Annotated in this window: 51 protein-coding genes and 1 pseudogene (1 of these 52 running past the window's edge); 27 read left to right on the top strand and 25 right to left on the bottom strand. The window is 66.5% G+C overall.

Annotation, left to right across the window (positions count from 1 at the left end; genetic code table 11):
- On the top strand, positions 1-300 hold the end of the coding sequence (locus tag ACVOME_RS02265; RefSeq protein ID WP_065182385.1) for a DUF2867 domain-containing protein. It extends 1,095 nt beyond the left edge of the window; only the last 300 of its 1,395 coding nucleotides appear in the window; its start codon lies off the left edge, out of view; the stop codon is at positions 298-300.
- Positions 301-369: 69 nt separating this feature from the next.
- Here the strand turns inward: ACVOME_RS02265 and ACVOME_RS02260 are convergent, their stop codons facing one another.
- From ACVOME_RS02260 to ACVOME_RS02240, 5 genes are all read right to left on the bottom strand, one after another.
- Complete coding sequence (locus ACVOME_RS02260) at positions 370-870, bottom strand: GNAT family N-acetyltransferase (protein WP_111186028.1); 501 nt, start codon at positions 868-870, stop codon at positions 370-372.
- A 14-nt stretch (positions 871-884) separates the two neighbouring features.
- Entirely contained in the window at positions 885-1,007 is a 123-nt protein-coding gene (locus tag ACVOME_RS02255; protein ID WP_258391157.1) for a hypothetical protein, read from the bottom strand.
- Between the two features lie 127 nt (positions 1,008-1,134).
- Positions 1,135-2,865, bottom strand: coding sequence for a GGDEF domain-containing protein (locus ACVOME_RS02250; protein ID WP_111186027.1), 1,731 nt, complete (start codon positions 2,863-2,865; stop codon positions 1,135-1,137).
- 101 nt (positions 2,866-2,966) lie between these two features.
- Positions 2,967-3,992 carry an AI-2E family transporter gene (locus ACVOME_RS02245; protein ID WP_053516238.1) on the bottom strand — a complete coding sequence of 342 codons (1,026 nt, stop codon included), beginning with the start codon at positions 3,990-3,992 and terminating at the stop codon, positions 2,967-2,969.
- 142 nt (positions 3,993-4,134) lie between these two features.
- Complete coding sequence (locus ACVOME_RS02240; protein WP_111186026.1) at positions 4,135-5,142, bottom strand: LacI family DNA-binding transcriptional regulator; 1,008 nt, start codon at positions 5,140-5,142, stop codon at positions 4,135-4,137.
- Between the two features lie 95 nt (positions 5,143-5,237).
- Here ACVOME_RS02240 and ACVOME_RS02235 point away from each other — a divergent pair, with 95 nt between their 5' ends.
- The 5 genes from ACVOME_RS02235 to ACVOME_RS02215 are packed head-to-tail and all read left to right on the top strand — an operon-like array spanning position 5,238 to position 9,873.
- Positions 5,238-6,290, top strand: a complete 1,053-nt coding sequence (locus tag ACVOME_RS02235) for a sugar phosphate isomerase/epimerase family protein (protein WP_065174573.1) — start codon at positions 5,238-5,240, stop codon at positions 6,288-6,290.
- Between the two features lie 27 nt (positions 6,291-6,317).
- Positions 6,318-7,535 carry a nucleoside permease gene (locus ACVOME_RS02230; RefSeq protein ID WP_180875415.1) on the top strand — a complete coding sequence of 406 codons (1,218 nt, stop codon included), beginning with the start codon at positions 6,318-6,320 and terminating at the stop codon, positions 7,533-7,535.
- 12 nt (positions 7,536-7,547) lie between these two features.
- Positions 7,548-8,672, top strand: coding sequence for a Gfo/Idh/MocA family protein (locus tag ACVOME_RS02225; protein ID WP_197571099.1), 1,125 nt, complete (start codon positions 7,548-7,550; stop codon positions 8,670-8,672).
- Between the two features lie 19 nt (positions 8,673-8,691).
- Positions 8,692-9,558 carry a sugar phosphate isomerase/epimerase family protein gene (locus ACVOME_RS02220; protein ID WP_065182392.1) on the top strand — a complete coding sequence of 289 codons (867 nt, stop codon included), beginning with the start codon at positions 8,692-8,694 and terminating at the stop codon, positions 9,556-9,558.
- A gap of 18 nt (positions 9,559-9,576) precedes the next feature.
- Positions 9,577-9,873, top strand: a complete 297-nt coding sequence (locus tag ACVOME_RS02215) for a c-type cytochrome (RefSeq protein WP_053516691.1) — start codon at positions 9,577-9,579, stop codon at positions 9,871-9,873.
- A 13-nt stretch (positions 9,874-9,886) separates the two neighbouring features.
- On the opposite strand, the gene ACVOME_RS02210 is transcribed toward ACVOME_RS02215, so the two are convergent.
- The 5 genes from ACVOME_RS02210 to ACVOME_RS02190 all read right to left on the bottom strand — a co-directional run bounded on the left by ACVOME_RS02210 (position 9,887) and on the right by ACVOME_RS02190 (position 14,624).
- Positions 9,887-10,630 carry a 3-keto-alpha-glucoside-1,2-lyase-like domain-containing protein gene (locus tag ACVOME_RS02210; RefSeq protein ID WP_197600818.1) on the bottom strand — a complete coding sequence of 248 codons (744 nt, stop codon included), beginning with the start codon at positions 10,628-10,630 and terminating at the stop codon, positions 9,887-9,889.
- Between the two features lie 43 nt (positions 10,631-10,673).
- Positions 10,674-11,249 carry a gluconate 2-dehydrogenase subunit 3 family protein gene (locus ACVOME_RS02205; protein ID WP_481504676.1) on the bottom strand — a complete coding sequence of 192 codons (576 nt, stop codon included), beginning with the start codon at positions 11,247-11,249 and terminating at the stop codon, positions 10,674-10,676.
- On the bottom strand, positions 11,249-12,934 hold the full coding sequence (locus tag ACVOME_RS02200) for a GMC oxidoreductase (protein ID WP_164151768.1): 1,686 nt from the start codon (positions 12,932-12,934) through the stop codon (positions 11,249-11,251). The genes ACVOME_RS02205 and ACVOME_RS02200 overlap by 1 nt, the downstream gene beginning before the upstream one ends.
- A gap of 29 nt (positions 12,935-12,963) precedes the next feature.
- On the bottom strand, positions 12,964-13,854 hold the full coding sequence (locus tag ACVOME_RS02195) for a hydroxypyruvate isomerase family protein (RefSeq protein ID WP_181452097.1): 891 nt from the start codon (positions 13,852-13,854) through the stop codon (positions 12,964-12,966).
- A 200-nt stretch (positions 13,855-14,054) separates the two neighbouring features.
- Complete coding sequence (locus tag ACVOME_RS02190) at positions 14,055-14,624, bottom strand: single-stranded DNA-binding protein (RefSeq protein ID WP_481504675.1); 570 nt, start codon at positions 14,622-14,624, stop codon at positions 14,055-14,057.
- Positions 14,625-14,939: 315 nt separating this feature from the next.
- Between ACVOME_RS02190 and ACVOME_RS02185 the strand changes: the two genes are divergently transcribed.
- Positions 14,940-15,971, top strand: a complete 1,032-nt coding sequence (locus ACVOME_RS02185) for a LacI family DNA-binding transcriptional regulator (protein WP_481504674.1) — start codon at positions 14,940-14,942, stop codon at positions 15,969-15,971.
- Between the two features lie 101 nt (positions 15,972-16,072).
- Here the strand turns inward: ACVOME_RS02185 and ACVOME_RS02180 are convergent, their stop codons facing one another.
- The 4 genes from ACVOME_RS02180 to ACVOME_RS02165 form a co-directional block, all read right to left on the bottom strand.
- Positions 16,073-16,459: an SseB family protein gene (locus ACVOME_RS02180; RefSeq protein WP_481504673.1), complete on the bottom strand. Its 387-nt coding sequence runs from the start codon at positions 16,457-16,459 to the stop codon at positions 16,073-16,075.
- A 151-nt stretch (positions 16,460-16,610) separates the two neighbouring features.
- The gene (locus tag ACVOME_RS02175) at positions 16,611-18,332 is read right to left on the bottom strand and encodes an alpha-amylase family glycosyl hydrolase (protein WP_481504672.1); all 1,722 of its coding nucleotides are present in this window, start codon (positions 18,330-18,332) and stop codon (positions 16,611-16,613) included.
- Positions 18,332-19,819, bottom strand: a complete 1,488-nt coding sequence (locus ACVOME_RS02170; RefSeq protein ID WP_481504671.1) for an MFS transporter — start codon at positions 19,817-19,819, stop codon at positions 18,332-18,334. Before ACVOME_RS02170 ends, ACVOME_RS02175 begins: the two co-directional genes overlap by 1 nt.
- Positions 19,816-22,008, bottom strand: coding sequence for a glucosidase family protein (locus ACVOME_RS02165; RefSeq protein WP_481504670.1), 2,193 nt, complete (start codon positions 22,006-22,008; stop codon positions 19,816-19,818). The genes ACVOME_RS02170 and ACVOME_RS02165 overlap by 4 nt, the downstream gene beginning before the upstream one ends.
- 237 nt (positions 22,009-22,245) lie before the next feature.
- Between ACVOME_RS02165 and ACVOME_RS02160 the strand changes: the two genes are divergently transcribed.
- Both ACVOME_RS02160 and ACVOME_RS02155 read left to right on the top strand, forming a co-directional pair.
- A complete protein-coding gene (locus ACVOME_RS02160; protein ID WP_481504669.1) occupies positions 22,246-24,300 on the top strand; it encodes a glycoside hydrolase family 97 protein in 2,055 nt (684 codons plus the stop codon).
- A 225-nt stretch (positions 24,301-24,525) separates the two neighbouring features.
- Positions 24,526-27,282: a TonB-dependent receptor gene (locus ACVOME_RS02155; protein WP_065174735.1), complete on the top strand. Its 2,757-nt coding sequence runs from the start codon at positions 24,526-24,528 to the stop codon at positions 27,280-27,282.
- A gap of 248 nt (positions 27,283-27,530) precedes the next feature.
- Here the strand turns inward: ACVOME_RS02155 and ACVOME_RS02150 are convergent, their stop codons facing one another.
- Positions 27,531-29,144 (bottom strand): alpha-glucosidase family protein, encoded by a 1,614-nt coding sequence (locus tag ACVOME_RS02150; protein WP_065174564.1) that lies wholly within the window; start codon positions 29,142-29,144, stop codon positions 27,531-27,533.
- A gap of 215 nt (positions 29,145-29,359) precedes the next feature.
- Here ACVOME_RS02150 and ACVOME_RS02145 point away from each other — a divergent pair, with 215 nt between their 5' ends.
- Positions 29,360-30,358, top strand: a complete 999-nt coding sequence (locus ACVOME_RS02145; protein WP_065182404.1) for a polyprenyl synthetase family protein — start codon at positions 29,360-29,362, stop codon at positions 30,356-30,358.
- A gap of 234 nt (positions 30,359-30,592) precedes the next feature.
- On the opposite strand, the gene ACVOME_RS02140 is transcribed toward ACVOME_RS02145, so the two are convergent.
- Positions 30,593-31,384, bottom strand: a complete 792-nt coding sequence (locus ACVOME_RS02140) for a dienelactone hydrolase family protein (RefSeq protein WP_461290031.1) — start codon at positions 31,382-31,384, stop codon at positions 30,593-30,595.
- 127 nt (positions 31,385-31,511) lie between these two features.
- Between ACVOME_RS02140 and ACVOME_RS02135 the strand changes: the two genes are divergently transcribed.
- Positions 31,512-32,102 (top strand): SMI1/KNR4 family protein, encoded by a 591-nt coding sequence (locus ACVOME_RS02135; RefSeq protein WP_461290030.1) that lies wholly within the window; start codon positions 31,512-31,514, stop codon positions 32,100-32,102.
- A gap of 94 nt (positions 32,103-32,196) precedes the next feature.
- On the opposite strand, the gene murD is transcribed toward ACVOME_RS02135, so the two are convergent.
- The 3 genes from murD to ACVOME_RS02120 form a co-directional block, all read right to left on the bottom strand.
- On the bottom strand, positions 32,197-33,606 hold the full coding sequence (gene murD / locus ACVOME_RS02130) for a UDP-N-acetylmuramoyl-L-alanine--D-glutamate ligase (RefSeq protein ID WP_111186012.1): 1,410 nt from the start codon (positions 33,604-33,606) through the stop codon (positions 32,197-32,199).
- The gene (gene murL / locus ACVOME_RS02125; protein ID WP_481504668.1) at positions 33,587-34,939 is read right to left on the bottom strand and encodes a UDP-N-acetyl-alpha-D-muramoyl-L-alanyl-L-glutamate epimerase; all 1,353 of its coding nucleotides are present in this window, start codon (positions 34,937-34,939) and stop codon (positions 33,587-33,589) included. The genes murD and murL overlap by 20 nt, the downstream gene beginning before the upstream one ends.
- Positions 34,940-35,015: 76 nt before the next feature.
- Entirely contained in the window at positions 35,016-37,610 is a 2,595-nt protein-coding gene (locus ACVOME_RS02120; RefSeq protein WP_053516666.1) for a bifunctional aspartate kinase/diaminopimelate decarboxylase, read from the bottom strand.
- 74 nt (positions 37,611-37,684) lie between these two features.
- On the opposite strand from ACVOME_RS02120, the gene ACVOME_RS02115 reads away from it, so the two are divergent.
- Complete coding sequence (locus ACVOME_RS02115; protein WP_322522857.1) at positions 37,685-38,557, top strand: PhzF family phenazine biosynthesis protein; 873 nt, start codon at positions 37,685-37,687, stop codon at positions 38,555-38,557.
- Positions 38,558-38,681: 124 nt separating this feature from the next.
- Complete coding sequence (locus tag ACVOME_RS02110; RefSeq protein ID WP_481504667.1) at positions 38,682-39,560, top strand: PhzF family phenazine biosynthesis protein; 879 nt, start codon at positions 38,682-38,684, stop codon at positions 39,558-39,560.
- Between the two features lie 46 nt (positions 39,561-39,606).
- Here ACVOME_RS02110 and ACVOME_RS02105 read toward each other — a convergent pair whose 3' ends face one another.
- A complete protein-coding gene (locus ACVOME_RS02105) occupies positions 39,607-40,038 on the bottom strand; it encodes an OsmC family protein (protein WP_053516662.1) in 432 nt (143 codons plus the stop codon).
- 371 nt (positions 40,039-40,409) lie between these two features.
- Here ACVOME_RS02105 and ACVOME_RS02100 point away from each other — a divergent pair, with 371 nt between their 5' ends.
- The 4 genes from ACVOME_RS02100 to ACVOME_RS02085 all read left to right on the top strand — a co-directional run bounded on the left by ACVOME_RS02100 (position 40,410) and on the right by ACVOME_RS02085 (position 42,684).
- Entirely contained in the window at positions 40,410-40,808 is a 399-nt protein-coding gene (locus ACVOME_RS02100) for an HU family DNA-binding protein (protein WP_053516661.1), read from the top strand.
- Positions 40,809-41,106: 298 nt separating this feature from the next.
- Positions 41,107-41,415: a DUF3861 family protein gene (locus ACVOME_RS02095; RefSeq protein ID WP_053516660.1), complete on the top strand. Its 309-nt coding sequence runs from the start codon at positions 41,107-41,109 to the stop codon at positions 41,413-41,415.
- Positions 41,416-41,470: 55 nt separating this feature from the next.
- Positions 41,471-42,010 (top strand): hypothetical protein, encoded by a 540-nt coding sequence (locus ACVOME_RS02090; protein WP_481504666.1) that lies wholly within the window; start codon positions 41,471-41,473, stop codon positions 42,008-42,010.
- Positions 42,011-42,087: 77 nt separating this feature from the next.
- Positions 42,088-42,684 (top strand): YceB family lipoprotein, encoded by a 597-nt coding sequence (locus ACVOME_RS02085; protein WP_065174554.1) that lies wholly within the window; start codon positions 42,088-42,090, stop codon positions 42,682-42,684.
- A 65-nt stretch (positions 42,685-42,749) separates the two neighbouring features.
- Here ACVOME_RS02085 and ACVOME_RS02080 read toward each other — a convergent pair whose 3' ends face one another.
- Both ACVOME_RS02080 and ACVOME_RS02075 read right to left on the bottom strand, forming a co-directional pair.
- The gene (locus ACVOME_RS02080) at positions 42,750-43,292 is read right to left on the bottom strand and encodes a type 1 glutamine amidotransferase domain-containing protein (protein ID WP_481504665.1); all 543 of its coding nucleotides are present in this window, start codon (positions 43,290-43,292) and stop codon (positions 42,750-42,752) included.
- 132 nt (positions 43,293-43,424) lie between these two features.
- Positions 43,425-43,892: an SET domain-containing protein gene (locus tag ACVOME_RS02075; RefSeq protein ID WP_053516698.1), complete on the bottom strand. Its 468-nt coding sequence runs from the start codon at positions 43,890-43,892 to the stop codon at positions 43,425-43,427.
- A 214-nt stretch (positions 43,893-44,106) separates the two neighbouring features.
- Between ACVOME_RS02075 and ACVOME_RS02070 the strand changes: the two genes are divergently transcribed.
- From ACVOME_RS02070 to ACVOME_RS02050, 5 genes are all read left to right on the top strand, one after another.
- Positions 44,107-44,562, top strand: a complete 456-nt coding sequence (locus ACVOME_RS02070) for an SUF system Fe-S cluster assembly regulator (RefSeq protein ID WP_053516656.1) — start codon at positions 44,107-44,109, stop codon at positions 44,560-44,562.
- Positions 44,563-44,580: 18 nt separating this feature from the next.
- Complete coding sequence (gene sufB, locus ACVOME_RS02065) at positions 44,581-46,056, top strand: Fe-S cluster assembly protein SufB (protein ID WP_065182413.1); 1,476 nt, start codon at positions 44,581-44,583, stop codon at positions 46,054-46,056.
- Positions 46,057-46,121: 65 nt separating this feature from the next.
- Positions 46,122-46,886 (top strand): Fe-S cluster assembly ATPase SufC, encoded by a 765-nt coding sequence (gene sufC / locus ACVOME_RS02060; RefSeq protein ID WP_053516654.1) that lies wholly within the window; start codon positions 46,122-46,124, stop codon positions 46,884-46,886.
- Positions 46,886-48,148 (top strand): Fe-S cluster assembly protein SufD, encoded by a 1,263-nt coding sequence (gene sufD / locus ACVOME_RS02055; protein WP_481504664.1) that lies wholly within the window; start codon positions 46,886-46,888, stop codon positions 48,146-48,148. The genes sufC and sufD overlap by 1 nt, the downstream gene beginning before the upstream one ends.
- Positions 48,145-49,401 (top strand): cysteine desulfurase, encoded by a 1,257-nt coding sequence (locus tag ACVOME_RS02050; protein WP_481504663.1) that lies wholly within the window; start codon positions 48,145-48,147, stop codon positions 49,399-49,401. Before sufD ends, ACVOME_RS02050 begins: the two co-directional genes overlap by 4 nt.
- 176 nt (positions 49,402-49,577) lie before the next feature.
- Here the strand turns inward: ACVOME_RS02050 and ACVOME_RS02045 are convergent, their stop codons facing one another.
- A complete protein-coding gene (locus ACVOME_RS02045) occupies positions 49,578-49,880 on the bottom strand; it encodes a hypothetical protein (RefSeq protein WP_481504662.1) in 303 nt (100 codons plus the stop codon).
- A 58-nt stretch (positions 49,881-49,938) separates the two neighbouring features.
- Positions 49,939-50,223 (bottom strand): hypothetical protein, encoded by a 285-nt coding sequence (locus ACVOME_RS02040; RefSeq protein ID WP_481504661.1) that lies wholly within the window; start codon positions 50,221-50,223, stop codon positions 49,939-49,941.
- Positions 50,224-50,510: 287 nt separating this feature from the next.
- Here ACVOME_RS02040 and ACVOME_RS02035 point away from each other — a divergent pair.
- Positions 50,511-50,811: pseudogene (locus tag ACVOME_RS02035) on the top strand (aminotransferase class V-fold PLP-dependent enzyme); the annotation flags it as partial.
- 261 nt (positions 50,812-51,072) lie between these two features.
- Here the strand turns inward: ACVOME_RS02035 and ACVOME_RS02030 are convergent.
- A complete protein-coding gene (locus ACVOME_RS02030; RefSeq protein ID WP_180875384.1) occupies positions 51,073-51,546 on the bottom strand; it encodes a hypothetical protein in 474 nt (157 codons plus the stop codon).
- Positions 51,547-52,537: 991 nt separating this feature from the next.
- On the opposite strand from ACVOME_RS02030, the gene ACVOME_RS02025 reads away from it, so the two are divergent.
- The 4 genes from ACVOME_RS02025 (at position 52,538) to ACVOME_RS02010 (ending at position 56,414) form a co-directional block, all read left to right on the top strand.
- Positions 52,538-53,077: a GNAT family N-acetyltransferase gene (locus tag ACVOME_RS02025; protein WP_481504660.1), complete on the top strand. Its 540-nt coding sequence runs from the start codon at positions 52,538-52,540 to the stop codon at positions 53,075-53,077.
- The gene (locus ACVOME_RS02020) at positions 53,074-53,406 is read left to right on the top strand and encodes a non-heme iron oxygenase ferredoxin subunit (protein ID WP_053516647.1); all 333 of its coding nucleotides are present in this window, start codon (positions 53,074-53,076) and stop codon (positions 53,404-53,406) included. Before ACVOME_RS02025 ends, ACVOME_RS02020 begins: the two co-directional genes overlap by 4 nt.
- 148 nt (positions 53,407-53,554) lie before the next feature.
- The gene (locus ACVOME_RS02015; RefSeq protein ID WP_053516646.1) at positions 53,555-53,947 is read left to right on the top strand and encodes a hypothetical protein; all 393 of its coding nucleotides are present in this window, start codon (positions 53,555-53,557) and stop codon (positions 53,945-53,947) included.
- Positions 53,948-54,089: 142 nt separating this feature from the next.
- Positions 54,090-56,414, top strand: a complete 2,325-nt coding sequence (locus tag ACVOME_RS02010; RefSeq protein WP_262100187.1) for a catecholate siderophore receptor Fiu — start codon at positions 54,090-54,092, stop codon at positions 56,412-56,414.
- Positions 56,415-56,534: the final 120 nt, after the last annotated feature.

The following is a 56,534-nucleotide window of genomic DNA, read 5'->3' as shown; positions in this document are numbered from 1 at the left end:
TTGGATTCACAGGTCGATGCACATGGCCGCTATGCCGAAGTACTGCTGGGGGCCGACGATCGCCACCTGCGCTTCCGCAGCAGTGTCCGCGTGCAGCGGCATACCGACGGCCGCATCGATATCAGCCTTGGCACGCGTGTGCAGACCCGCAACATCTTCGGGCGTGTCTACATGGCGTTGATCGATGGCGTGCACCGGCATTACATCGCCCCTGCACTGCTGCGGCGCGCAGTCGAACATGCGCTCGCGCCCGAACTGGCGGTTCCCGGTGCCTGGACCGGTGAAGCCTCGCTTCGCTGAGTCCATAGAAGGCGGGATGAGACGCCGTTGCCGTGTTCCGCAAACTGCCGAGGGGTTTACTGTCCGAACTCAACGCGCGTAGCGGAACACCAGATCGTCCGGATCGTTGCGCAGCGCGTCCGCATCCAGCACCCCGCCCAGCCGCCGGGCCACGGCCTGCGACGCGAGGTTGTCCGGCGCCATGTAGCTCACCAGCGTCGGCAACTGCAGCGATGTGAACGCCCAGTCGCGCAGGGCGGCCGCGGCCTCGCTGGCGAAGCCCTGCCCTTCGTGGCCGTCGTACAACAGCCAGCCCAGTTCCTTTTCCGGAAACAACGGGCCGTGATTGATGCCGACCTGTCCAATGCAGGCGCCGCTGTCGCGCCGTTCGATCATCAGCGCGCCGTGGCCGAACAAGGGCCAGCTGGCCAGGTCGTGACAGAACTGTCCCCAGGCCGCGACCTCACCAAATGGACCGCCCATGCCGCGCGCACGGGGCGATGCAAGAAAGCTCGCATAGGTGTTGAAATCCTCCAGCCGTTGCGGGCGCAGGCGCAACCGTGCGGTATGCAGCGTGGGAATCTCCAGCATCGCCACGGCCGATCTCACTGCACAGCCACACGACCATCACCGCGGCGCCGCAGCGACGGAGGGCGTGGCGCATCGGCGTCGGTGCGCGCCAGCACGGACGCCGGCTGCGCGCTGGCCAAGGCGGGATCGACGGACATGGCGGGCTCCTGCAGTGTCAGGCTGCAAGTCTAGGCCGCGCCCTGTGCGATGCAGATGAAGTGCGGCGCAAGGGGGCATGCTGCCCCTGATGTACCGCCATGACCGGCGTCGCCAGCGCCGTGGCACTCAGCGTGCACCGGCAATCCCTACCCGATCGCGTCCCTGCGCCTTGGCCCGATACATGGCGGCATCGGCAGCACGCAGCAGGGAACGCCAGCCCAGTGCATCGGTACTGCCCTCGGCCACACCGAAACTGGCAGTTACACGCAGCACGTTGCCATTGCCCAGCACGATATCCGACTGCTGCAGTGCGACGCGCAGCGATTCGGCCAACCGGCCACCCGCGCCGAGATCCCCATCCGCCAGCAGCACAAGGAACTCCTCGCCACCGTAGCGGGCGATGCTGTCGGTGTGCCGCAGGTACCTGCGCAGCAGCTGCGCAACCTGCACCAGTACCTCGTCGCCTGCGGCGTGGCCTTGGCCGTCGTTGATTGCCTTGAAATGATCGACGTCGAGCAGGATCACCACCGCCATGCCGTTGCCTGCGGCGTGCCGCTGCTGCACGTGTTCGTCCAGCGCGCGCCGATTGAGCAACCCGGTCAGCGCATCGGTGCCGGCCAGCTGGCGCAGTTCGCTGGTCAGTGCGGAACGTTCACGTGAGGTCTCGCGCAGCACTTCAATCGCGTCGAACAGCCGCTGCATCTCTGCCAATGGATGAGTGACGTGCTGCGCGGGGCCCGGCGCGTCGGACGCAATCTGCACCACCTGTTCCTGTGCCTGCAGCAGCGGCCTGAGGATCTGCCGGTGGGCGATGCGCAGGGCCACGCCCAGCACCGCCAGCGTGCCCAGCGCGGTGGCCCACAACACGGCCAGCCGTGTCGCCTCACGATTCCGTGCCTGTTCGAAGCGACCGATGGACATGCTCAGGTAGCCGTCGCGCAGCGCCTCCAGCGACTGCAGCGTCGGAACGTAGCGCGCCGTGAACTCCGCGGTGTTCCACGGCGGAGGCCGTCCACGGCGACCGTCCTCGATCAGCTGTTCGATCATCGGCAGCGACTCGGCGAAGAACTGCCGGCGTGCCATGTCCCAGTGCCACGACAGCTCGGGATCACTGCGAAACACCGACTCGTGGCTGGCTGCCAGCCGCCACAGCTCGAGCAGGCGGCCCTCGGTCTGCTGCGCCGCGCGTACCTGCCGGACGTGCCAGGCCCCGGGAACCGCCACCGGGGCCATCACATTCGACGCCAGTCGGCCGCCATGCTCGCGCAGGTCCATCAGGATCTGGCCCTGGATCGCCGGAATCGCCGCTTCGCGGCCGGTGGCCACCAGCACGTTGATCTGCGCCGAACCCAGGCGATGCAGGCGATCGGTCACCGTGAACATGCTGTTGATCGCATGCTCCACGTCGTCGACCGTCCGCGCGTCTGCCGGCTTGGCTACGACCCGGTCCACCGCCGCGCGCGCCTGGCGGAGCTGATGCTGGGCCTCGAACAGGGTGCGGCGCTCGTCAGGCAGGGAGGGCCCGGACAGGATCACGGCATCCATCTGCGTCATCGCCATGTCGACCCGCCTTCGCGCCTGTGCCAGCCATCCCGCCAGCCGCGCGCGTTCGTCAGCATCGGCGCAATCGCTGCCGAGCAGGCTGTTGGCTGGCCCGCGCTCGGCCGAGGCCAGATTGGCCAGATCAAAGGTCTGCCGCAACCGGCGCAGACTGCGGAGGTTGTCCTCCGCATCGGTGTAGCGCAGCGTGCCCTGGACCAGGGCGATGGCCATCAAGGGCAGCGTGCACACCACGAACAGCCCGGCCAGGATCCAGACCCAGGTCCGCAACCCGATCGGCGACACCTTGCGGGCCATTCACCATTCCCCTGAAGTGCGGACCACTGTAGCTGCCGGCTGGCGGCACCCACAAGCGTCCACCGTGGCGCTGCAGTGGCGCCCGCTGGCACCGGCAACTGTCAGATCCAGCGCTGGTCCACCAGTTCCCGTTTCACATAGGCATAGAACACCGGCGCAGCGACCAGCCCCGGCAGGCCGAAGGCGGCTTCCATCACCAGCATCGACAGCAGCAGTTCCCACGCACGGGCCTGGATCTCGCCACCGACGATGCGGGCATTGAGGAAGTACTCGAGTTTGTGGATCACCACCAGGTACAGCAGCGCCACCACCGCCACGTAGAACGATACCGACAGGGCAACGATGGTGATGACGGTATTGGAGATGATGTTGCCCACCACGGGCAGCAGGCCGGCGATGAACGTGATCAGTACCAGCGTCTTCGACAGGGGCAGGTGCACGCCGAACAGCGGCAGCACCCCCAGCAGGAAAATCGCGGTGAACACGGTATTGAGCAGGGAGATCTTCACCTGCGCGAACACCACCTGGCGGAATGCGGTCGCCAGGCGGCCAGTACGGCCGATCAGTTCCTGCGCCAGCGGCCCCATCGTCGGCAGCGGAAGCTCGTCGTACAGCGCGATCATCGCCCCGAGCACCATACCGATCAGCACGCGCACGCCGATCTGCACCGCCGACGTGCCGGCGACGCCCAGTTGCCGTTGGTGCTCTGCCGCCCACTCGTTCAATGCCGCACGCAGTGCCGGCATGTCCTCGGGAATATAGGGCTGCAGCAGCGCCGGCACCTGGTGACGCGAGGTGTTGAGGATGTCCATCAGGCGCGCCAGCAGCGCATCCGGCCCGCCGGTTTCGGTGCGGAAGAAGGACGCCACGCCGATGCCGGCCAGCACGAGCACGCCGATGATGACGGCCGAAAGCACGATCACCGCGATCGCACGCGCGCGCCCGGGCGGCAGGCGCCCCTCCACTGTCGACGCCAGCAGGTGGGTCAACTGGAACACCAGCAGGCCCGACAGCAGCGTCACCACCAGGCCCAGCTTCAGTACCAGCCACATCCCCAGCAGCATCAATGACCAGGCCGCGATCCTTGCAACGGGAGGCCGGGGCTGGGCAACGAGGGCGTCTTGCATGGCATGAGTCCGGGCGGGGTGGCCCATGGTAGTGGAACGCTCCGGACACCGAAATGAATGGAGTTGGGGCCAGCGCTTGCGATCACAGGCAATGAAACGTCCCCGGCAGGCGCAGGCCTGCCGGGGTTCCTGCCTGCTGCCTTCACCTGTGCCCGGGCGACGCTGTCGAGCCACGCAGCATCAGACTGAAGTCCAGCGTCTGCTGAAGCGGGACATCGACACCTTCGATGATGGCGAGCAGCAGTTTGACTGCGCGGTCGCCGATCTCCCGCATGGGCTGCCGGATGGTCGTCAACGGCGGCGTGAGGTAACGCGACGACGCCAGGTCGTCGAAACCGACGATGGACAGCTCCTCGGGCACGCGGACGCCCAGTTCCCGGCAGGCCGCCAGGGTTCCCAGTGCCATCTGGTCACTGAAGCAGAAGATCGCGGTCGGCGCCGATGCGGCGGCCAGCAGTGCCGTCGCCGCCGCATGGCCGGATTCGACGGAGAAGTCACCCGGCACAACACTCAACTGGCGCAGTCGGCCGCGCGCCCTGCCCGCCGCCCGTGCTCCTTCCAGCCGCTGCTGGTGCAGGGGGTTGTCGGGGGGCCCGCCCACCACGGCGATCCGCTCATGTCCCAGTCCGTACAGGTGCTCCATCACCGCACGCGCGGCGGCAGCGTTGTCGATGTGGACACTGGGGAGGCCCAGCGCGGGGTCGAATTCACAGCCGTTGACCACCGGCGCGGCGGCGCCCTGCTGCTCGACGATCGCGCGCGCGGTAGGCGGCAGGCGATGGCCCAGTACGATCAGGCCATCGGCCTCGTTGCGACGGAGCATCTGCGCATAGCGCTCCTCGCGGTCGGGTCGATGCTGGGTGTCGCCCAGCAGGACCGCGTAGCCGACGGCCTGGGCCGCGTCTTCGGCACCCTGCAGGATCTGTGCGAAGAACGGGTTGGCAATGTCCGGCACGGTCACCAGGATCTTGCCGCTGCGCTGCGTCTTCAGCGTGCGGGCGACCGTATTGGGCACATAGCCCAGCGCGGCGGCGGCCTGTTCGATGCGCGTGCGCGTCGCCGGCAGCACCTTGTCCGGCCGGGACAGCGCCCGCGACACCGTACCGGCGGAGACGCCGACGTGCTTGGCGATGTCGTAGATGGTGGCCATGGCGTCAGTTCTTGTTTCCGCTGTGCAGTGCACAACAGGGTTTGCGGGAGACCCTGCTAGGGTAATGCAATCGATTGCATCGCGGGCGAACCACGTTGAAGACGCTCAAGGGTCCGGCGCTGTTCCTGGCGCAGTTCATCAGCGAAACACCTCCTTTTGATCGGCTGGACACGCTGGCCGGCTGGGCTGCGGGCCTGGGCTATTGTGGCGTACAAGTGCCGACGAACGCGCCGCATCTGTTCGATCTGGCCGAGGCCGCGCGCAGCCAGGCGTACTGCGACGACATCAGCGGCATGCTGGCCGACCATGGCCTGCAGATCACCGAGCTGTCTACCCATCTGCAGGGACAGCTGGTCGCCGTCCACCCCGCCTACGACAGCCTGTTCGACGGCTTCGCGCCGGTGGACAAGCGCGGCAACCCCGCCGCGCGCCAAGCCTGGGCGGTGGAACAGTTGAAGCTGGCCGCCCGCGCCAGCCAACGCCTGGGATTGACCGCGCATGCCACGTTCTCCGGCGCGCTGGCCTGGCCCTACTTCTATCCCTGGCCGCAACGCCCACCGGGACTGGTGGAAGAAGCCTTCGCCGAACTCGGCCGGCGCTGGCGCCCCATCCTGGAGGCGTTCGACGCCAGCGGCGTGGACCTGTGCTTCGAGATCCACCCGGGTGAGGATCTGCACGACGGTGCCACCTTCGAGCGCTTCCTCGATGTGGTGGACCACCACCCACGCGCGAAGATGCTGTACGACCCCAGCCACCTGCTGCTGCAGCAGATCGACTACCTGGGCTTCATCGACCGGTATCACGATCGCATCGGCATCTTCCACGTCAAGGACGCGGAATTCCGGCCCAGCGCGCGCAGCGGCGTCTATGGCGGTTACCAGGACTGGATCGACCGGCCGGGGCGCTTCCGCTCGCTCGGCGACGGCCAGATCGACTTCAAGGCGATCTTCTCCCGGTTCGCGCAGTACGATTTCCCGGGCTGGGCGGTCGTGGAGTGGGAGTGCTGCCTGAAGCACCCGGAGGACGGCGCACGCGAGGGAGCCGCCTTCGTCCGTGACCACATCATCCGCGTGACCGAACATGCCTTCGACGACTTCGCCGGCAGCGGCACGCCGCCGGAATCACTGCGCCGCATGCTGGGACTCTGAGCCACTACCGCCCCGGGAGGGCAAGCCATGACGCACGCCATGTCGCGCTTGGGCGCGATGATGTTCCTGCAGTTCTTCATCTGGGGCGCGTGGTTCGTGACCCTGGGGACGTATCTGGTGCAGGGCCCGCTGCAGGCCAGCGCCAGCCAGGTGGCCACCGCCTTCCTCAGCCAGTCCATCGGTGCCATCGTCGCCCCGTTCCTGGTCGGCCTGATAGCCGATCGCTACTTTGCGGCGCAGCGCATTCTCGGAGTGCTGCACCTGGCCGGTGCGGTGCTGATGTGGTTCGCATCCACGGCGACGGACTTCAACACGTTCTTCGCTTGTGTCATGGGTTACATGCTGCTTTTCATGCCGACGCTGGCCCTGGCCAACAGCGTGGCGATGCGCCATATGCAGTCGCCTGAGAAGCAGTTCCCGCTGGTGCGCGTGGCCGGCAGTGTCGGCTGGATCGTGGCCGGCGTGCTGATCGGCTGGCTGGGCTGGGAGCAGGCGCATCGGCTCGAACTGACCTTCCGCATGGCGGCGATGGCGTCGCTGGCCCTGGGTCTGTATGCCTTCACCCTGCCGCACACACCGCCGCTGGCCAGGCAGCGCGATGCGGGACTGGGGCAGATCCTGGGCCTGGACTCGCTGCGGCTGCTGAAGTCGCGCTCCTACCTGGTGTTCTTCCTCGCCTCCATCGCCATCTGCATTCCGTTGGCGTTCTACTACAACTTCACCAATCCGTATCTCAACGACCTCGGCGTGCGCGGCGCAGCTGGGCTGCAGTCGCTGGGCCAGGTCTCGGAAGTGCTGCTGATGCTGGCCATGCCGTTCCTGTTCGTCCGCCTAGGGGTCAAGACGATGCTGGCGGTGGGCATGGCCGCGTGGGTGGTGCGCTATGTCATGTTCGCCTTCGGCGATGCGGGCGGTGCGTTCTCCCTGCTGGTGATCGGCATCGTGCTGCACGGCATCTGCTACGACTTCTTCTTCGTCACCGGCCAGATCTATACCGACGCACACGCCGGCCCCGACGCGCGCAGCAGCGCGCAGGGCTTCATCACCCTGGCGACGTACGGCGTAGGCATGCTGATCGGCACGTTCCTGTCCGGTGCGGTGGTGGAGCACTTCACCACGGCGGCGGGTCCGGACTGGCAGCAGATCTGGCTGTTCCCGGCCGGCGTCGCACTGGTGGTGCTGATCGCCTTCCTGCTGCTGTTCCGCGACCGCCCCGCTGTCGCGCCCGCTCCCACCGCACCCTGAGGAACCCATCGGATGTCCAAGCTTGGAATCGCCATCGTCGGCACGGGCATGATCGGTGCGGTGCATCGCCGCGCGGCACTGCTGGCCGGGGCCGAGGTCCGCGGCGTGGCGGCCTCTTCCCCGCAGCGCGCGCAGGAGGTGGCGCAGGCGTGGAACGTCGCGCATGCCTACCGCGATATCGAGGAGGTGGTCAGCGATCCGCAGGTGCAGGTCGTGCATGTGTGCACGCCCAACCATCTGCACCGCGCCATGGCGCAGGCCGCGCTGGAAGCCGGCAAGCACGTGATCTGCGAGAAGCCACTGGCCACCACCCTGGACGACGCCCAGGCATTGGCCGCGTTGGCCGCCAGGACCGGTCTGGTCGCTACGGTCCCCTTCGTCTACCGCTATCACCCGGTGGTCCGCGAGGCACGCGCACGCATCGCGCAGGGCGAGCTGGGGCCACTGCACCTGATCCACGGCAGCTACCTGCAGGACTGGCTGCTGGATCCGGCCAGCAACAACTGGCGTGTCGACCCCTCGCTGGGCGGCACCTCGCGCGTGTTCGCCGATATCGGCTCGCACTGGTGCGACCTTGTGGAATGGGTCAGCGGCGAACGCTTCGCCGAGGTCAGTGCCGCGTTCGCCACCGTCATCGCCGAGCGCGGCGCGGTCACCGGGCAGAGCTTCACCACGCCGGCCGCCGGCGGCACGACGCACGCTGTTTCCAGCGAGGATGTGGCCACGGCGATGTTGCGCACGAGTGCGGGTACGCTCGCCTCGTTGACGGTCAGCCAGGTTTCGGCCGGACGCCACAACCGGCTGTGGTTCGAGATTGACGGCGCCAGGGCCAGCGTGGCCTTCAATCAGGAAGATGCCGAGCGGCTGTGGATCGGCCGGCCCGACCAGCGCGAGGATAGCTTCGTGCGCGGGCCCGGTGCCGGCAGCGCCGAACAACGCAGATTGTCGATCTTGCCGGCCGGACACGCGCAGGGCTATGGCAACTGCTTCGAAGCGTTTGTCGCCGACACCTACCGTGCCATTGCAGGCGAGCAGCCGGAGGGCCTGCCCACCTTCGATGACGGCCTGCGCTCGGCGCGGATCGTCACACGTGTCATCGCATCCGCCAGGTCACGTGCCTGGACGGCCATCGATTGAATTCCCGGAGGACTGCCTGATGAACATCCGTATCCGCAGGACCGCAAGCCTTGCACTGCTGCTGCTCGTTGCCCTGCCCGCCTTCGCGCGCGATGCCACCGACCTGCACACGCCCATCGCGGTGCAGATGTACACGTTGCGCAATGCCGGCTCGCTCGACCAGCAGCTGAAGATCGTCCACGACGCCGGCGTGCGCGCCGTGGAAACAGTCGGTACGCAGAATGTCAGCGCTGCCGAACTCAAGCAGCTGCTCGACAAGTATTCGATCAAGGCGATTTCCTCGCACACGCAGCTGGCCGATCTGCGCAGTGACCTGGATGGCGTGGTCGCCTTCAACCGGGCCATCGGCAACACCACGCTGGTGGTGCCCTATCTGGCCGAGAAAGACCGCCCCACCGACGCTGCCGGCTGGACGGCGCTGGGCAAGGAACTGGGCCAGCTCTCGAAGCAGGCCCGTGCCAAGGGCATGCGCCTGGCCTATCACAACCACGACTTCGAGCTGGTCGACTTCAATGGCACGACCGGACTGGAACTGCTGTTCGCCGCGGCCGGCCCCGATCTGCAGACCGAGCTGGACCTGGCCTGGGTCGCACGGGCCGGCCATGACCCGGTGGTGATGCTGGGCAGATTCAAAGGCCGCCTGTTCGCGGTGCACGCCAAGGACAATGCCCCGAAGGGCCAGGCTGAGGATGAAGGCGGCTTCGCCGCCGTGGGCCAGGGCGTCCTGGACTGGAAAGCGATCCTGCCCGCCGCCGCCACGGCCGGCGTGCAGTGGTACATCCTCGAGCATGACCAACCCCGCGATCCAGCCACCGTCATCCGCACCGGTGCGGACTATCTGCGTGAACACCTGACTGCCCGCGTGCCTGCCGGTGCACAGCGCTAGCCCGCGAAGGAGCCCAGCTTGAAAACGATTCTGAAAGTGACTGTCGCGCTGTGCGGCACCCTGCTGGCCGCTGCGGCGTGGTGCAAGGAAGACCCTGCTGCCGGAGCGCAGCTCTACGCAACGCACTGCGTGGCCTGCCACGGTGCGGAGCGCGCCGGCGTGCCACCGACGTTCCCTGCGCTCACCGACGTCAGCAAACGGCTTCAGCCTGCGCAGATCAAGGACAAGATCAAGCAGGGCGGCGGCTTGATGCCCCCCTTCCCGCAGCTGTCGCAGCAGGAGATCGACAACATCGCCAGCTACCTGGCGAAGTAGGCATGAGGGTGCGCTACAGCTCGCGCACCCAGATGTTGCGGTAGCTCACCCTGGAGTCGTGCTCCTGCAGGTACAGCGGCGCACAGGCATGCGGCGCGTAGGAAGGCGCGCCGATGTACTCGGTCTTGCCCGCCAGCACCGTGTCGTCCTGCACCAGCACACCGTTGTGCAGCACGGTGATGCGGGCCGGCGAGGTGAGCCCGCCGCCTGCCGAGAAGCGCGGGGCCTTCCAGATGATGTCGTAGGCCTGCCACTCGCCGGGCGCACGCGAGGCATTCACCAACGGAATGGCCTGCTTGTACATCGATCCGGCCTGGCCGTTGGCATAGGTGGGATTGTTGTAGCTGTCGAGCACCTGCAGTTCGTACACCTCCTGCAGGAAGATGCCACTGTTGCCGCGGTGCTGGCCGTCGAATCCGGCGGTCGCGGTGGGCGTGCGCCACTCGACATGCAGCTGGACATCGCAGAAGCGCTGCCTGGTGCGGATGCCCTTGCTGCCGGGCACCACGGTCAGCGCGCCATCGGCAACGGTCCAGGGCACGGGTCCGCCCTGCTCCGACTCCCAGCGCGACAGATCCTTGCCATCGAACAGCACGATCGCATCGGAGGGCGCGCGGCCCGGCGGCGTCGCCACGACCGCGGGAACGGGCGTCCACACCTCGGTCTTCGCCGGATCGCGCGCAGGGTCGCCGCCGTCCTGCGCGAACACGGGTGCGGTGCCCAGCAGGCAGGCCACTGTCAGGAGAGGTCGGTTCATCGTGCTTCCGGATCTAGGTGGAGGGTCGAGGCGTGGAGGTCCATCAGCTGGTCCCCCACGCCGGCGTGCCGGGCGTATAGGCAAGATCGCCGTCATAGCGACCCGGCACCGCAACGTACTTCAGCACTTCGGTCGCACCGACCTTCGAGGTGAAGAAGCCGAAGATGACCAGCTGCTTGATCATCGTGAAGTAGTGCGGCGCTGCCTCCCCCTCTTCCGCGGCACCGGTCTCGGTGACCTCGACGACGTGCGCCCGGGCTTCCGCATCCAGGGTGCGCAACAGTTCGCTGCGGGCCTGCGAGGGGAGCGACACGAAGCGGCCACCGGCACGCTTGTCGATATCGACCAGGCCGGCGCGGAATATCGCCTGCTGCCGGGGGGTGTAGCAATCGGTGACGAACAGCGCCATGAACGGGCCCGCGCCGGCATCCTTCGCGCCCGGCGTTGTGGTTCGCGGCAGGATGGTTTCAGCGATCTCGTCCAGCATACTGATGTCAGCGGCAGAGAACGCGGCCTTCGATCCTGTCGTCGCGCTCTGCACTGCGGCCAGTGCGGGCAGGCCCACCATGGCCGCGCCGGTGGCGGCGACGATCATCTTCAACAGTTCGCGACGGTCCATCACAGGTTCCCCGCTTTCAGTTCGCGTACGGCATGGTCGGCGGCCCGTGCCGTCAGCGCCATGTACGTCAGCGATGGATTCACGCACGCGCTGGAGGTCATGCAGGCGCCATCAGTCACATAGACATTCGGCGCATCCCAGACCTGATTGTGCTGGTTGAGCACGGAGCTTCTGCGATCGCGGCCCATGCGGGCCGTGCCCATTTCATGGATGCCCTTGCCCGGGGCGTAGTCGTTGTCGTGCATCTCCACGTCCTTGACGCCGGCTGCCTCCAGCATCTCGGCAGCATCGGCCGCCATGTCCTTGCGCATCGCCAGTTCATTCGAGCGCATCGAAACGTCCATCGCCAGCACCGGCAGCCCCCACTTGTCCTTGCGCTGCGGATCCAGGCGGATCGTGTTGTCGTGGTGCGGCAGCATCTCGCCGAATCCGGTCATGCCGATGCGCCAGTCGCCCGGCAAGGTCAGGGCCTCCTTCAGGTCGGCACCGATGTTCAGCTCGGCGATCTCGCGCGACCACCCGGTGCGGCTGGCACCGCCCTGGTAGCCGAATCCGCGCAGGTAGCTGCGCTTGTCCGCAGCGACGTTGCGGAAGCGCGGAATGTAGAAGCCGCAGGGGCGGCGACCGAAGTAGTACTTGTCGTCGTAACCCTCGACCCGGCCTGAGGCACCGGCACCAAAATGATGGTCCATCACGTTGTGCCCCAGCTCGCCGGATGACGACCCCAGCCCGCCCTCCCAGACATCGGTGGCCGAGTTCATCAGCATCCAGGTCGAGTTGAAGGAGGATGCGTTGAGGAAAATGACCTTGGCCGTGTACTGATAGGTCAACCCGGTCTCGGCATCGATGACCTCCACACCGCGCGCGCGCTTGCGGTCCTTGTCGTACAGCACTTCCTTGACGATCGAGAAGGGCCGCAATGTCAGATTGCCCGTTTTCATCGCCGCCGGCAGCGTCGCCGCCTGGGTCGAGAAGTAAGCACCGAAGGGACAGCCCAGGATGCACTTGTTGCGGTACTGGCAGTTGACGCGCCCCTGCTCGGGCATGGGCTGGGTGATGTTGGCGGTACGCGAGTGGATCATGTGCCGCGTTCCGCCAAACGCCTTCCTGATCCGCGCGGCCACATCCTTCTCGACGATGTTCAGCGGGATCGGCGGCAGAAATTCACCGTCCGGCAGCACGTCCAGTCCCTCGCGCGTACCGGCGATACCGGCGAACTTCTCCACATGGTCGTACCAGGGTGCGATGTCGGCGTAGCGGATCGGCCAGTCAGTAGCGATGCCGTCCTTGAGGTTGGCTTCGAAATCCAGATCGGAGAAGCGGTAGCTCTGCCGCCCCCACATCAGCGAACGGCCGCCTACGTGGTAGCCACGGAACCAGTCGAAGCGCTTGGTCTCGGTGTACGGTGACTCCTGCTCATTGGCCCACATCCCTTCCAGGTTCTCGGCCAGGCCGTAGTCGCGCATCAATACGGGGAAGGCGGCCTTCATCGCCTGTGTCGGCCGGTTGCGGTGCGGGAAATCCCACGCCTCCTTCATCGCATTGACGTAGTCCTTGACGTGCTCGATGTTGCGCCCGCGTTCCAGCATCAGGACCTTCAGGCCCTTCTCAGTCAGTTCCTTCGCCGCCCAACCGCCACTGATTCCCGAGCCAACAACGATGGCGTCGTAATGATTGTCTGCCATGGGTCTACTTCACCTGGGTGGATATCGTTTCAGACGTCGCAGAGGCGGATCGCCTCGCGCAGCGAGCCGACGGGATCGGGTGCCGCAGGCATGAACTCCTGCGCCAGATACCCCTCGAAGCCGGTGTCGCGGATCGCGCGACAGATGGCCGGATAATGCAGTTCCTGCTGGTCACCGATCTCGTGCCGGCCTGGCACACCTGCGGTGTGGTAGTGCTTGAAGAAGCGGTGATGCCTGCCGATGGTGGCGATGATGTCGCCCTCCATGATCTGCATGTGATAGATGTCGTACAGCAGGCCGAAATTGTCCGATCCGAGCCGCTGGCACAGCTCGACGCCCCATGCGGAGTGATCGCACAGGTAATCGGGATGATCGACCCTGGAGTTCAGCAGCTCCATCACCAGCACGACACCACGCTTCTCGGCATGGCCGAGGATGCGCTTCAGCCCGGCTTCGGCATTCTCCAGGCCTTCCCGCGGATCCATGCCGTCACGATTGCCGGAGAAGCAGATGAGGTTGCGGTAGCCGGCATCGGCCACCAGATCGATGTGCCGCGCGTAGCGCTCCACCAGTGCATCGTGATACTGGCGGCCGGCAAAGCCTTGGGTCAGGCTGATCTCGGCGCCGTTGCACATGGAGCTGTAGACGCCATGCGCCTTCAGTGTGGGCCAGTCCGCCGGCCCCACCAGATCGATGGCGGCGAAGCCGATATCCTTCACCGTCTGGCAGAGCTGGGCGACCGACTGCTGCGGGAACGTCCAGCGGGCGACGGAATGCTTCAGGTTGCCCTTGAGTGGGGCCTGGGCGGCGAACGAGGGCAGCGCGGCTGTCGCAGCCAGGCCAAGGCCGCCAGCGAACGCCATGCGCAACGCATCGCGCCGCGTAAGCCTCGATGCCGGTCCCATCGAATGGATGGACATCCATCTGCCGGCCTCCCAACCGGTATCAAACGCAACGATTCACAGCAATGCAATCGATTGCACCATAAGGGAGGAATTCTTTTTTTTGCAAGACGCGGTGCACGAAAAACCATGCTGCGCGGCACAACGCCGGCCTGCCGTGGAAAAAAGAAAAGCCCCGCATCGGCGGGGCTTTCTGTTTCCTGCGGACGCGCGTCCGATCAGAACGGAATGTCGTCGTCAGCAAAATCGTCCATCGGCGGCGCCGACTGCTGCGGCTGCGGGCGCGGGTTGCCGCCCTGGTTGCCGTAACCGCCACCCTGGTTGCCGCCCTGGTTGCCATAGCCACCGCCCTGTCCACCACGCTGGCCACCACCGCCGTACTCCTGGCGCGGTGCCTGCTGGCGCTGCGGACGATCACCGCCGTAGTTGCCGCTACCACCGCCACCGCCTTCACCGCGGCCGCCCAGCATCTGCATCTCATCGGCGACGATATCGGTGGAGTACTTCTCCACGCCGTCCTGGCCGGTGTACTTGTCGTAACGCAGGCTGCCTTCGACGTAGACCGAGCTGCCCTTGCGCAGGTACTCGCCGGCGATCTCACCGAGCTTGCCGAAGAACACCACGCGGTGCCATTCGGTGCGTTCCTGCTGGTTGCCATCCTTGTCCTTGCGGACGCTGGTGGTGGCCAGGCTGATGCGGGTGATCGCCATGCCGCTCTGGGTGTACTTCACGTCCGGGTCGTTGCCGAGATTGCCGACCAGGATGACTTTATTGATGCCGCGCGCCATAGGTACCTTCGTCCGTTGTCCAGGGGCAGTCGACCAGTGATAGCACAGCCCCGGCCGGGGGTGCAGGACACTGGGCCGCCCCCGATGAATTTGGGGGAATGCAAGAACACCGCATCTTAGCACTGCCGCCGCTCCGTGCCCGGCCAGAAGCGACGAAAGACACCGAAAGATCCTACTGAAATCCTTGTAAGGCAATGACTTAGCCATCCGGGCCGGAGCTCCCGGCGCGGCCGGCCGCAGTGACGGCCGGCGCTGCGATGGCGCCCCCATGGCATCATGCCGGGGCATCTACTCATTCGTTCGCGCACTTCCCCCATGACCATCAAAGGCAAAGCCACCTCCCTGGACATCGCCCATCTGGCCGGCGTCTCCCAGCCGACGGTGTCGCGGGCCCTGCGCGGCAGCCCGATGGTCAATGCGGAGACCCGAGAACGCATCCTGCGCATCGCCCGCGAGCTGAACTACAAGGTGGACAAGAACGCCTCCAGCCTGCGCCTGCGCAATGCCGGCACGCTGGCCCTGCTGTTCTTCGAGGACCCGACCAACGACGATTCGCTGATCAACCCGTTCTTCCACTCGATGCTGGGTTCGATCACCCGCGCCTGCGCGTTGCACGGACAGGATCTGCTGGTGTCGTTCCAGCAGCTGTCGACCGACTGGCAGGCCGACTACGAGGACAGCAACAAGGCCGACGGCATCATCCTGCTGGGCTATGGCGACTACCACGAATCGCGCGACCGCCTGCAGCGGCTGGTCGAACAGGGCACCCACTTCGTGCGCTGGGGTGCGGCCCTGCCCGGCCAGCCCGGGGTGTCGATCGGCAGCGACAACTTCCAGGGCGGCCACGACATCACCACCCATCTTCTGCAGCAGGGCTGCCGGCGCATTGCCTTCCTCGGCCACGCCTCCAGCCATTACCCGGAATTCGAGGAGCGCTACCGCGGTCACGTAGCAGCTCTTCGCGATCACGGGCTGGATGCCGAACCGGCCCTGCAGCACGATGCCATCACCACCGAAGCGTCCGGCCAGGAAGCCTGCCAGGCGCTGCTGGCGCGAGGCGAACCGATCGATGCGATCTGCGCCGCCAGCGACCTGATCGCCATCGGTGCGATCCGTGCACTGCGCGAGGCCGGGCTGCGGGTGCCGCAGGACGTGGCGGTCACCGGGTTCGATGACATCCCGCTGGCCGCATCTGTATCGCCGGCATTGACCACCGTGCAGCAGGACACCAAGCAGGCCGGGCAGCTGCTGGTGGAACGGCTGCTGGCCTCGATCAGCCGGCAGCCGGTGGAGAGCCAGAGCATCCCGGTGAAGCTGGTGGTGCGGGAATCATCGCTGCGCGGCTGAAACAGCGGACGTGATCGGACGGGACTACGCAGTGAACCCGGCCTGCGGGCACCGGACCGGGTGCCGCAAGGCCCGCAGGTGGACGGCCCCGTCGGGTGGCCTCAGCCCTGGGCGAAATCCCTCAGGATCTCGCCAATGCCGCTGGGCGAAATCTCGAAGCCCAGCGAGGTACCCGGGTTGATCACCACGCCGTAGCCCCCCGGCACGCGGCGCAGCACGTCCAGCATCAGCCAGCGGATCTGGTGTTCGGCCTGCTGGCTGTAGATGCCCACCCGCGATGGATCGGTGAACACGGCCACGTGCAGCGTGCCCTGCTTGTCGAACAGCAGTGGGTCGAAGCCGCTGCCGTCGGGGGTGACCAGGCTGCCGGTCAGCAGCAGCACCTCGGAGGCGACGAAGGCCTCCATGAAGGCGCGGATCGGCACCGCCCCGTCCATCGCCGCCTTCAGCAGGGTTTCGATCGGGGTCTGCGGGGCGAGGTCGGACATGGCGGTACGGCGCGGCGTGAGGGGTGCCTATTGTAGGGTCGAGCCTGCTCGAAGAGCGTGCCAACCAAGGTTGGCACCTACCAGAGCGGGAGTGCCAACCGAGGTTGGCACCCACCAGAGCGGTAGCGCCGGGCCATGCCCGGCGGCGCCCTCACCGTCCCAGACGCTGGTCCCGAGCCTTCTGGTCGGCCATCGCCCTGTCCAGCTCGGCCTGCAGCGCTGGCTGCTGCACGGAGGCATCCAGCACGTACACCTTCACGCCATGCGCGGGCACTTCGGCCTTCAGGGAGGCATCCACCTGCAACGAACCGCCGTCCAGCGCGTCGCGCCAGCGGCCCGCCTGCAGGTAGCGCTCCACCTGGAAAACCGTCGCCTTGTCGCCCTTGTTCAACAGTACCAGTGCGGTCTGTGCCACATCCCCCTGCTGCAGCACACGGAAGAACACCGCCTCATTGCCACGCAGGCGCTCGTTCACCTGCAGGCCGCGCTGCAGCGCCGGGGTGGCCTGGCGCAGCTGGGCGATGCGCCGCAGTGGCGCGAAGATCGGGCTCTGCGGTGCGGCATCCACCCGCGCCTGGCCGAAGTAGGCACGGTTGCCGGCATGCTCGGCACGGCCCCGCATGAAGCCGGTTTCCGAGCCGTAGTAGACCACCGGGATACCACGGGCGGTGAACAGCCAGTTGTGCGCGTCGATGAAACCGTTGTCGCTGGCCTGCAGGCGTGGCATGTCGTGGTTGTCGTAGAAGCTCATCAGCTCGTACGGATTGGCATAGGGGCCGCCGGTCAGGTGCAGCGGCTCGTCCAGCGTCTCGAAGCCCTTGCCGGCGGTACCGAAGGTCTGTTCCAGCGCGCCACGCAGCGGGAAGTCGAGCACGCTCACGTTGGCGTTGCCCGGCCAGGTGTGCTCGGCAATCCTGCTGGCGTCGTAATCGAAGGCCTCGCCGAACATGAACATGTTCGGATGCTCGGCACGGATGCGGTTCACGAACTCGTGCCACCACGGGTGCGGCAGCCAGCCGATGGTATCGATGCGCAGTGCGTCCACGCCCTGCGCGGTCCACTGCAGGTACGCGCCGACGAGGTAGTCCATCACCGCCGGGTTGTTCTGGTTGAAGTCGGACAGCTCGGCCAGGTTGCCATCGAAGATCGAGCCTTCCTTGCTGTCGACCGGGCCGATGGTGTTGTAGAACGCGTGCAGCGGGTTGTGCTTTGGATCCAGCTTCTGCGGGGGCAGGTTCTGGTGGTCGGCGATCAGCTTTCCATCCTTGTCGAAGATCTGGCCGAACTGCGGCTGCCGCGTCGGCATGGTCCAGGCCGGCGAACCGTGGTTGCCGACGATGTCCAGCACCACCTTCAGGCCGGCACCATGCAGGCCCTTGGTCAGGCCTGCAAAGTCCAGGTCCTTGCTGGGCAGGTGCTCGTCGAGTTTGTAGAAGTTGATGCCCCAGTAACCGTGGTAGCCGGTCTTGCCGCGGTCGGTCAGCGTGCTGGTGCAGCTGATCGGCTTGCTGCCGGTGAACGCCTCATCCGGATTGTCGACGATCGGCGTGATCCACACCGCACCGAAGCCGAGCTGACGGATGTAGTCGGCGTTGTCGAGCACGCCCCTGAAGTCGCCGCCGAGGTAGCCGATGTTGCCGTCCACCTTGTCCGGGCAGGGCACTGGAATGTCGAACGTGCGGTGGCTGCCCCCCTGATCGCGATGATCGTTGGACGGATCACCGTTGACGAAACGATCGGTCACCACGAAGTACACGGCATCGCTGGCGAACGGTTCGAGCGTGCCCACGTAGTCCGGGCGCGATGCGGCCTGTACCGCCGTGGCGAGCAGGGCCAGCGACAGCCCCAGCGACATTCTGGAATACACATGCATCACGCACTCTCCTGATGGGCCGGCACGCGAAGCACGCACAGCCCGGCAATGAACAGACTCACTCCACCCAGCACCAGCACGTGCAGGGGATTTCCGCCCAGCCACTCGCGCAGTGCGAAGCCCAGCGCGCTGGCGGCGACCAGCTGCGGAATGACGATGAAGAAATTGAACAGGCCCATGTAGATGCCCATCTTCGCCGCCGGCACGCTGTCGGACAGCAGGGCGTACGGCAGCGACAGGATCGAGGCCCAGGCGAAGCCGACGCCGGCCATGGACAGCAGCAGCCAGGTGGGGTCCTTGATGAACATCAGCGAGATCAGGCCCAGCCCTCCGAGCCACAGGTTCACCAGGTGGCTCCAGCGCAGGCCGATGGCGCGCACCATCGGCGGGATCAGCAAGGCGGCCAGTGCGGCGAAGCCGTTGTAGGCGCCGAACAGCACACCGACCCAGTTGGCACCCTCGTTGTACGCCGCCGACTGCGGGTCGGTGGAGCCGAAATGCGTGCCGGCCACCGCTGCGGTGGTGTAGATCCACATCGCAAACAACGCAAACCACGAGAAGAACTGCACCCAGGCCAACCGGCGCATGGTCACCGGCATCGCCCGCAGATCACCCACGATCGCCGCCAGCATGTGCGCCTGCGGCAGCGTACGGGCCAGCGCAAGAAGCACACCATAGCCCGCGCAGAGACCCGCCAGCACGTAGAGCATCCTGTCGCCCTGGCGCGCGGCGATCACAGCGGCCAGCAGCACGCCTGCACCCAGCCACAGCGCCACCTGCGCCCACGGCGCGGGGCCGCTCACAGCGGCGGCGGCATGGTGCGCCGGTGGCTCGGCGTCATCGAACGCCGCCAGTTCTGCCGGTGAGTACTCGCGGGTACTGACCACGGTCCAGGTGATCGCCGCCAGCAGCACTGCCGCACCGAAATAGAACGCGTAGCGCACTGTATCCGGCACCTCGCCGGCAGCGGCGGTGTTGGCCACGCCGAAGTGGGCCAGGATGAACGGCAGGAAGCTGGCGACGATGGCACCGACACCGATGAAGAAGCTCTGCATCGCGTAACCGGCCGGTCGCTGCCGCGGTGCCAGCTGGTCGCCCACGAAGGCCCGGAACGGCTCCATTGATACGTTGATCGAAGCATCCAGCACCCACAACGTGCCCGCCGCGATCCACAAGGCAGGTGAGTTGGGCATCACCAGCAGGGCCAGCGTGGTCAGCACCGCGCCGATCATGAAGAACGGGCGACGCCGGCCCCAGCGCGTCCACGTGCGGTCGGAGAGATAACCGATCACCGGTTGCACCAGCAGGCCGGTCAACGGTGCGGCGATCCACAGCCCGGGCACCGACTCCATGTCCGCGCCAAGCGTCTCGAAGATGCGGCTGGCATTGGCGTTCTGCAGGGCAAAACCGAACTGGATGCCGAGGAAGCCGAAACACATGTTCCAGATCTGCCAGAACGACAGCTGCGGTTTGGCAGGGCGGTTCATCGTGCGTCCTCCGCCGTGGCGACCGGCGCCAGCGTCAGCGCCTTCACCTGCGCCTGGTTGAGCACGCCTTCGCGCCCGCCCTTTCCGCCGGTGTAGTGCGCGAAATGCTGCAGTGCGCTCATGTTGAAGCCTTCTTCAAGCGCGACCGTGCACGGCCCCTTGGGCACAGCGAACGTTGCCGAGGTCGAGTCCTGCACGGCCACGCTGTGCGGCATCGCAACCGTATGCCGCTGCAATGGCTGGCCCGGGCACTGCAGCACCAGTTGCTTGACCGCAGCCGTGACGCCGGTGTTGATCGGCCCGTTCGGGTTGCGGTACTGCAGGCGCAGGCGCACCTGCCCGGCCTTGGCCGAGGTGAACTGCCAGCGTTGCTCGCCCTTCAGCACCTGCTGCGGACCGACGCAGAGCATCGGGCTGTGCAGCGATTCCAACGTGCCTTCGCGCCGGGTCAGGCTGAGGCAATGCTGTAGGCCATCGTCGCTGATGCGCGCCACGCCCTTGCTGTCGGTGACCGCCTTGCCGTCCTTCCACAGCACCTGATCGGCTGCCACCGGAACGTTCCAGCCCGCGCCCTTGCGCAGGGCCTGCGGCGCAACCGGCGTGGCCGGCGCACGCATGTTGGCATCCGCAGTCGTGGCAGCGAAACCGGTTGCTGCCGGGGCGGCGACCAGCTGCACCGTCGTGGTGCTGCCACGCGTGGTGGTTCTGCCGGCCACCAGCAGGCCATCGCCCACGTTCTGCGGGCGCTCCAGCACATAGCGCTTGCCGTTGGCTTCCAACGTGATACGGGGATGTGTGCCGAACAGTTCCGGCACCAGCGCGGCTGGCAGCTTGGGCTGCACGCGGCCATCGTCCTGCACGCCGAACACGCCTTCGGTGACCATGGCCAGATAGCCGGCCACCGACCACAGCTGGCGCTCTGAATTGACCACCGGCCCGCTCAGCGCGCCTTCGTCCACATGCACGGCCTGGCTGACCAGCTCGTAGTTTTCCATGTTGGAACCAGCCAGTGCCGCCCCCTGCATCAGCGAGCGGATCTCGGCGGCGATGCGCGGCGCGTCGTCCAGCTGTCGCGCAGCACGCAGCGAATACGCACTGACGAACGGCCAGATCGCACGGTTGTGGTAGATCGGCTGCTGGGCTTCCTGTGGCCACACCACCGGGCTGCCGGCCGGCCCCATCGGGTAGTTCGCCAGCGCGCGGCGCGCCCGCGCCTCGGGCAGCACGTCGGCCAGGATGCCCAGCGACAGGCCCAGCAGGTCGACCTTGGCGTAGGGCACCGGATGCGCCGCCTCACCGATGTAGCTCATGTACTGGCCCATGTCGTCGCGCCAGAAGCGCGCATCGATCCGTACCGCCAGTTCATCGGCCCACGCCTTGTACTGCGCACGGCGATCATCGCCCCGCTGCGCGGCCATCTGCTCTGCCAGCCGCAGTGCCTGGTAGTGCAGGACGTTGGTGGACAGCGCGTAGGAATCACCGATGAAGCGCACGTTCTCCCGGGTCCAGTCCGGATACGTCTGTTCACGCCAGTCGAGGAACGAGGTTTCGCCGCGATAGAGGCCCATCTGTGGGTCGAACACCATCGCCCGGTCCTGCGCCAGCGTGCCCTGCAGCGCCTGCCAGACCTGTTCGGCAAAAGCAGGATCATCCAGCAGGTGGCGTGCGGCCAGGAACCACACCACACGGTCGCTGCTGATCGGCCAGCTGCCGCCGGAGCCGGTATCCTGCGCGACGAACAGGCCGGGCGTGCGCCCATCGCGGGCAGCCGACAACTTGAACTGCAACGACTGACGCGTGCGCTGCGGATCCAGCCGCGCCAACGCCAGGTCGGCGGCGAAGCTGACATCGCGGGTCCACACGTAGGGCCAGCGGGCGCCGGTCTGGAAGCAGTCGCATGGCACCGGCCGCCCTTCGTCAAAGGCGGGGTCGCGGATCGCATCGACCCGGTCCTGCGCCATCTCCTGCTGGGCCAGCGCGAACAGCGCGTCGAACATCACGCTTCCGGTCTGGCTGCGCATCGGCGCGGCGGCAATCGGCACAGCGCCGTTCGGCGTGTGCAGCACGAAGCTGCCCTTGGCAGCCGCTTCGGCACGCGCATGGCGGCCGTCGAATTCCAGGTCGGCCGCATGCGCGGTCGTCCCCAGCGCTGCCCCCAGGGCAGCGGTCAGGCAAATGATCTTCAGCATCGAAGCGGCAGACCGGCTTGCGCCCGTCGACCTCCCTCCCTCTCTGCACCGTTTATAGGTCCGCGCAGCCGTGACCGGCGCGCGGGCGCGGCGCCTCCCTCAAGGTGCCTTGGGCCCATGGTAGACGCGGGGCTGCCGCCTGCGTCCAGCTGCATACGTATTCATGCACCGACGCGGCAGTACGCCCGCCGGGCTGGCTTATGGTCCGGGTCTGCCAACGGCGCCTTGGGAGGGGAAATGCCGATGTCATCCAGTGTTGTACGTGCGGTGTTCGCGCGAATCATGGGCGTTGCGCTGCTGGGCCTGGCCGCGCTGGCGCAGGCCGCCCCGCAGATCACCAGCGTCCAATCGCCCGGCGGCGTGCTCAAGGTCAGCCTGGTGCTGGACGGCGGCACCGCCCGCTACCGGGTGGAGCGCTTCGGTGAAGCCGTAGTGGAGGATTCCAGGCTTGGCTTCGAACTGCGCGATGGCCGCCTGGACCGGGATTTCATCCTGCTCGGGCAGCAACGACGCAGCGTCGATGAGACGTGGGAACAGCCGTGGGGGGAACGCCGCCTCACCCGCAACCACTTCAACGAGCTGACCGTGCAGCTGGCCGAAACCACCGGCAGCAAGCGCCGGCTGGATGTGGTGTTCCGCGTCTACGACGACGGCCTGGGCTTCCGCTATGTGTTCCCTGAGCAACCGAACCTGCGCGAAGCGATCATCGATGACGAGCTGACCGAATTCGCCATCGCGGCAGACTCCACAGCATGGTGGATCCCCGCCGGCGAACCGATCCACTACGAGTATCTCTACCAGCGCACGCCGCTGCGCGAGATCCCGCTGGTGCACACGCCGATGACGCTGCGCAGCCGCGATGGCCTGCACGTTGCGATCCATGAGGCTGCGCTGGTGGACTACGCCGGCATGTGGCTGCGCCGTACCGACGGCCAGCGCCTGCGCGCGCAGCTCTCGCCCTCGGCCGAAGGGTGGAAGGTACGCCGTGCCCTGCCCTTCGTCACGCCCTGGCGCACGCTGCAGATCGCCGACCGCGCCGGCGGCCTGGTCGAGTCCGACCTGATTCTCAATCTCAACGAGCCCAATGCACTGGGCGATGTGAGCTGGGTGAAGCCGGCCAAGTACCTGGGCGTGTGGTGGTCGATGCACCTGGACAACGAAAGCTGGGCGACCGGACCGAAGCATGCGGCGACCACCGCCAAGACCAGGAGGGTGATCGATTTCGCCGCCGCGCACGGCTTCCGTGGCGTCCTGGTGGAGGGCTGGAATCCCGGCTGGGACGGCATGTGGGTGGGCAATGGCTACGACTTCGACTTCACTCGCGCCACGCCCGATTTCGACATTGAAGCGCTTTCGGCATATGGACGGAAGAAGGGCGTGCACCTGATCGGCCACCATGAAACCGGCTGTGCCATCGAACACTATGAGGCGCAGCTCGACGCCGCGCTGGACCTGTATGCGCGGCTGGGCGTGGACCAGTTCAAGACCGGCTACGTCTGCGACGACGGCCAGGTCGACCGTCGCAACCCGTCGGGTGGCCCGCTGTGGCGAGAGTGGCACGACGGCCAGTTCATGGCGCGCCACCACCTGCATGTCGTGCAGGAAGCCGCGCGCCGGCACCTGTCGGTGAATCCGCACGAGCCGATCAAGGACACCGGCCTGCGCCGCACCTATCCCAACTGGATCTCCCGCGAAGGCGCGCGCGGCATGGAGTACAACGCCTGGGGCCAGCCGCCGAACCCGCCCGAACACGAAGTCAATCTGGTGTTCACCCGGATGCTGGCCGGACCGATGGATTACACCCCCGGCATCCTCAGCCTGAAGGGCCGCCACGGCCAGGCCATCCCCAGTACCATGGCACGTCAGCTGGCGCTGTACGTGGTGCTGTACAGCCCGATCCAGATGGCCGCCGATCTGCCCGAACACTACCTGCAGCATCGGGAGGCGTTCCGCTTCATCGAAGACGTGGCGGTGGACTGGGAGCAGAGCCGCGTGCTCGATGGTGAAGTGGGCGACTACGTGACGATCGTGCGCCGCGACCGCAACAGCCGTGACTGGTTCCTGGGCAGCATCACCGACGAGCATGGCCGCGTGCTGCCGGTGTCGCTGGGCTTCCTGGAGCCGGGCGTGCGCTACCGCGCGGAAATCTATCGCGATGGCGACGGTGCGGACTACCGCAGCAATCCGTTCGCGTTCACGCGGCAGACGCGTGAAGTGACCAGCGCCGATGCACTGACCCTGATGCTGGCGCCGGGCGGCGGGCAGGCCATTCGGTTCACGCCATTGGAGTGATGAATGCCCCCGCGTGACGTTCGCCGGGCATGGCCCGGCGCTACCGTGGCGGGGATCTGAAAGCGATTACAACCCTGCAAACGTCATTGAATACGTATGCAGGGTGATTCCCGCGGAGAACCCGCTGCCTACCATAGCGGCGACGACAGCGGCCACCGCGTCGCACGTTCACGGCGTTGCCGGAACGACCTCGAAATGAACAACAACATTGCCTGGGAGGGGAAAATGTTGAACCACAAGCGCAGCGCGCTGAGCATCGCGCTGGCCGTTGTCCTGGCGCCGTCACTGGCGGCGGCACAGACCACGCAGAGCACCACCACGCCGGCCGGCACCGCCGCCACCAATCTGGATACGGTGCAGGTCACCGGTATCCGCCGCGGCATCGAGAACGCGATCGCGATCAAGCAGGACGCCACCTCGGTGGTGGAAGCGATCTCCGCCGAGGACATCGGCAAGCTGCCCGACGTCAGCATTGCCGAATCCATCTCGCGCCTGCCCGGCCTGGCCGCGCAGCGCGTCGCCGGGCGTGCACAGGTGATCAGCGTGCGCGGCCTGTCCCCGGACTTCGCCACCACCCTGCTCAACGGCCGTGAGGTCGTCAGCACCGGCGACAACCGTGGCGTCGAGTTCGACCAGTATCCATCCGAGCTGGTCAACGGCGTGACGGTGTACAAGACGCCCGATGCGGCACTGGTCGGCCAGGGCCTGTCGGGCACCATCGACATGCAGACCGCCCGTCCGCTCAGCTTCCCCGACCGGGTGATCGCCGTCAGCGGGCGCCTGCAGAAGAGCTCGCTCGGCGATGCGGCCAACGTCGATGAGTTCGGCAACCGCTTCAGCGCCAGCTACATCGACCAGTTCTTCGACAAGACCCTGGGCATCGCCATCGGTTACGCGCACAGCGACAACCCGATCCAGGAAAACCAGGTCGGCCTGTACGAGCCGTGGACCACCCAGTACACCACGGACGGAAAACGCCCCGGCGTTGCTGCAGGCACCTATTTCTCCGACGGCATCAAGGCGCTGCGCCGTACCGGCAACAACAAGCGCGATGGCGTGATGGCCACGATCCAGTTCCGGCCCAACAACAGCTGGAGCAGCACCTTCGATGCGTTCCACACCGAAGCCGAGCAGATCGACACCGCCAACCAGTTCGAACTGAACCTCAGCAACTACAACGGCAATTACCTGCCGGGCCTGCTGATCAGCAATCCGCAGATCAACGCCGATGGCACCTTCACCGGCGGTACCGCCAGCGGCGTGTACCCGCTGGTGCGCGGCATGTACAACAAGCGCAAGGACAAGATCGACGCGTTCGGCTGGAACAACGAATTCAACTTCGGCAGCGTCAAGCTGGTCGCCGACCTGAACTACTCCAAGGCCACGCGTGACGAGCTGAACCTGGAGAACAATCTGCAGCTCACGCCCATGCCGCAGCTGGATACGGTCGGCGTGCAGATCCGCCAGAACGGCTTCTCGCAGATCAGCCCGGGGCTGAACTACTCCAATCCCGATGCCCTGTTCCTGACCAACACCATCTATGGGTCCGGCTACGGCAAGGTGCCGAAGGTGGAAGATCGCCTGAAGGGCGGCAAGCTGGCGGCGACCATCGCCCTGCCCGAAGCGATGGCGTCGTGGGCACCGGACCTGGACATCGGCGTGAACTATGCCGATCGCCGCAAGGTCAAGACCCAGTCCGAGGGCAACATCCTGCTCGGTGCCCAGGGCGATGCCAACATCGCGGCGGACCTGCAGTACGACCCGGTGAACCTGGGCTTTGCCGGCCTCGGTACCATCCCGGCCTGGAACGTGCCGGCGGCGGTCGCCCGCTACATGACCTTCGATCCGGTCGACAACCTGGACTACCTGATTCCCAAGTCGTGGACGGTGCAGGAGAAGATCACCACCGCCTGGGCGCGCCTGAACATCAACACCGACATCGGCGTGGTCGGCGTGCGCGGCAACATCGGCGTGCAGATGCAGCGCACCGATCAGAGTTCGGACTCCCGCTACTGGGACGCGTCGCAGCCCGCCGGCAGCAACGTGCAGCCCTACTCCGACGGCCGCAAGTACAACGACTGGCTGCCGAGCCTGAATCTGGCCTTCATGTTCCCGCACGAACAGACCCTGCGCTTCGCGGCAGCCAAGCAGGTCGCGCGCCCACGCGTGGACCAGATGCGCGCCGGCCTGGAGTTCGGCGTGGATACCTCCACCGGCCGCCCCGGCGGCAGCGGCGGCAATCCGCGGCTGGACCCGTGGCGCGCCACCGCGCTGGATCTGTCCTATGAGAAGTACTTCGGCGAGAAGGCCTACGTCGCTGCGGCGATCTTCTACAAGGACCTGAAGAGCTACGTCTACACGCAGTCGGTGGACAACTACGACTTCAGCGGGCTGCTCGGCAACTACGTGCCGCCGCCGGGCATGGTGGTGCCCGTGCTGCCGACCGGCACCTTCTCCACGCCGGTGAACGGTGAGGGCGGTACCCTGCGCGGCCTCGAGCTGACCGGTTCGTTCCCGCTGGAGATGCTCACCGACAGCCTGCGCGGCTTCGGCGTGCAGGCCAGTGCCACGTTCAACGACAGCGACATCAAGATCCTCGACCCGGAAAGCGCCTCCAGCGTGGGTACCGATCCCATCAGCCTGCCGGGCCTGTCCAAGCGTGTGTACAACTTCACCGCGTACTTCGAGCGCAATGGTTTCGAGGCCCGCGTGAGCCAGCGCCGTCGTTCGGACTTCATCGGTGAGATCGGCAACTTCAACGGCAACCGCACCCTGCGTTATGTGGTGGGCGAGAACGTGACCGATGCGCAGATCAGCTACACCTTCAGCGACAGCAGCGCCCTGCGCGGGCTGACCCTGCTGCTGCAGGGAAGCAACCTGACCAACGAGCCGTACCGCACCTACGCCGGCACCAAGGATCGCCCGCTGGAATACATCGAGTGGGGCCGCACCTACGTGCTGGGTGTGAACTACAAGTTCTGACCCTCACCGGGCAATGCCGGCCCCAGGCCGGCAACCGCCCATCGAATGCCGGACGCTGCCCGGCAACCGCTCCATCGGTAGCGCCGGGCCATGCCCGGCGGCGAGGACCGCAGGCATGACCGGAAACCCGCTGCGCATCTGCAGCGGGTTTTCTTTTGGGCGCGACCCGCCAGCCACGGCACCGCCCATAAAAAAGGGACGGGGCGCTTCGGCCCCGTCCCCGCAAGTACCGCCACCGGAGAAATCGATCAGCTGCGTCGTGCGCAGAACACCGCACGCGGCGGCAGCTGGAGTTCGCCACCCTGCACCGTACCCGCATCCGGGCCCGGCACATCCATCTGCTGCCAACGGCCGGCCGGCAGCGGATGGGTCACCGCCTCGCCCGACAGGTTGAAGGCCAGCAGGAGGGTTTCATCTGCAAGCATACGCTCGAACAGCAGCACTGGCTCACTGCTGTCAAGGAACCGGATGCTGCCATGCTGCAGGACGGGCTGATGGCGACGCCAGCCCAGGAATGCCCGGAAGGCCGCCAGCACCGACTGCGGGTCAGCGTCCTGCACCGCGACGGCCGCTGCCCGGTGCCCGGCCGGAATCGGCAACCACGGCTGGCCGGTAGTGAAACCGGCCAGTGGCGCATCCGTCCACGGCATCGGAGTGCGGCAGCCATCGCGGCCCTTGAAGTTCGGCCAGAAGGTGATGCCGTAGGGATCCTGCAGCGCCTCGAACGGCACCTCGGCCTCGGCCAGGCCCAGTTCCTCGCCCTGATACAGGCAGACCGAGCCGCGCAGGCAACTCAGCAGCGCCACCAGCATGCGCGCCAGGCGCGGATCGGCCGGATGGCCGCCCCAGCGGGTGACCGCGCGCTCCACATCGTGATTGGACACCGCCCAGCACGGCCAGCCTTCAGTCATCGCGGCTTCCAGGCGCGAGACAGTCTCGCGGATGTAGGCCGCGCTGTAGTCGTCCACCAGCAGTTCAAAGCTGTAACCCATGTGCAGGCGGCCATCGCGGGTGTACTCGGCGGTGGTGGCCAGCGAATCCTCCGAGGAGATCTCGCCCAGGCTGACCGCACCGGGGTACTGGTCGAGCAGCGCGCGCAGCCGCTCCAGGAACGGCAGGTTCTCCGGCTGCGTGTTGTTGAAGTAGTGGTACTGGTATGCGTACGGGTTGTCCGGGCTGAAGCCGCGGCCAACGCGCTTGTCAGCGGGCTTGGCCGGGTTGTCGCGCAGCTGCGCGTCATGGAAGCAGAAGTTGATCGCATCCAGGCGGAAGCCATCCACGCCACGGTCCAGCCAGAATCGCACGTTGTCCAGCGTGGCCTGCTGCACCTGCGGGTTGTGGAAGTTCAGGTCCGGCTGGTCGACCAGGAAATTGTGCAGATAGTACTGTTCGCGGCGCGGTTCCCACTGCCAGGCGCAGCCGCCGAACAGCGACAGCCAGTTGTTGGGCGGCGTGCCGTCCTCGCGCGGGTCGGCCCAGACGTACCAGTCGGCCTTCGGATTGCTGCGATCCTGGCGGCTCTCGCGGAACCACGCGTGCTCGATCGAGGTATGGCTGAGGACCTGGTCGATCATCACCTTCAGTCCCAGGCCGTGGGCCTTGGCCAGCAGGCGGTCGAAGTCCTCCAGGCTGCCGAACAGCGGGTCGACGTCGCGGTAATCGGCGATGTCATAGCCGAAGTCGGCCATCGGCGACTTGAAGAACGGCGAGATCCAGATGGCATCCACACCCAGCGTGGCGATGTGGTCCAGGCGCTGGATGATCCCTGGCAGGTCACCGACCCCGTCGCCGTTGGCGTCAAGGAAACTGCGCGGATAGATCTGGTAGATGACGGCTCCGCGCCACCATGGATAGTGCGACATCGACAGCCCCCCTCCGGGCATGCGGGACCCGCCGGAAGCGGGCCGAAAACCAAGTCCCGCAAGCTTAGCGGTGCCTCCCCGGGGATGGCGCCACCTGCATACGTATTCACGCCAGGCAGTCACGGACGGCCGGGGCGATCAGGCCCGCAGGCCGGTTTGCGCCCGAATTCACGGGCAGCGCCTATAATCATCGACGAGCCTGAAAGCCTGATCGCATGACCATCACCGAAGACACCCGCCCCGCCCTGGGCCTGCCCCAGATCCAGTCGCTTGCTGCGGCCGACATGGCCGCCGTCGACGCCCTGATCCGGCGCCGGCTGTCCTCGGACGTCGTGCTGATCAACCAGATCGCGGACCACATCATTTCCGCCGGCGGCAAGCGCCTGCGGCCGATGCTGGTGATGCTGGCCGGTCATGCGGTCGGCCATGCCGGCCCCGAGCACCACCAGCTGGCGGCGATCATCGAGTTCATCCACACCTCCACCCTGCTGCACGATGACGTAGTGGACGAATCCAGCCTGCGGCGCGGCCGCAGCACCGCCAATGCCCTGTGGGGCAACGCACCGAGCGTGCTGGTGGGCGACTTCCTGTACTCGCGCAGTTTCCAGCTGATGGTCGAGCTGGACCGCATGCCGGTGATGCGGATCCTGGCCGACACCACCAATCGCATCGCCGAAGGCGAAGTGCTGCAGCTGCTGCACGTGCATAACCCGGATACCGACGAAGCGGCGTACCTGCGCGTGATCGAGCGCAAGACCGCCGTGCTGTTCGCTGCCGGCACCCGCCTGGGCGCGCTGGCCAGCGGCGTGGACGAAGCCACCCAGCAGGCGCTGTACGACTACGGCATGCATCTGGGCTACGCCTTCCAGATCGCCGATGACGTGCTGGATTACTCGGCCAACGCCGAGGAGCTGGGCAAGAATCTGGGCGACGACCTCGCCGAAGGCAAGGCAACGCTGCCGCTGATCCATGCCATGGCCCACTCCGACGACGCCACCCGCGAGCGCCTGCGCACCATCGTGCAGGAAGGCGATGCGTCGGCAATGCCGGAAGTGCTGACCGCGATCCACGCCACCGGCGGCCTGGACTACAGTCGTCGCCGGGCCGAGGAATACGCAGAGCGCGCCGAGCGTGCGCTCGACGGGCTGGGCGACAATGATGCCGTCGCCGCTCTGCGTGGACTGGCCCGCTACGCGGTGCAGCGCACGCATTGACCGCGCTCGCCGGGCATGGCCCGGCGCTACCTGATGCCGCTGCGCTCCCCCGGCATTGCCCCGCGCGACCGGATGCCCCCCCCCCCCCCCGGCCAGGCCCCGCCCAAACCGGGGGCCCAGGCCGCCCCCGGCCAAGCCCCGCCCCCCCCCCCCCCCCCCCCCCCCCCCCCCCCCCCCCCCCCCCCCCCCCCCCCCCCCGCCCCGGGGGGCCCCCGCCCCCCCCAACCCGGTGCCTCAGCGCTTCTCGAAGCGCTCCTCGAAGAACTCATCCAGTGCCTTCCACGCGCGCTTGGCTGCCCGCTCGTTGTACTGGCATCCCGGCGGATTGTTGGCATCACGCTCGGCAAAGCAATGCACGGCGCCGCTGTAGTTGGTGAATTCCCAGTCGACCTTGGCGGCATTCATCTCGTTCTGGAAGCTGGCGATGTCGGCCGCAGTCACGCTCCTGTCATCGGCACCATTGAGTACCAGCACCGAGGGATGCGCTCCACCGGCCTGCGCCGGCAGCGGCGAGCCCAGCCCACCATGCAGGCTGACCACGCCGGCCAGCGGCGCGCCCGCGCGGGCCAGCTCCAGAACGGTGGTACCGCCGAAGCAGAAGCCGACCGCACCGATGCGGCTGGCATCCAGCGGCACCTTGCCGGCCTGTGCCTTGAGCACATTCACCGCCTCCAGCGCACGCGCACGCAGCAGCGGCCGGTCGTTGCGCAACGCGGTGGCGACCGGCCCTGCCTCGGCATCGGTCTTCGGCCGCACACCCTTGCCATAGACATCGGCCACCAGCACCACGTAATCATCGCCGGCCAGCTGCTTGGCCTTCTCGACCGCCGATTCGTTCACACCCTTCCAGTTCGGCACCATCACCAGTCCGGGGCGCTTGTTACTGTCCCCGTCGCCATAGACCAGCACCCCGCTGAAGGTCGTGCCCTGGTGCGTCCACTCCACCGGCTGGGTCTTCATCGCCGCCCACGCCGGCAGCGCCGCCAGACCCAGGACCATCGCCACACCGCAACGCCATGCATTCATGCGCCTGCTCCAGAGAAAAGGAAACAGAGGGGTCGCCTGATGTCCCCCTCCCGTCCGCATTCTGCATTGGCGGCGTGACGCAGGTGTGGTTGGATACGCCCTGATTCCGCCCAGCCCCTGTTTGCGAATGAACCTTGTCGATCAATTCCTGTCCGGCCTGATGCCGCGCCTGCCCGCCGACGATGCTGCGCAATGGGCGCATGTCCAGGGCGCCAGCGCCGGAGACCTGCAACGCCTGCGTGCGCAGTGGCCGCAGGTACCTGACAGTCTGGTTGCGCTGCTGTCGCGCGTGGATGGCACGCATTTCCGCCGGTATCCCGAGGGCGAGGTCTGCGTGCTGATGCTCGGCTCGGACGTGGAAGGCGGCGGATACCCCTACTACCTGCGCTCGGTCGCACAGATCTTCGAGGATCAGCGGCACTGGGACGACAGCATCCGCTCGATCTATGAAGAGTGGCTGGATGACGAACCGGAGATTCTCGGCGACGGCATCGATGCCGATGTACCGATGAATCGCCGCCTGTGCTTCTCGCACTGCATGAACAACGGCGGCACCTCGATGCTGTACCTGGATTTCGACCCGGCACCGGGTGGCTCCGTCGGCCAGGTGGTGCGCTACCTGCACGACCCGGACAGCTATGCGGTCATCGCGCCCGGCTTCGATGCGTATCTGCAGCAGTTGATTGACGGCGACTACGCGTTCATCGAGGAAGCGTAGATCCACGCCTGCGTGGATGAATTTGCCGGTGGGTTGCCGGCCGGGATCCCGCCGGGGTCAGAGCCCTTTCCTGCGGAAAGGGATCCGCCCCCCCTCAGGCGATGCCCAGGCCCGGAATCGCGCTGATGCTGTCCGGATCGAATCCGGCCAGCTCGGCGAAGTGACGTCCGCGCGCAACGTAATCGCGGTAGGCCCCAAAACTTGGTGCGCCCGGCGACAACAGCACCACCCCGCCCTGCTGGCCCAGCGCAGCGCGTGCCAGCGCCATGGCCTCCGGCAGGTCGACGGCCGCATGCAGCCCGAATCGACCTGCATCGGCCAGCGGCTGCAGCATCGCGTGGATGCGCGGGCCGTTGCTGCCCATGGTCACGATCTCCACCGGCGGCACATCGTGCGCCATGTGCTGCATGAAATCGGTCCAGTCCAGGCCGCGGTCATGCCCGCCCACCAGCAGCGCGATGCGCTGGCCGCTGAAGCACTCCAGCGCCGCCAGACTGGCGTGCGGCGTGGTGCTGATCGAATCGTTGATGTAGGTCAGCCCATCGGCCACGCCGATGCGCTGCAGCCGGTTGGGCAGCGGACGGAAATCCTGCACGGCCGGCGCCAGCGCCGCCGCGTCCAGGCCCAGCGCTTCCAGCGCGGCCAGCACCGCACACAGGTTGCCGCGGTTGTGGCGGCCCGGCAGCGGCGTATTGCGTGTATCGAACACCGCCTGTTCGCCACGATGCACGATGTCGCCACGCATGTGCCAACCCTGCGGCTGGTTGAACCAGACCACCTGGCTGTGCGGCAGCGTCAGTTCCGCCAGATGCGGATCGGCGGCATTGAGCACGGCGATGCACGGAGCGGCATCGGTGACCAGCTGCAGCTTGTCCTCGATATAGCGCTGTTCGCTGCCATGCCAGTCCAGATGTTCGGGGAACAGGTTCAGCACCACCGCCACCTGCGGTCGCGCGCCACTGCGCGCCACTTCGCCGGTCTGGTAGCTGGACAGTTCCACCGCCCAATACTCAGGCGCCGGCTGCGGGTCCAGCACTTCCAGCAGCGGCAGGCCGATGTTGCCGACCAGGCCGGTGCGATGACCGGCCGCACGCAGCAGGTGCGCGACCAGCGCGCTGGTGGTGCTTTTGCCCTTGGTACCGGTCACGCATACGGTGTCATGGACGATGCCGTCGTCAGCGGCATGCTCGGCGAACCAGAGCGCGGTGCCCCCGATGAAACGCGTGCCCCGTGCCGCCGCGGCCACCGCGATCGGCTGGTAGGGACTGATGCCGGGTGACTTGATCACCACGTCAAACGCGGCCAGCGCCTCGGCCGAAGGCTCGCCACGCACCTCCAGTGACCCCTGCGTTTCCGCGCGCGCCGCATCGGCTTCGGCGGCCGGACAGAACAGGCTCAGCGGCAACGTCGGCAGGCGTGCACGCAGCACCGCGAATGCGGCACGGCCCTCACGCCCCCAGCCCCACAGCGCGACGCGCTTTCCTTCAAGCTGAGAAATCTTCACGCACCCGTTCCCACAGCGCAGCCGGAATGCGGTGCTCGCCCTGCAGCTGCAGCATCGGCGCCAGCTCCAGTTCGGCCGCGTCGAGCTGCGGCTGGATCTCGTTGCAGAAGCGCTTCACCAGCGCATCTTCCTTCCACTCCGGTCGCTGCGCCAGGGTCGCCATTGCTGCACGCGATTCACGACCTTCGCCCACGCACTCGAACGGCTTGTGATCCTGGAACTCCAGCAGCGCGTCGAAGCCACCGGCCTGCTCGACATCGTCCAGCAGATTGCGACCGAAGATGCGCACGAGGCGGGTCTTGGGCATGAACGGCGCCAGCGCCAGAAACACGAAATGGCACTTCGGGCAGACGCCGCACCAGCGGTTCACGGGGCGCTCGCCGAGGATATGGAAGTTGCGGTTGCAGCTGGAGAAATGCGCGTCGTAGAAGTCGCTCTTGGCAAACTGGCGGGCCACCGCCAGTTCCGACATCGGTCGCAGCAGCGAGTAGTACTGCAGGTCTGCGGCCACGTGCGCCTGCACATGGCTGCCGAAGGCCTGCTCGAACGCCCAGCCCTTGGACCACTGGTGGTTCACCTCGCCGGTGCCCGGAATCTGGCTGCCGTAGCTGGCCGAGCGTTCGTTGGAGAACACCACCTGGTCCACGCCCTGCAGCAGGGCTGCCAGCACCATGATCGCCGAGTTCACCGCGGTCACCGGGATATGGCCGTTCCACGCCCCTTGGCGGTTGAGCTCGAACAGCTCCGGCGCCAGCGCGCGGCCCAGGTTCAGCGTCGGCAGGCCGGTGCGTTCGGCGCAGGCACGGATCAGCTGCGAACCGCCGATCCAGGTGACCGTCTCGTCCACACCCGCCCGTCGCAGCGCTTCGATGCTGACCAGCGAATCCTTGCCGCCACCGATGGCGACCAGCGCATGCGGCTGCAGGCCCACCTCCGGTGCCCGCACCGGCTCGCCCTGCACCGGCAGGCGGAAGCGGCCACGCAGGTTGAGGCCGTTGCGGTAGGCGAACTCGCCCAGGCCGTTGAGGTAGATCGCTTCCACCAGCGCCGCGGTATCGGCATCGATGGCGTAGCTGTCGATGCTGACGATCTCCGGCACGCCGGCCTTGTAGTAGCTGACGCCGGCGATCAGGTGCAGCAGCTGCAGCGCTCGCTGCACGGCAGCGGCGCGCGCCGGGTCGAGGACGAACGGGGCGCCGGGAACGGTGATGGTTTCCACCATCTCGGGGCCATCATCGAAGGCATAGACCAGCCGTGCCACGCCGCTGTCCGCGGCAAATTCGCAGCGGACGAAGCGGAAACGGGAGACCTGGTGTTTGTCGAAAGCAGTCATGGTGTATCCGGTCAGGCACGGACCCGCGCGGTTGCGCGGGGCGTGTCGGTGGGCGGGTGCAGCGCGCGCAGGGCGATCACTCGATCACATCCTCGCGCGGCAGCGCCCGCTGGTTGTAGGTGTTGGACATCACGTAGCCATAGGCGCCAGCGTCAGCAATCAGCATCACGTCGTCCGGCGCGGTGGACACCGGCAGCTTGCGCCGCTTGCCGAACACATCGCTGGACTCGCAGATCGGGCCGACGACATCGAATGCCGCCTCGGCGTACCCGCCCTGGCGGCTGAGGTTCTCGATGTCGTGCCAGGCGTCGTACAGGGCCGGACGCATCAGCGTATTCATGCCGGCATCCAGGCCGACGCGGCGCACGCCGTCCTTCTCCACCACCTGGGTGGCATGGGTCAGCAGCACGCCGGACTCGGCCACCAGGTAGCGCCCCGGCTCGATGGCCAGGCGGAATGCGGGGTGCAGCGCCTTGACCTCGGCCAGGCCGGCAGCCCACGCGTCCAGATCGAAGGGCTCGTCCTCGTCGCTGTACGGAATCGGCAGGCCACCGCCGATGTCGATCGTCTGCACGCTGCCGATGCGGCGGGCGAAGCCTGCCAGCTCATCGCACATCAGGCGCCAATGCTGCGGGGTTTCCACGCCGCTGCCCAGGTGGGCGTGCAGGCCGACCACCCGGCTGCCCAGTTCGGTGGCGGCACGGACGAACTCATCGACACGGGCGATCGGCAGGCCGAACTTGGACTCCTTGCCGCCGGTGCGGACCTTGGCGTGGTGGCCTTCGCCGCGCCCCAGGTCCACGCGCAACCACAGCTCGCGGTTGCGGAACAGGTCCGGCCAGCGCTGCAGGGCTTCGACGTTGTCGACGGTGACGGTCACGCCCAGTGCGAACGCGGCCTCGTACTCACTGCGCGGGCAGAAGCTGGGGGTGAACAGCACACGCCTGGGCGAAAGTTCCGGCAGGTGCTGGAACACATGCTTCAGCTCGCCATGCGAAACGCACTCCAGGCCGAAACCCTCCGACTCCAGCAACTGCAGGATGGCCGGGTGGCTGTTGGCCTTGATCGCGTAGTAACGCTGGTCGATCGGCTTGATCGCAGCCAGCGCGCGGGCACGCGCCCGCACGGTCGGCAGGTGATAGACGTAGCGCGGGGTTCCCGCGTCGGCCAGCTGCAGCAGGTGTGCCCGCTGGCCGCGCCACCAGGGCGTGCCGCGCGGGCGAACCGTGCCGGCGATCTCGCGCCAGCGCGGGCCGAACACCTCGGTTTCCTCCACCGGCATGGCGCCGCTGTCGATCAGTTCCGCATGCAGGATCGGCAGCAGGCCATCGGCATCGGCCTCATCGATGACGAAGGTCAGGTTCAGGTCGTTGGACGACTGCGAGATCATGTGCACGCGCTCACGGCCGAACGTGGCCCACACATCCGACAGCTTGTGCAGCAGCGAGCGCATGCCCAGCCCGACCAGGGTGATTGCCGCACAGGGCACGATCACCTTGACCTTGCACACCTGCGACAGGTCGGCCGACAGCGCGGCCAGCACATCGGTGTTGACCAGGTTCTCCGACGGATCCAGCGACACGGTGACATTGGTTTCGGCCGAACCGATCAGATCCACCGACAGGCCGTGCTTCTTGAACAGGGCGAACACATCGGCCAGGAAGCCGACCTGCTGCCACATGCCGATGCCTTCCATCGACACCAGCACGATGCCGTTGCGACGACTGATCGCCTTCACGCCCGGTACCGGCGCGGCATTGCCGTCGATGCTGGTACCCGGAAGCTCGGGGCGCTCGGTGTCGAGGATCGCCATCGGTACACCGGCATCGCGGCACGGCTTGATCGAGCGCGGATGCAGCACCTTGGCACCCGTGGTGGCGATTTCCTGCGCCTCGTAGTAATCCAGGCGGGTCAACAGGCGCGCGTCCGGCACATCCTTGGGATTGGCGCTGAACATGCCCGGCACGTCGGTCCAGATTTCCACCCGGCTGGCACCGAGCAGCGCACCGAAGTACGCCGCCGAGGTGTCCGAACCGCCACGGCCGAGGATGGCAGTGCCACCGTCCGCGTGCCGCGAAATGAAGCCCTGGGTGATCAGAAGGCGGGTCGGCTGCGCACGGAAGCGCTGCGCCCAGTCCGCGTCCGAGCGCCACTGGCAGTTCACCGACAGGCGTTGCGACCAGTCGCTCTGGTTCGGCTGCGGCGGCAGTGCATCCAGCCAGTGCCGGGCATCCATCCAGCCCATGTCCAGCCCGGACGCGCGCAGGTATGCCGCGCCCACGGTCGAGGACAGCAGTTCACCCTGGCCCAGCACGTCGGCCTGCCAGTCCAGCGGCCGGGTGGCCGCGCGCGGATCGTCCAGCAGGCCCTGCAGGGCGGCCAGACGCTCGGCCAGCACTTCGCGGCCTAGGCCCAGCTCGACCAGGAATGCCTCGTGGCGTTCGACCAGCGCGGCGACGCGATCACGGCTGTCCGCCGCACCGTCGGCGATCGCGGTCAGCTCATTGGTCACCCCGGACAGCGCCGAAACCACCACCAGCACGCGCGAGCCGGTTTCTTCCGCGCGTTTTTTCGCCAGCTTCCCGATCGTGTCCCAGCGATGGCGACGCGACACCGAGGTGCCGCCGAACTTCAGTACGATCCAACGATCGACAAGGGGGGAAGCTGACATGGATTGGCTATGTGTATTGTGGGGAAGCCGCCCCTGGGGGCGGAACCTTCGATTCTAAGCCCAATATCCCCGCCATGACCGCCTATCGTTACCTGCAGCTCGATGTCTTTGCTCCCCGTCCCGGCACGGGCAACCCACTGGGTGTCGTATTTGACGCGGACGGGCTTTCCAGCGACCGCATGCAGGCGCTGGCCGCCTGGCTGAACCTGTCCGAGACAGTGTTCTTCGTCCGCCCCACCGCGGCCGGTGCCGACTACCACGTACGCATTTTCACCCCGGGCAGCGAGCTGCCGTTCGCCGGCCACCCCAGTGTCGGTGCCGCCTGGGCAGCGGTGACCAGCGGCCTGGCCGTGCCGCGCGACGGTGCCCTGGTTCAGCAGTGCGCCGCCGGGCTGTTGCCGGTGCGCGTGTCCGGCCCGGCTGCCGCACCGACGATCCAGCTCGCCAGCCCCGCAGCACGGCACCTGGATACCGCTCCCGGGGCGGTGCCGGAAGCGCTGCTGGCCCAGGCCGCCGAGGGCCATGTGGCCCAGTTGTGGGACAACGGTCCGCGATGGTGGCTGCTGCCCCTGCGTGATGCCGCCAGCGTGCGCTCCCTGGCGCCGGACATGGCCGCCGTGCGCGACTGGACCAATGCCACCGGCGCCACCGGCGTGGCCGTGTTCGCACTGGAACAGGCTGCCGCTCACGCGCTCGTGGTGCGCGCTTTCTGCCCCGGCGATGCGGTGAACGTTCCTGAGGATCCGGTGACCGGCAGTGCCAATGCGCTGATTGGCGCCTGGCTGCGGCAACGCAGCGCGCTGCCGGGCACGGACGCCGGCTACGTGGCCAGCCAGGGCCGCGAAGTGGGCCGCGATGGTGAGGTCCAGGTCCAGGTCGATGCGCAGGGCACGGTGTGGATCGGCGGCCAGGTGCAGCCGGTGATCGATGGGCAGATTCACTGGTAGCCCCCCGCGCTACCCTATGCCGCCTTGCCGGTAGCGCCGGGCCATGCCCGGCGACTCGCCGCGCTGCGCGCTCGCGGAGCATGGCCCCGCGCCACCGTCCCATTGTTTCCTGGAGTTGTCACTGATGTCCGCACGCCGTTTCCTGCAACTGGATGTGTTCTCCCCCCGCGCCGGTGCCGGCAATCCGCTGGCCGTGGTGCTGGATGCCGACGGACTCGACGACGACACCATGCAGGCCATCGCCCGCTGGACGCGGTTGCCCGAGACGACCTTCGTGTTCCCGCCGCAGACGGAGGGAACCAGCTATCGCCTGCGCATGTTCAGTCCGCAGAAGGAAGTCCCGTTTGCCGGCCACCCCAGCGTAGGCACCGCGCATGCCGTGCTGCAGGCGGGCCTGGCGGAGGCGGTGGATGGCCTGCTGGTGCAGGACGGGATTGCCGGTGCGCTGCCGCTGCGCGTCAGCGGCGAAGGCGCGCAGCAGCGCATTGCCATCCGCACCCCGCGCGCGCAGCTGGCCGAAACCGCGCGGGCGGACGATCCGCGCCTGCAGGCGGCCCTGAAGGGCTGGCCACTGGGTCGGTTGCCGCCAGCACGCATGCAGGGCGGGCGCAGCTGGTGGGTGGTCCAGGTTGCCGATGAATCGGCCCTGCGCGCGCTGCGCCCGGACTGGGACGCGGTGGCTGCGCTGGCCGAATCCACCGACAGCATGGGCGTGTTCGCCTATGCATTCGCCGACGGCAACGAAGGCTTCGATCTGGCCGTGCGCGCGTTCGTCGGCAACGGGCGCCGCTTCGAGGATGCCGCCTCCGGCGCCGCCAACGCCGTGCTGGCGGCATGGCTGGACCTGCGCGGCGCCCTGCCGCGGGGCCGCGAGGCATTCGACGTCAGCCAGGGCCGGGAGGTCGGGCATGACGCACGCCTGACCCTGCGCGTGGACGAGGCCGGCGAGGTCTGGTCCGGCGGTCAGGTGCAGACGGTGATCGCCGGCACCCTTGATTGGTGATGGGTGGTTGCCCTGGGACGCCGGGCATGGCCCGGCGCTACCGACCTCAGCCCAGCTCGGCCTCCAGGCTGATGGGCACCGCGCTCAGTGCCTTGGACACCGGGCAGTTCTGCTTGGCATCGTCGGCGATGGCACGGAACTGCGTCGCATCGATCCCGGGCACCACGGCCTTCACTTTCAGCCGGATCTGCGAAAGCTGTGGGCCACCTTCCATCGACAGATCCACCTTCGCCTCGGTATCCAGCGACGTCGGAGTGAAACCGGCCTCGCCGAGCTTGGCCGACAGCGCCATGGTGAAACAGCCGGCATGCGCGGCGGCGATCAGCTCTTCCGGGTTGGTGCCCTTCTCCTCGCCGAAACGGCTGTTGAACCCATAGCGGGTCTTGTCCAGCAGGCCACTCTGCGGCGTGCTCAACTGTCCCTTGCCGGACTTCAGATCGCCTTCCCAGTGCGCGGTGGCGTGTCGCGAGATTCCCATTTGCTGCTCCTGTGTGGCGGTGATGAACGGTCACCCTCGCATGGCGCGCGTTATGCCTGCGTCGCTCTGCCGCATTGCAGCGCGACCGGCACGCGTGCTCCGGCTCCATCGCGCCACCTCCGCGCCATGCCGTTTTCCCCTTGTTTTCAGCGGTTTCGCACTTCCAGCCGGCGCAAGGGTCGGCGCTTTTCTGCCCCTCCGGGTGCCCCTGCCCCCTACCGCCGGCCATGTACTGAATCGGCCTGGATATGAAAAAACATGCACTTTCCGCGCTCCGGGCTATTGGCGGCGCCCGAGAGTTGCCCTACATTGCGCTTGCCGACGGGGTTCGGCGCCGACCAAACAACCAACCGTTCACGGAACAGGAAACCATGGCAAAGACCGCTAAGAAGGCTGCCCCGAAGAAGGCAGTGAAGAAAGTCGCGACGAAGGCTGCCGCCAAGCCGGCCGCTCCGAAGCCGATCAAGGAAGTGCTGACCAAGTCCGGCCTGGTTGCACACATCGCTGAAGCCTCCGGCGTTGTCGCCAAGGACGTGCGCGCTGTGCTGGCCTCGCTGGAAGGCGCTGTCGCCTCTTCGGTGCACAAGAAGGGCGCTGGCTCCTTCACCCTGCCGGGCCTGCTGAAGATCACCACCGTCAATGTGCCGGCCAAGCCGAAGCGCAAGGGCATCAACCCGTTCACCAAGGAAGAGCAGTGGTTCGCCGCCAAGCCGGCCACCACCAAGCTGAAGGTTCGTCCGCTCAAGAAGCTGAAGGACGCCGCGCTGTAAGCGCGCGCCATTCGGCGGATGCATGACGGGACGGCCCAGGCCGTCCCGTTTTTTTTGGCGCCCTCGGCGGTTCCGCGCAGGCAGCGACCATCTTCCGGGCACGGCGCCGGGCATCGCAACACAGCGTTGCCCCAGCAGCGCAATCGGCCTCCCAGGCCCGCCACCAAAGGCTGCGGCCACGCTTCCCCCGCCCTTCGTCCAACCGGGTGGAACACTGCGTGCAGCGCCGGCCGTCGCCGCCGGCGGCGGCCTTGCCTATGGTGGGCACATTCCCCCACAGCAACGGCGAGCACCTCTCATGGCCAGCCCCTCCACCCGCTACCGGATCTCGGTGACTCCGATCGAAAAGGACGGGTTGCAGTGCACCGGGCGCTGCACCATCGAACTGGAACATCGCGCCAGTCGCGACCTGATGCGACTGCTCGAAGCGGCACCGCGCACCGCAGGACTCAGTGGCGACGAGCGCGCCACGCTGGTGGTCGCCACCCAGTTGCTGCGCGACATCGTGCAGCGTCATGCCGACACCGACGGTCATGCACTGGCCGCACTCGCCGCCCAGGTCCTGCCGGCGCTGGATGCGCTGGATCAGCTGCCATCTTCCCGCTGAAGGCCCCGTAGTCGATACACTGCCGTCCTCCAGGTCGCCTCGGGGAGGAGGCACCATGCGCAGGACCCTGCTGTTGCTGATGCCGCTGGTCGTGCTGGGCTGTTCCCGGCCGCCCCCCGCAGTGGATATCACCGCCCCGGTCGCCACCAGACCGGATGATGCACACCGGCAGCCGACGGCCGTGGGCGATGAGGCTGCATCGCTGCGGCCACCCTCCGTCCAGCCGTTGCTGGCAGCAGTGGCCGACGACGCTGAGCCGCCCGGGGACATGCTCAGCCGGTACATGACCGACCTGCTCAATCGCGACCACGCCGCGAGCGACGCTGCCTGGACCTTCCCCCCCGCCGATCCGCGGCGGGCGGATGACGCCGCGCTACGCCAGCTGGACAACGTGCGCGCCCTGCGCCTGCGCAGCCAGACGCCGGTCGCCGTCGACGGGAAGCATCCGCCGCAGCTGCTGGAGGTTCCGGTCCAGGTCCGCGCCGTGACCGCCGACGGCACCTTCCGCTTTGGTGGCTGGTATCGCGTGCAGCCCAACGCCGACGGCAGTGCCTGGCAGATCCAGTCGGCGCAGCTGCGGCCCTCTTTGGACTGAACCGCTGCAACGGCATGCACGCTCGATTCAGCCTGCAAAGCTACTCTGTAGCCACCCCGCCCTTTCCGGTCACCGCCATGCGCCTGCGTCCCCTGATGACCCGCCTCGCCGCCGCCACCGTCCTGATCGCCGCTGCGATCGGCGCGCAGGCCGCACCTTCGATTTCCGGCCGCGAACTCTCGGTTGGCGCCAGCGACGTGCAGCAGTACCTGGACGGCAGTTTCCCGCGTACACAGGATGCACTTGGCGGCCTGATCGCGCTGACGATGAGCCATCCACAACTGAGCCTTCCCGCAGGCGAACGCCTGAACCTGGGCATGGACGTGGCGCTTGCGACCGCCGGCGGCAGTCCGGCCAAGCTCGGTACGGTCAAGCTCAGCAGCGGCCTGCGTTATGACGCCCAGACCCAGGGCTTCCACCTGCAGCAGCCGAGCGTGGACGATTTCACCCCGGCCAATCAGGGCGGCCGCCTCGATTCACGTACCCGCGGGCTGCTCAATGCCTGGCTGAGCGACTATGCGCAGCGTGAACCGATCTACAAGCTTGATCCGGCCGTGGCCGGCATGCTCGGTGCGCTGCAGGTGCAATCGGCACAGGTGAAGAACGGCAAGCTGGTCGTCACCTTCAACCAGAACCTCGGCAACCTGGTACCTGCGGGCCTGCTCGGCAACTGAGCCGAGCTGCAGCACCATGCCCGGCCTCCAGCGGCCGGGCACGGGTGTGACACAGCGGCAGATCGTCACGCAGCCAGCGCGCGGACGACGGCCTCGCTGAAAGCGGGAATGTCGTCGGGCTTGCGGCTGGTGATCAGATTGCCGTCCACCACCACCTCGGCATCCTGCCAGCGCGCACCGGCGTTGAGCAGATCCTGCTGCAGTGACGGCCACGAGGTGACCTCGCGGCCGTTGGCCAGATCACTGTTGATCAACAGCCAGGGGCCGTGGCAGATCGCCGCGACCGGCTTGCCGGCCGCGGCCAGTTCACGGATGAAATCCACGGCGGCCTGATCCGTGCGAAGCGTGTCCGGATTGATCACGCCACCGGGCAACACCAGCGCATCGAACCCTGCCGCGTCGGCTTCGCTCAGCGGGATGTCCACCGCCACCGCCTCGCCCCAGTCCTTCTCTTTCCAGCCTTTGATGGTGGCTTCCTTCGCTGGCGATATCACGCTGACCCGGGCGCCTTCCGCTTCAAGCAGGCGCTTGGGTTCAATCAGTTCGGACTGCTCGAAGCCGTGGGTGGCCAGGATGGCGATCTGTCTGCCTTTGAGGCGCTGGGCCATGAGTGCACTCCCGTTGGTGAGGATGAGCGCCCAGCGTGCGGCAACGCGCATTGAAGCGGAGTGACCCGCGTGTCGATGGCAGGTGCATGTCCGCGATGCGGCCGGCGATCGGCCGGCCGTACCCGGTGCCGGTCAGCGCTTGGGCTGCAGCATGGTGCCGGTGCACTTGGGGGAACCGCAGCGGCACTCCCAGATCTTCTTCAGCTTGGCCGTATGGCGCTCGGCCAGGACGATGCCGTAGTTGTAGGTCAGCTCCTCACCGGCGGCGATATCGCGCAGCGCTTCGATGAACACCTTGTCACCACGGCTGTCGCCGTCCGCATCTTCCTCGATCACCGCCTCGCAGTTGGGGTCGCAGCTGTGGTTGATCCAGCGCGCATCGTTGCCCTTGTAATTGGCATCGATCACCCAGTCGTCGTTGAGGGTGAACAGGAAGGTGTGGCCGCTTTCGACGTCACCGCTGTCATCGGCATCGACGTCGCCATGGCTGCGCAGCAGGCCCTTGTACTGGATCACGCGCTCGCCCTGCTTGATCGGGGCCACGGCGAACACACCGTTGCCATGGATGGCGGACTTGCGGGCTTGGATCTTCTTCGGCATCGGCACGGGCTGTTTGCAGCGAAAGGAACCCGGATTCTCGCCCATTCCGGGCAATTGCGAAAATCGTCCCGATGCTCCAGCATGTCGCCCCGATCGTGACTGCGGGTGAACGGCCCCGGCCAGGGTCTCCCAGCGCCGGCTGAATGCCCGGGTTGGATGCCGGCGAAGAAAAGCGTACAATTTCAGTCCGCTTTAAGAACCGCTCGCATCCCCCATGTTGCGCGTCACCAAACTCACCGATTACGCCACCGTCGTGCTGACCGTGCTCGCCGCCCGTCCGGGCGAAGTGCTCAGCGCCACCGAGCTGGCCGAATTCACCGGCCTGGAGCCGCCCACCGTCAGCAAGGTCCTCAAGCCGCTGGCACAGGCCGGCCTGGTCGAGGGCCTGCGCGGCGTCCGCGGCGGCTATCGGCTGACCCGGCCCGCCGTGGAGGTCTCGCTGTTCGAAGTGGTGGAAGCAATGGAAGGGCCGCTGGCCCTGACCGAGTGCAGCCACGACCACCACCAGTGCGGCATGGCGCCCAAGTGCGGCGCGCGCAGCAGCTGGCGGCTGATCAACGACGTGGTCTCCGAGGCCCTTCGCGATGTCAGCCTGGCGCAGATCCTGCCCCCTCTTCCCCTTGTCGATGACGAACAGCGCCGCACCATCGCTGTCGACGTCGTCTCCTGATCCGTAGGCAGCCCCCCCATGGCCACCGAAACCATCGAAACCGTCGCCCACGACGACACCCCCAACCGCGAGATCCATGAGCAGCTCGGCCGCAAGTACTCGGCCGGCTTCGTCACGGACATCGAATCGGACTCGCTGCCCCCGGGCCTGGACGAGGACACCATCCGTGCGCTGTCCGCCAAGAAGGACGAGCCGGAATGGATGACGCAGTGGCGCCTGGACGCCTACCGCCACTTCCTGACGATGCCGATGCCGAACTGGGCCAAGCTGCAGATCGCCCCGATCGACCTGCAGGCGCTCAGCTATTACTCGGCACCGAAGGGCCCGAAGTACGCCTCGCTGGATGACGTGCCCAAGGAACTGCTCGATACCTACGACAAGCTGGGCGTGCCGCTGCACGAGCGCGCCAAGCTGGCCGGTGTGGCGGTGGACGCGGTGTTCGACTCGGTCTCGGTCGGCACCACGTTCCGCAAGGAGCTGGCCGAGAAGGGCATCATCTTCTGTTCGATGTCCGAAGCCATCAAGGAACATCCGGAACTGGTGCGCCAGTACCTGGGCACCGTGGTGCCGGTCGGTGACAACTACTTCGCCGCGCTCAACTCGGCGGTGTTCTCCGATGGCAGCTTCGTGTTCATTCCCAGGGGCGTGCGCTGCCCGATGGAGCTGAGCACCTACTTCCGCATCAACGCCGGCCACACCGGCCAGTTCGAGCGCACCCTGATCGTGTGCGAGGACAAGGCCTACGTGTCCTACCTGGAAGGCTGCACCGCGCCGATGCGCGACGAGAACCAGCTGCACGCCGCAGTGGTCGAGCTGGTGGCGCTGGAAGATGCGGAGATCAAGTACTCCACGGTGCAGAACTGGTATCCGGGCGACGAGAACGGCGTCGGTGGCATCTACAACTTCGTCACCAAGCGCGCCGAGTGCCGCGGTGCACGCAGCAAGGTCACCTGGACCCAGGTCGAGACCGGCTCGGCGATCACCTGGAAGTATCCCTCCTGCGTGCTGCTGGGCGATGACTCGGTCGGCGAATTCCACTCCGTCGCGCTGACCCACCATCGCCAGCAGGCCGACACCGGCACCAAGATGATCCACGTCGGCAAGCGCACCAAGAGCAAGATCGTCAGCAAGGGCATCAGCGCCGGTCGTGGCCAGAACACCTACCGCGGCCTGGTCAAGGTCGACCGCAATGCCGAGGGCGCACGCAACTACACCCAGTGCGATTCGCTGCTGATCGGCAAGCAGTGCGGCGCCCACACCTTCCCCTACATCGAGGTGAAGAACCCGGGCGCCACCGTCGAGCACGAGGCCACCACCTCCAAGATTTCCGACGACCAGCTGTTCTACTGCCGCGCCCGTGGCATCAGCCAGGAAGACGCGGTGTCGATGATCGTCGACGGCTTCTGCAAGCAGGTGTTCCGCGAACTGCCGATGGAATTCGCAGTGGAAGCCAAGAAGCTGCTGGAAGTCTCGCTGGAAGGTTCGGTGGGCTGAGCCCTGCCCTCGCAACGCATTCTTTTTATCGGCGGGCTGCGGCCCGCCTCACGGAAATTCCCACCATGCTGAAGATCGAAAACCTCCACGCCCGCATCGGCGACAAGGAAATCCTCAAGGGCCTTTCGCTGGACGTCCAGCCCGGCCAGGTGCACGCCATCATGGGCCCGAACGGCGCCGGCAAGTCCACCCTGGGCAACGTCCTGGCGGGCCGCGACGGCTATGAAGTGACCGAGGGCAGCGTCCGGTTCGACGGGGTCGATCTGCTCGACCAGGACCCGGAAGCGCGCGCCGCTGCCGGCCTGTTCCTGGCGTTCCAGTATCCGGTGGAAATCCCGGGCGTGAACAACACCTACTTCCTGCGCGCGGCACTGAACGCACAGCGCAAGGCACGCGGCGAGGACGAACTCGATTCCATGCAGTTCCTCAAGCTGGTACGGCAGAAGCTGGCCGTGCTGCACCTGAAGGACGAACTGCTGCACCGTGGCGTCAACGAAGGCTTCTCCGGTGGCGAGAAGAAGCGCAACGAGATCTTCCAGCTGGCCGTGCTGGAACCGAAGCTGGCGATCCTCGACGAAACCGATTCGGGCCTGGACATCGATGCGCTGAAGAGCGTGGCCGACGGCGTCAATGCGCTGCGCGCCGCCGACCGTTCGTTCCTGGTCATCACCCACTACCAGCGCCTGCTGGACTACATCAAGCCGGACGTGGTGCACGTGCTGGCCGACGGCCGCATCGTCAAGAGCGGTGGCCCGGAACTGGCGCTGGAACTGGAAGCGCACGGCTATGACTTCCTGAAGGACCGGGTCGTGCCCGAGGCGGCGGTCTGATGAGCGCCCTGCTTGATTCCATGGCCCAGGCCTTCTGCGGCAGCGATGCGCGCCGCGAAGTGCTGGATGCGGCCCTGCGTGATGGCCTGCCGGCCGCCCGCAACGAAGCCTGGAAGTACACCTCGCTGCGCCAGCTGGAGCGCCGTGCCTTCGCCGCCGCGCCGCTGTCGCCGCCGGTGCTGGATGTGACCGTGCTGGAAGACATCCCCGCGCCGCGCCTGGTGTTCGTCAACGGCCGCCTCAGCGACGCACTGAGCGACACCCACGGCCTGCCGGCCGGCGTGCAGCTGGAACCGCTGTCCTCGGCGCTGGCCGCCGGCGAGGATGCCGCGCGCTTCCTCGGCCGCCGCTACGAACGCAGCGATGAGATCTTTGCCCGCCTCAACGCCGCCCTGGCCGATGAAGGCGCGGTGCTGCGCGTGGACGACGGCGTGCAGGTCGAGGCACCGCTGCAGCTGGTGTTCGCCAGCGTCGCCGGTGACACCGATCTGGCCTGGCACCACCGCCACCTGATCGAACTGCGTGCCGGCGCCAGCCTGGGCGTGGTCGAACACCGCTTCAGCGTCGGTGACTCCGCCCACCTGGACAACACCGTGCTGCACGTCCACGTTGCGCGCGATGCCGTGCTCAAGCATGCGCGCGTGCAGGCCGGCAGTGCACGCCAGACCAGCATCCTGCGCACCGACGCGGTGCTGGCCCGTGACGCGCAGTATCACCGCGTAGACCTGGAACTGGGCGCCGCGCTCAGCCGCCATGAACTGAACGTACGGCTGGAAGGCGACAACGCGCAGCTGACCGCCAATGGCGTGCTGCTCGGCAATGGCCGCCGCCACGTCGATACCCGCCTGGGCATCGACCACATCGCCCGCGATACCCGTAGCGAGCTGCTGTGGCGCGGCGTGGCCGCCAACCGCAGCCGCGTGGTGTTCCATGGTGGCATCCAGATCCGCGAAGGCGCCGACGGCACCGACGCGAACCTGTCCAACAAGAACCTGCTGCTGTCGGCCGACGCCGAGATCGACACCCAGCCGGTGCTGGTGATCGACGCCGACGAAGTGAAAGCCGCACACGGTGCGACCGTCGGCCAGCTCGATGCGAACGCGCTGTTCTACCTGCGCTCGCGTGGCCTGCCGCAGGCACAGGCGCAGGCGCTGCTGAGTGCCGCGTTCTGCCATGAGCCGCTGAAGGTACTGCCGGACGCGCTGCGCGAGCAGCTGGCACGCCGCCTGGACAAGGCCCTGGCCGAGGCGGGTGTGGCATGAATCTCTCCACCCCGCGCCCGATCGAAGAACGCGCCAGCGCCCCCGACTGGGATCGCGTGCGTCTCGACTTCCCGCTGCTGATGCGTGAAGTGCATGGCAAGCCGCTGGTCTATTTCGACAACGCCAACACCGGCCAGAAACCGGTGCAGGTGATCGGCGCGGTGGATGAGTTCTATCGCCGCTACAACGCCAACGTCAGCCGCGCGGTGCATGCCCTGGGCAGTGAAGCCACCGATGCCTACGAAGGTGCGCGCAACAAACTGGCGCGCTTCCTCAACGTGCGCCCCAGCGATCTGGTGCTGTGCAGCGGCACCACCTTCGCCATCAACCTGGTGGCATACTCGTGGGCGCTGCCGCGATTGAAGTCCGGTGATGTAATCCTGGTCTCGCGCATGGAGCACCACGCCAACATCGTGCCGTGGCAGCTGGTCGCGCAGCGTACCGGCGCCACCATCCGCGTGGCCGAGATCACCCCGGATGGCGCGCTCGACCTTGATGCGCTGCGTGCGGCCATGACCCCCGAGGTCAAGCTGCTGGCGGTCACCCACGTGTCCAATGTGCTCGGCACGGTCAACCCGGTGCGCGAGATCTGCCGTGAGGCGCGCAAGCGCGGCATCATCACCGTGGTGGACGGTTCGCAGGCCGCGCCACACCGCAAGGTCGACGTCGCCGCGATCGGCTGCGACTTCTATGCCATCACCGGCCACAAGATGTGCGGACCGACCGGCACCGGCGCCCTGTGGGCACGCCGCGAGCATCTGGACGCGATGCCGCCGTTCCTCGGCGGTGGCGAGATGATCAAGGAAGTCAGCTTCGACGGCACAGTGTTCAACGATGCCCCGCACAAGTTCGAGGCCGGCACCCCGAACATCGCCGGCTTCATCGGCCTGGGCGTGGCCGCCGACTACCTGCAGGACATCGGCCAGGAGCACGTGGAGGCGCGGGAAGCCGAGCTGCTCGTTCACTTCACCGAAGAGCTGCGTCGCGTCGAGGGCCTGCGCATCATCGGTGAAGCGCCGGAGAAGGCGGCCGTGGTCTCGTTCCTGATCGACGGCGCGCATGCACACGACCTAGCCACCCTGCTCGACCTGGAAGGCGTGGCCGTGCGTTCCGGCCAGCACTGCGCACATCCGTTGCTGCAGTACTTCGGTGTCGCCGCCACCTGCCGTGCCTCGCTGGCGTTCTACAACACGCACGCCGAGATCGAGCGGTTCATGACCGCGCTGACCAAGGTACGTAAGTTGCTCGGCTGAGGATTCGCCAGAGCCAGGGAAATACGGGAACGCCGCAGGGGACTGCGGCGTTTTTTATTGCGCGCGGGACGCAAGCCAGCAGAGGTGAAACCGGGAAATGCCGAGTGATGCCAGGACGGGCAATCTCATCGTAATGCCGAACCATTCCACCATCAGCGGCCTTGAGGCACCGCCTTCTACATGCCAACGAGCATGGATACCCCGGAAGCAATCAAGAAGACGTACATCATCACGACGCCCCTCAACACCCACCGTTCACCCTGATGGAGCGCCTTCCCTCTGGAAGTGAGGGCAAGCACTGCGATACCACGCAAGCACCCAAGCCACCAATCAATCTTGATGATTCCGGCTGCAGCAAGTACTTCCGGTCGTTCGCGCTCGATTTTCAGCAACATCCTGTGAGCCGCAAATGCGTTTATCCACATGGCACCTAGAATGATGGAAGCCCAAACCGGGTAACTCTCAACAAGGCTTTTCATCGCTCTTCACATTGGCACTGCACTATAAGAATTCTCCAGACACGCTCCACCGCTCACATCAATCCGCAACTTCCGCTATACGGCAAACCCCTCTACCCACACCCGCCTCAACCTTGACATAGAGATTGTTCGTAAAATACACATCTCCATAGCAAACCACACGGGCATTATTCTCGTAGTACGTTACAACAAGCGAGGAATCAGCAGCGATCTCCGGTTTTGCAGCCCTGCTTTCACCGACAGGAATTGCTCCCAGGTCAACCACACCACCGCCGACCTCCAAGCTGATGTCATGAATCACGTCCCTTTCAACATTCTTTACAACAATCACAGGATCCGACAACCAATCACAACCTTGCAGCCCAGTGAAATGACCACAGCTGCCAGGCATGAGCGGATTCAACCACCCCATGCGACTGAGTGCCCAGCATCCAATTTGCATTTCGCCATTTCTTGCAGCCTCCAAACATGGAGAATAATCTGCACTTTCTCAAATAATGTACCGCCCCGCCCAGCGCTCCAAAGCCATCAGCCACGCGACGGTGCTCGATGATTCAGCCGCCACACTTATATCCTGCTCAAGCGGGAAGCTGACACAATTCGCGAGCGCTGATCGGCTCAGGCGGGGTAGAACGCCTGGGGCACTTCACCAGAGAGCTGCGCCGCCTCGCGGGCCCGCGCATTATCCGCGAAGCGCAGTGTAGGCCGCAGTGGCCTCGTTCCTGATCGGCGGCGAGCACGTTCATGAACAACTGGCGCCCCTGCACGATCGGACAGAATGAAAGTGCGCTCGGACCCGCACTACGCGCGACCGCTGCTGCAGTACTTCGGCGTCGCGGCCACCTCCCGCGCCTCGCTGGCGCTCTACAACACGCACGCCGAGACGGAGCGGTTCATGGCGGCATTGGCGAAGGTACGGAAGTTGCTGCGGTTAGCTTTCAGCAGCGCCCGAGGAAGACGAGAGCGCCGCGCGAGTCCGCGACACTTCTGCTTCTAACGACTACCCAGATCCATCCGCTGGATGACGGGCGTAAAAGTCGGCTTGCGGAGGAAAAAAACACAAGCACCAACCAATGCAATTCTGCCTAGAACGCCCACTAGGCGAGAACTTCCATGATGCATCATATGAGCAACGATAGATTTCGCCGACAAGGCCGCCAAGCGCTTGGCACCAACCCACTCGACTCATTCGCTATAAACCCAAATGAACGCCTTCCATTACACCCATCCGATCTACATCCACCGGAGCACTTGGGGATCTGGGAGCACCATCGCGATTCCATCGAAACGTGCCGGTCATCCGCAAGAATTTCTCCTCCCCACCCTCAACCGAAGGGATTTCTCGAAAGGCATCCGGACTGGATTCTGGATAGGCCACCAATGAGCTGAATGAGTCCCTTGCGTCCAGTTCATCACGCGAGGGAAAGATCAAGATCGCACCATTGACCTGATCTATCCATGCATGGAAAGAAACCACTCGCCCATCAAATTTCTCTGGCTGAGACAACAGCGCATACATCGTGGTCATGCATGTCTCAGCTCCCAACTCATTGCCACGAAATTTACAGGCGGCTGGAGCTTCCGCGGAACCTACTTCCTGCGAAGAACAAGCGCTAAGCATGAAAATCAGCGCAACAACTGCAAACCAGCCGCGTCCGGAATCCATCGTTTCACCTTATAGTAATCTTCGGCCGAATGTGCGCGCCAGGGCTCGTTCCAGCATTGACCGCGCCATTCATACCCCTGAAGTCGAATCCCATGAGGGAACCGCCAGGAGTGGCCACATAGCTGTCAGCACCTGCAGATCTTGCTCTCTCCACATCACCATGGAGATAGACCGCCTGCTTGCCCGTGCGCTCGTTGCGCTAGAAACACAGTACGCCGCCGTTGTCGTAGCCGAACGAGAAGGCTTACCTCTGCGGACCGATAGGTTGCCCTGGTCGTCATAGCGCTAGTCCGGTCGCGAGTGCGCCCGCTGCGGTTTCGATCACATTGATCAGGCGATTGGTCGCTGAGGCTCAGTAGCCAATGCCCCTGAGCCAGCTGCAGGGGCACTTTTACCCTCCAAATGCGTCCATTTCTCAGCTTATCAAGATGAAAGTTATAACAAAGGCAGTGAACGAGACACCTAATGAGACTCTTATCGCAACGAGCTCTTTCCTAAGTTCCTGCAACTTTTCCAGTGGAGCCTTCCGTTCAAGACCCAGCGCCACAGCCAGATAGGTCATCTGTCCACGGAGTCCAAATGATTCCGGAGAGTCCAGGTCTTTCCACAATTTTGGATAAAGCGCTCGGAAACGAAATGTAAATCGATAGAAGACCACCAAGTAGATAATTCCGAATATGACTGCAACTGACAACATTACGTTTGAAATCACGGCAATTTTCCCGGCGTTAGCCGACCGGGCCAGACTGGCGCGGGCGGAGCGTGGCACGAGACCGCATGGGATCCTCCTTGGATCGTCCGTTCCTTGAATGCGTGCACGTACGCGACAGTCGCAACGCTGGCCGTGCCACGCTTTATTTATGAACATGGAATGAAGGCGGCGTCAAGGCTCCGTTCACGACAGTGCTTCCATCGGCGGTCGAATCCCCGGCTCGCATCGCCAGTGCAGAAGGGCGTGCGGCCTGGCCCACGCCCCACCTAGAATGGCACCATGAGCACCCTGACCTTCCGCGCCGCTACGTCGGCCGATATCCCCGCCCTCATCTCGCTGGTGACCTCCGCCTACCGGGGTGACGCCAGCCGGGCCGGCTGGACCACCGAAGCCGACCTGCTGGACGGCGCCCGCATCGATGCCGAAGGCATCCAGACCGACCTCGACCGGCCCCGCTCGACCATCCTGCTGGCGGAGCGCGAGGGCCGCCTCGTGGCCTGCGCCCACGTCGCCGATGCCGACGGCAAGGGCTACTTCGGCATGTTCTCGGTCGATCCGGCCCAGCAGGGTGGCGGCGTCGGCAAGCAGCTGATGGATGCGGCCGAAGCCCACGCCGCGCGCGAATGGGGCGTGCCGGTGATGCAGATGACCGTGATCGACGTGCGCGACGAACTGATCGCCTTCTATGAGCGCCGTGGCTACCGCCGCACCGGCATCAAGAAGCCGTTCCCTTACGGCGATGAGCGCTTCGGCATTCCCAAGCGCGACGATCTGCGCTTCGAGATCCTGGAAAAGCCGCTGGTGGGAGCCACCGCATGAGCGATGCGTGGACCTTCGTCTGTGCCGGCAGCGACCTGCTGCCGGGTGAAATGAAGAGCGTGTTCGACGAGGTTACCGGTACGCCGATCGTGGTGTTCAACCTCGATGGCGAGCTGTATGCCCTGGAAGACCAGTGCACGCACGAGGAATTCGAGTTGTCCTCCGGGGAGTTCAACACCACCGAAGGCAGCGTCGAGTGCGTGCTGCACGGTGCCCGCTTCGACGTGCGTGATGGCCGTGCCCTGTGTGCCCCCGCGTACAGCCCGGTCCCCAAGTTCCCGGTCAAGCGCGAGCACGACGCCATCTGGACCCGCGACGACCGGGACTGACCGGCCCATCCGCCCCGCCCGGGAAGGCCCTGCAGGCGCCCACAGGGCCGCGAGTGGCCAGGTACAGACCTCCCGCAACACCGAAGATGCGAATCATTATCGTTGCTGTTACTCTACGTAACATCTTCGTAATGCCCATCGCCGCGCCATGGCCTCGCCCGCGCCCATCGCTACGCTCTGCCAGCTTGCCCGCACGGGCGGGCCGCTGTTGGCTGCGCTGCTGCTGGCACTGCTGCTGGGATGGTCGGCGCTGCATGAAGGGTCGCGCAGCTCGCTGGTCACCACGCCGGCGCTGCAGGCGCAGGACAGCCTGCCCGCAGCGCCTTTCGGCACGCCGCCCCGCGAGCAGGCCATGCCACGGGTGGAAGCCGAGCCCGATGACAGCCGGAGCATCAAGTCCCCGCTGCTGCGGCAGTTGTGTGGCCCGCTTCCAGTGCCGCCACCGGTGCCGGCAACCGCGCCGTCACCCTACCCGGCCCCTGCGCTCCCGTCGCGCTACCACTACCCCCCCGGCCAGGCGCCTCCGTCCCTGCTGAGCTGACGCTCTCCCCGGCCGCGCCCGGGCGTCCGGCGCTTGCCGGACCTCCACCTCCGATCCCGCTTCGAGTCCGCTTCCGATCCTGCCTGCCGCGCCGTCATCCGGCACCGGCGGATCGTTCCTGTTCCGCTACCCACCCAGACCCATGAACCCGATCAAGAGCCGCAAGCACGCCTCCCCACTCCGCAACCTGCCGCTGGCGACCGCCAGTCTGGCCGCCGGCCTCGGCCTGGCCACGCTGCCCGCGCTGGCCCACGCCGAAGCGACCGACAATGCCCGCACGCTGGACAAGATCGACGTGCACGCCACGCGTGGCTACAAGGCCGACAAGGTCGCCTCGCCGAAGTTCACCCAGCGCCTGCAGGACACCCCGCAGACCATCCAGGTCATCACCAGCGACCTGTTCAACCAGCAGGGCGCCACCACCCTGACCGAAGCGCTGCGCAACAGCCCGGGCGTGGGCACCTTCTATGCCGGCGAGAACGGCAACACCACCACCGGCGATGCGCTGTTCATGCGCGGCTTCGACACCTCCAACAGCCTGTTCGTCGATGGCGTGCGTGACCTCGGCTCGATCTCGCGCGACGTGTTCAACATCGAACAGGTGGAAGTGACCAAGGGGCCAGCAGGGACCGACAATGGTCGCTCGGCGCCGACCGGTGCCATCAACCTGGTGAGCAAGCAGGCCACCCTGCAGGACGCCACGTCGGCCAGCGTTTCGCTGGGCAGTGACCAGCAGCGCCGGACGACCGGTGACTGGAACCAGTCGCTGAGCGCGACCAGCGCGCTGCGCGTCAACGCGATGTGGCAGGACAGCGACCAGCCCGGCCGCGATCATGTGCAGAACAAGCGCTGGGGCCTGGCCCCGTCGCTGGCGTTCGGCCTGGGCACGGCCACCCGCTACTACCTCAACCTGCTGTACGTGAAGCAGGACAACGTCCCCGACGGCGGCGTGCCGACCCTGGGGCTGCCGGGCTGGACGCCGCAGCCGACGCTCGAAGCGCTGGCCGGGCATCCGGTGGATCCGGAGAACTTCTACGGCACCCGTGCCGACCACGACGACGTGACCGCGAAGATGGCCACGTTCCGCTTCGAACATGATTTCAACGACAGCGTGCGCCTGACCAATACCGCGCGTTGGGGCCGCACCGAGCAGGACTACCTGCTCACCGCCTTCATGGGTACCGGCGCGCTCGGCGCCAATGGTCGTCCGACCGGCAACATCGGCTACACCAACCCCGCCGACCGTTCGACCTACACGATCGCGCGCAGCCTGCCGACCTTCAAGGACCAGCGCAACACCATCCTGACCGACCAGTTGAACCTGCGGGCCGACTTCAGCACCGGCGCCATCGGCCATGCCCTGAGCGCAGGCCTGGAGTTCACCCGCGAAGAACTGGACAGCTACGGCCAGGCGGCCACCGGCGGCACCAGCTGGCCTGCCGCGAACCTGTACGACCCGGACTGGAACGTGACCGGGCTGACCTGGGCGCATAACGGCGCCGATGCCCACGGCAAGACCACCACGTCCTCGGCGTATCTGTTCGACACGCTGGCATTCGGCGACAGCTTCCTGCTGACTGCCGGCGTGCGTGCCGACCACTACAAGACCGAGTACGCCAGCGCCTCGGTCTGCGGCGGCCGGAGTGGTCCCGCCTGCGGCAGCAATCCGGCCGGCACCGTGCTGCGCAACCCCACGCTGGAGGCCTCCGACACTCTGTTGAACTGGAAGCTGGGCGCGCTGTACAAGGTGGGCGACACGGTCAGCGTGTATGCCAACTACGCGATCTCGCAGCAGCCCCCGGGCGGTGCCAACTTCCAGCTGAGCAGCTCGGCCAGCAGCGCCGACAACCCCAAGCTGGACCCGCAGAAGGCCAAGACCTTCGAGGTCGGCAGCAAGTGGGCATTCCTGGAGGATGCACTGGCCGTCAACCTGGCGTTGTTCCAGACCGACGTCGACAACGAGATCAATACCACCGTGCTCGACGAGGCCGGCAACCCGACCCAGACCGGCAGCAAGCGCGTGAAGGGCGTGGAGCTGTCCGCCGTGGGCCGCCTGACCGACAACTGGTCGGTGTCGGCCGGCTTCAGCCACCTCGACACCGAAGTGAAGGAAGGCGCCAAGGTCGCTGCCGACGGCACCACCAACCTGACGTACACGCCGGACGATACGTTCACCGGCTGGACCAGCTACACGCTGGCCCACGGCATCACCGTCGGGGGTGGCGTGCGCTACGCCGCCGGCATGCATCGTGGCACCGACGGTGCTGTCGGCACGCCGTCATTCACCAAGTCCTACGTGGTGTACGACGCCGTGGTGTCGTGGGCGGTCAACGAGAACATCTCGCTGCGCTTGAACGGCTACAACCTGTTCGACAAGGCCTACGTGGCCAGCATCAACAAGAGCGGCTACCGTTACACCCCGGGTGCCCCGCGCACCTTCCTGCTCAGCGCGGACATCCGCTTCTGATGTCCTGGCGCGGGGGGGGCCCGCGCCCCCCCCCCCCCCCCACACGCCCCCAAACCGGGGGCCCATACCACACAGCCCCCCCCCCCGGCGGTGTCGTGTTCAAAAACACCAGCCCCCCCC

It is taken from the genome of Stenotrophomonas sp. STEN008, assembly GCF_056760435.1.
This window is presented reverse-complemented; position numbering and strand designations above follow the sequence as displayed.

Bases quoted from the DNA above. Each gene is read 5' to 3' on its own strand.
- ACVOME_RS02120 (WP_053516666.1), bottom strand. From the start codon at position 37,610: ATGTCAGCTTCCCCCCTTGTCGATCGTTGGATCGTACTGAAGTTCGGC.
- ACVOME_RS02080 (WP_481504665.1), bottom strand. From the start codon at position 43,292: ATGGCCCAGCGCCTCAAAGGCAGACAGATCGCCATCCTGGCCACCCAC.
- ACVOME_RS02030 (WP_180875384.1), bottom strand. From the start codon at position 51,546: ATGGATTCCGGACGCGGCTGGTTTGCAGTTGTTGCGCTGATTTTCATG.
- ACVOME_RS02200 (WP_164151768.1), bottom strand. From the start codon at position 12,934: ATGGCAGACAATCATTACGACGCCATCGTTGTTGGCTCGGGAATCAGT.
- ACVOME_RS02250 (WP_111186027.1), bottom strand. From the start codon at position 2,865: ATGGCCCGCAAGGTGTCGCCGATCGGGTTGCGGACCTGGGTCTGGATC.
- ACVOME_RS02110 (WP_481504667.1), top strand. From the start codon at position 38,682: ATGTCCGCACGCCGTTTCCTGCAACTGGATGTGTTCTCCCCCCGCGCC.
- ACVOME_RS02255 (WP_258391157.1), bottom strand. From the start codon at position 1,007: ATGTCCGTCGATCCCGCCTTGGCCAGCGCGCAGCCGGCGTCCGTGCTG.
- ACVOME_RS02225 (WP_197571099.1), top strand. From the start codon at position 7,548: ATGTCCAAGCTTGGAATCGCCATCGTCGGCACGGGCATGATCGGTGCG.
- murL (WP_481504668.1), bottom strand. From the start codon at position 34,939: ATGACTGCTTTCGACAAACACCAGGTCTCCCGTTTCCGCTTCGTCCGC.
- ACVOME_RS02135 (WP_461290030.1), top strand. From the start codon at position 31,512: ATGAACCTTGTCGATCAATTCCTGTCCGGCCTGATGCCGCGCCTGCCC.
- ACVOME_RS02190 (WP_481504675.1), bottom strand. From the start codon at position 14,624: ATGGCGCGCGGCATCAATAAAGTCATCCTGGTCGGCAATCTCGGCAAC.
- ACVOME_RS02205 (WP_481504676.1), bottom strand. From the start codon at position 11,249: ATGGACCGTCGCGAACTGTTGAAGATGATCGTCGCCGCCACCGGCGCG.
- sufB (WP_065182413.1), top strand. From the start codon at position 44,581: ATGGCCACCGAAACCATCGAAACCGTCGCCCACGACGACACCCCCAAC.
- ACVOME_RS02020 (WP_053516647.1), top strand. From the start codon at position 53,074: ATGAGCGATGCGTGGACCTTCGTCTGTGCCGGCAGCGACCTGCTGCCG.
- ACVOME_RS02155 (WP_065174735.1), top strand. From the start codon at position 24,526: ATGTTGAACCACAAGCGCAGCGCGCTGAGCATCGCGCTGGCCGTTGTC.
- ACVOME_RS02145 (WP_065182404.1), top strand. From the start codon at position 29,360: ATGACCATCACCGAAGACACCCGCCCCGCCCTGGGCCTGCCCCAGATC.
- ACVOME_RS02160 (WP_481504669.1), top strand. From the start codon at position 22,246: ATGCCGATGTCATCCAGTGTTGTACGTGCGGTGTTCGCGCGAATCATG.
- ACVOME_RS02045 (WP_481504662.1), bottom strand. From the start codon at position 49,880: ATGAAAAGCCTTGTTGAGAGTTACCCGGTTTGGGCTTCCATCATTCTA.
- ACVOME_RS02230 (WP_180875415.1), top strand. From the start codon at position 6,318: ATGACGCACGCCATGTCGCGCTTGGGCGCGATGATGTTCCTGCAGTTC.
- ACVOME_RS02050 (WP_481504663.1), top strand. From the start codon at position 48,145: ATGAATCTCTCCACCCCGCGCCCGATCGAAGAACGCGCCAGCGCCCCC.
- ACVOME_RS02025 (WP_481504660.1), top strand. From the start codon at position 52,538: ATGAGCACCCTGACCTTCCGCGCCGCTACGTCGGCCGATATCCCCGCC.
- ACVOME_RS02165 (WP_481504670.1), bottom strand. From the start codon at position 22,008: ATGCTGAAGATCATTTGCCTGACCGCTGCCCTGGGGGCAGCGCTGGGG.
- ACVOME_RS02195 (WP_181452097.1), bottom strand. From the start codon at position 13,854: ATGTCCATCCATTCGATGGGACCGGCATCGAGGCTTACGCGGCGCGAT.
- ACVOME_RS02175 (WP_481504672.1), bottom strand. From the start codon at position 18,332: ATGCATGTGTATTCCAGAATGTCGCTGGGGCTGTCGCTGGCCCTGCTC.
- ACVOME_RS02010 (WP_262100187.1), top strand. From the start codon at position 54,090: ATGAACCCGATCAAGAGCCGCAAGCACGCCTCCCCACTCCGCAACCTG.
- ACVOME_RS02075 (WP_053516698.1), bottom strand. From the start codon at position 43,892: ATGCCGAAGAAGATCCAAGCCCGCAAGTCCGCCATCCATGGCAACGGT.
- ACVOME_RS02095 (WP_053516660.1), top strand. From the start codon at position 41,107: ATGGCCAGCCCCTCCACCCGCTACCGGATCTCGGTGACTCCGATCGAA.
- ACVOME_RS02220 (WP_065182392.1), top strand. From the start codon at position 8,692: ATGAACATCCGTATCCGCAGGACCGCAAGCCTTGCACTGCTGCTGCTC.
- ACVOME_RS02105 (WP_053516662.1), bottom strand. From the start codon at position 40,038: ATGGGAATCTCGCGACACGCCACCGCGCACTGGGAAGGCGATCTGAAG.
- ACVOME_RS02150 (WP_065174564.1), bottom strand. From the start codon at position 29,144: ATGTCGCACTATCCATGGTGGCGCGGAGCCGTCATCTACCAGATCTAT.
- ACVOME_RS02185 (WP_481504674.1), top strand. From the start codon at position 14,940: ATGACCATCAAAGGCAAAGCCACCTCCCTGGACATCGCCCATCTGGCC.
- ACVOME_RS02170 (WP_481504671.1), bottom strand. From the start codon at position 19,819: ATGAACCGCCCTGCCAAACCGCAGCTGTCGTTCTGGCAGATCTGGAAC.
- ACVOME_RS02210 (WP_197600818.1), bottom strand. From the start codon at position 10,630: ATGAACCGACCTCTCCTGACAGTGGCCTGCCTGCTGGGCACCGCACCC.
- ACVOME_RS02090 (WP_481504666.1), top strand. From the start codon at position 41,471: ATGCGCAGGACCCTGCTGTTGCTGATGCCGCTGGTCGTGCTGGGCTGT.
- ACVOME_RS02245 (WP_053516238.1), bottom strand. From the start codon at position 3,992: ATGCAAGACGCCCTCGTTGCCCAGCCCCGGCCTCCCGTTGCAAGGATC.
- sufD (WP_481504664.1), top strand. From the start codon at position 46,886: ATGAGCGCCCTGCTTGATTCCATGGCCCAGGCCTTCTGCGGCAGCGAT.
- ACVOME_RS02015 (WP_053516646.1), top strand. From the start codon at position 53,555: ATGGCCTCGCCCGCGCCCATCGCTACGCTCTGCCAGCTTGCCCGCACG.
- ACVOME_RS02085 (WP_065174554.1), top strand. From the start codon at position 42,088: ATGCGCCTGCGTCCCCTGATGACCCGCCTCGCCGCCGCCACCGTCCTG.
- sufC (WP_053516654.1), top strand. From the start codon at position 46,122: ATGCTGAAGATCGAAAACCTCCACGCCCGCATCGGCGACAAGGAAATC.
- ACVOME_RS02240 (WP_111186026.1), bottom strand. From the start codon at position 5,142: ATGGCCACCATCTACGACATCGCCAAGCACGTCGGCGTCTCCGCCGGT.
- ACVOME_RS02140 (WP_461290031.1), bottom strand. From the start codon at position 31,384: ATGAATGCATGGCGTTGCGGTGTGGCGATGGTCCTGGGTCTGGCGGCG.
- ACVOME_RS02180 (WP_481504673.1), bottom strand. From the start codon at position 16,459: ATGTCCGACCTCGCCCCGCAGACCCCGATCGAAACCCTGCTGAAGGCG.
- ACVOME_RS02115 (WP_322522857.1), top strand. From the start codon at position 37,685: ATGACCGCCTATCGTTACCTGCAGCTCGATGTCTTTGCTCCCCGTCCC.
- ACVOME_RS02260 (WP_111186028.1), bottom strand. From the start codon at position 870: ATGCTGGAGATTCCCACGCTGCATACCGCACGGTTGCGCCTGCGCCCG.
- ACVOME_RS02070 (WP_053516656.1), top strand. From the start codon at position 44,107: ATGTTGCGCGTCACCAAACTCACCGATTACGCCACCGTCGTGCTGACC.
- ACVOME_RS02100 (WP_053516661.1), top strand. From the start codon at position 40,410: ATGGCAAAGACCGCTAAGAAGGCTGCCCCGAAGAAGGCAGTGAAGAAA.